The sequence below is a fragment of the Rhizobium hidalgonense genome (genome assembly GCF_005862185.2).
In the GTDB taxonomy this organism is placed as follows: Bacteria; Pseudomonadota; Alphaproteobacteria; order Rhizobiales; family Rhizobiaceae; genus Rhizobium; species Rhizobium hidalgonense.
In genome coordinates this window covers 2865954-2921339 of sequence record NZ_CP054027.1, presented here as the reverse complement: position 1 = coordinate 2921339, position 55386 = coordinate 2865954, and the positions used below count along the sequence as shown (strand labels likewise).

Below are 55386 nucleotides of genomic sequence, written 5' to 3'. Positions count from 1 at the left end.
GGCGACGGCGGCGCTGACCGTCGATTTCCACACGGTCACATCCATGCGGCTGTCAGGCCGCGGTGGCGGCACCGATATCTCCTGTTTTCCCTCCATCAGCATCCGAAATGCGCCCGGTTCCGGGCGCAGCTCGATGCGCGCGAGATCCGGCGATTCGCGCTGGGTGATGAAATGGCCCTTGGGATCGGTGATCATCGCCCGCCGGTCGCCGGGAAGCCCGTAGGCGTCGATGTCGGCCGAAGGCAGTGCAATACCGCGGGCGCTCTTGAGCGGGTAAATAAAGAGGTCGCTGATACGCATACCCGTTCTCCTGGTTTCGTCCCCTGTTGCATGTCGCCCGGAAGTGTGCAGCGGTTCCGGGATAACGACATGCATAAAAACAAAGAGCTAAAGCGCGTCACGTGAGGCAAATTTAATGCGACGCGCTTTAGATTTCGCCCATGAAGTCCGAGAGGAAATCGCGCAGGCTCTTGTCCCGCGCGGCTGCCAGCCTGCGGCCGGTCTCGGTCTGGAATCCGTCCGCCAGTTTGAACAGCTTCGTCTGGAAATGGTCAATAGCGTAACGCTTGTCATCGAGCGGACGGTTTTCTGCCGCCGGGTCGAAAGGATCATAGAGGCCAGAGCCCAGTCGGCCAGCGATATAGAAGCAGCGGGCGGCGCCGACCATGCCGATTGCGTCCAGCCGGTCGGCGTCCTGCAGGATCTTCGCCTCCAGCGTTTGCGGCGCAACCCCGGCCGAGAAACTATGCGCGGTGACGGCGTGAGCCACATCTTCGATATCCGCCGCTCTCCAGCCGAGTTCTGCCAGGATTGCCGATGCTTTTTCCGCCGCCAGAGCCGATGCTTTTGCCCGCAGCGGCGAATTCTTCTCGACGGCGACGCAGTCGTGCAGCATTACGGAAGCGGCAAGAACTCGCCCGTCGCCGCCTTCTTCAGCGTGGATGCGCATGGCGTTGCGGAAGACGCGCAGGATATGGGCAAGATCGTGCGAGCCGTCGTCGCCATCGGCCGCGTGTGCAATCAGCGCCGCTGCGAGCGTTTCATGAGGGGAGAAGGCTTGGGCTTCGAACATTGCGCCACCTTAAGGACGGGGGATCGTTTTCCGTCGACAGAGCATCGGAGCGGAAGCGGATATGGATCTCGGTCAAAGCACGCGACAACGAAGGCTCGGGGACCGTTGCCGGATTTTGTAGCGGCTTGCCGTGCGAGTCGCAATTGAGGCTGGCTCAGCGTCTGGCTTCGCGAGAATGCAGCTCGCCGCCGTTCCGCAATAGGGAGAGAAGGTTAGGCACGTCAGGCGCCGGTCTCGGCGGACTGATGTGATAACCCTGGATCTCGTCGCATTCCTCGCGTTCGAGCAGCGCCAACTGCGCGGCCGTCTCGACGCCTTCGACAGTGACGCGCATGCCGAGCGCATCGCCAAGCAGGATGATCGCGTGCATGATCGCATGCGCCTCCTTGTTTTCGACGATGTCGTAGACGAAGGATTTGTCGATCTTGATCTTGTCGAAGGGGAAACTCGAGAGATAGCTCAGTGAGGAATAGCCGGTGCCGAAATCGTCCATCGAGATGCGGATGCCGCGCTCCTTAAGCGCATGCAGGATCGGCAGCACCTCGCTGAGATTTTCCATCAGCACGCTCTCGGTAATTTCAAGCTCGAGCCGCGACGGCGACAGCGCCGCGGCGGCAAGCGCCTCGCTGACATCCTGCGTGAGGTCGCTGCTGCTGAACTGGATCGCCGAAACGTTGACGGCGACCTTGATGCCCTCCGGCCATTGCGCCGCATCGCTGCAGGCCCGGCGCAAAACCCAGCGGCCGATATCGACGATGAGGCCGACTTCTTCGGCGAGCGGAATGAAATCCATCGGCGCAACGCGGCCGCGGATCGGATGGTTCCAGCGGATCAGAGCCTCGAAGCCGCAGATGCGGTGCTGCGAAAGGTCATAGAGTGGCTGGTAATGCAGCTCGAATTCCTCTCTCTCAACGGCTGCCCTGAGGTCTGCCTCGAGGGCATGGCGCAGCTGCATCTGCGCTTCCATCTCGCCGGCGAAGAAGCGCTCGCGCTTACGCCCGTCCGCCTTGGCGTGCGACAGTGCCACAGCGGCATTCTTCAGCAGGATATCGGTTTCCTTACCATCATCAGGGGCAATTGCGATCCCCATCGAGACGCTGAGCTCCACCTGTTTTTCCCCGTGCAGGATGGGCTGGGAGAGCTCACGGCGGATCTGCTCGGCCAGCACCGTCACGTTCCGTGGTTGCTGTCTGCCTGTCTGCAGGATGGCGAATTCATCCGAGCCGAGACGCGCCAGGGTGTTTTCCGAACCGGCCGAGGCTCGGATGCGCTCGGCGACCTGCTGCAGGATCTTGTCGCCGACTGACACGCCCATCGTGTTGTTGATCAATTTGAACCGGTCGAGATTGAGGTGAACAAGCGCGATCTGCTCGTTCGGCTTGCGCTGTGCGAGCGCCGCATCGACCTGCTCGCGGAAATGGATGCGGTTCGGGAGGCCGGTCAGCGGGTCGTGGTGTGCGAGATAGGTGATGCGCTCGGCCGCCTCCCGATCCTCGGTAATATCGGCATGAATGGCGATGCTGCTGCCGTCGGCAAGGATGGTCACCATGCTCTGGACGATGCGGCCGTCGTCCATCAGCCATTCGCGCCGCCGGATATTGCTGCTTGTTGCGGTCGCAGAGGAGTGCCGCCCGGCCCGGCGGGCAGCTTTGGCGCCGGCCCCCTCTGCGCCGCGCATTTTGTCGATGAGATCGGCAATGGTCGCGCCGGCGGTGACATCGTCCTGCGTCAGGCCGAAGAGCTGACCGAAGCGAATGTTGGAAAGCGTCAGCCGCTGGTCTGCATCGAAGACGCTGAGTCCGAGTGGCAGGTTGTTGAAGATGATTTCGAAGAGTCTCTGCTGTCCGTCGAATGCCTGACTGAGGGCTGACATATTTCCGCGCAGCCGGTGGTTCTCCCGCAGCAGCGTTTCAGCACATCTTTCGATCTCGTCATAATCGCTTTCATGGACGCGATAGGTCGCAATAACAAGCTCCATAAGACGCTGCGCATCGACCGATCCATCGGCCGTAACCGCCTGGCTGCATTGCTGCCAGAAGAGCGCTTCAGCTTTCATGTGGGAGCCCCTGCGGGGCGGCTCCGACCATGGTCTCCGTCCGTTGATGGACGTACCTCATCGCATTGAAGTACTCCCTAAAGTGCCCATCAAATTGATTTTTCATAATTTAAACGTCCAGGTGGTGTCTTATTCCGCTCATTCTGGCTGGGTTGGATTAATATTCGGTTGCAGTGCAGCAGCGGCAACACCTCGTTAGCCGTTTGTTTTATATGTGAAAAATCGCTGAAATGCCGCAAGCCTCTTCGCCTGTTTCAGGCGGGTGTTCTGCCTCAGGCCATTCCGTTAACGGTTGTCAATCATCGTTAATGAGAAGTTAACAACTTATTGACGCACCGCGCAAATCAGTTTAACCAGCGAGTCAATCAGTGATTTTCCACGTTCGTATTGCGTACAAACACCACCGACAAAAGGCGGTGAATGGAGGTTTGTATGGCCAGCACCACATCCGTTTCCGACACTTCATATGCCTATCTGGCGACACTCTCGCGGCTTGATGCCAATGGCGATGGTGTCCTCAGCCGCGGCGAACGTGCCGCCGATAAGAGGCCCGGCATCATCAAGGAACTGCTGGAAGAGGACGCCACCAGCGAGACGCAGCCGAAATTTTCCGGCAGCCTGATTGCGCTGATGATGGACTCGCGTGACAGCGATACTGCAAGCAAAATCGCCGTTCCCTATCCGTTGCAGCAGATGGCGCCGATATCAGGCGATCAACCGAACGATCTCTATCGCAACACTTACGGCCAGTTCGACTTCAACGCCGTCGCCTGAACCATTCTCGAATAGGGTCATCTGCAAGCCGGCCGTTTGGCCGGCTTTGTCGTGTAAGCGTCCTTGATCAGGAACACCTTCCCGGTTGATACGTTCAGAAGGACAACCGCACGGAAGGAGACCTCCATGAAAGCCATGTGCACCATCGCCGCCCTGAGCCTGCTTGCCGTTGTATTGCCGGCAGGTGCTCAGGACAAGCAGACGGCGGTCGCCAATTTCGTCGGCAAGGACGGCAAGGAAGACGGCCGCGCGCAGCTGACGGCTGCCGCCAGCGGCGGTGTCCTGATCGAGGTCGAAATATCGGGGCTGCCGGCAAACAAATGGGTCGCCTTCCATGTTCATGAGACCGGCCGCTGCGACGCCGCAACCCACCACGAGTCGGCCGGCGGTCACTTCAATCCTGAGAAGGCCGAGCACGGCATCCTGGCGGCCAAGGGTCCACACGCCGGCGATCTGCCCAATCAATATGTCGGGCAGGACGGCATTCTCAGGGCGCAGGTCTTCGACAGCATGGTCACGCTCGACGGCAAGACCGACGGCATTCGCGGCCGCGCATTGATGGTGCACGCCAATTCGGATGATTATCGCAGCCAGCCTTCGGGTGATGCCGGGGAAAGACTGTCCTGCGGCGTCATTCAATAGCCTGCTGCATATCCCTGGACCAATATCTCACTGCCGCGTCGGTGCCGGCTTCTCCGCCGCCGCCCGGCCGTTGGACGTTTTTGCCGACGCGGCGTTCGGCGCATCCGGCACCGCGGCCGGATTGTTCTCGTCGAAGGCGAGTTTTACGCGCTTTGCCATGTCACGGCTAACCGTCCACCAGTCACCGGTCTTCGCCCAGTAGCGCAGCGTCACGAAGGTGGCGCCGTCGCCGGGACTATCGATGAAGACGCTGGGTTCCGGTGACGTCAGTACCCGGGAGTCGGCTTTGGCAAGGCCCATCAATGTTTCCATCGACCGATCGATGTCGTCCTCTACCTTGATCTTCAACTCGTTCCGCCGCGTCGCCTCGCGGCTGAAATTGGTAATCGGCGTATTCCAGAGCGTCGAATTCGGCGCCAACCGGTAGAGCCCGTCGGCGGTCCTGAGTTCGGTCGCAAACAGCCCGATTTCGCGCACCGTGCCGGCCACGCTGCTGGTCTCGATATATTCCCCGACCCGGAATGGCCTGAGTATCAGCAGCATGATGCCGGCGGCGATATTCTGCAGCGTTCCTTGCAGCGCCAGCCCAATCGCCAGGCCGGCTGCGCCGAGGGCCGCGATGATTGAGGCGGTCTGGACGCCGAACTGACCGAGCACGGTGATGAATACCAGGATGAGCAGCGCATAACGCAGCACATTGGTGAAGAATCGCGCCAGCGTCTCGTCGATGCCATGGACGCGTGACAGGCCTTCATAGGCCCAGCGGCTGGCAAAACCGGCGAGCGCCCAGCCGAGAACGAGCAGGATCACCGCCCCGAGCACGGAGAAGGAATATTGCACCGCCAGCGCGCTCGCCTGGCTGAGCGCCGTTTGCGTGGCGAGAAGGACGTCGGCTGCCTGTTGTTGCATGATCTGGCCCTGTCGGTTGTGCGTGGTCGGGGCCTAGATGGTGCGGCTGGCGGCAGCGTCAACCGCAGGCGGGCTCTCCGATCGCAAGCACGAACGGCGCGTTGCCGTCGGCATCGGCACCGCGTCCGATCGCCCGCACCGCCGCAACCAGCCGGCCGCCGCGGTCAAGCAGGGTGTCGCCGATCTCGATCAGCCGGGCATTTGGAGTCGCGAAAGGCGAGGCGGTCCGCAGCCGGCGGGCAAGGCTTTCCTCGCTCTGATCCGGCGCGAGCGAAAGGGCTGCGATCAGGGCTGCGGCGGGCGATCGCGACACGCCCATCCAGCAATGGATGAGCAGCGGCGTCTCCTGCCGCCACGATGAGGCAAAGTCGATAATCCCCCGCACATGCGTCTCGTCGGGCGCCACCAGGCCGCCGGTGCCCTTGAAGGTGATGTCGTTCATCGCAAGCGTCAGATGACGGTCAGCCGCGATCACGCCCGGTCGGTGAAAGGCCTGTTCCCTGGCGATCAGGCTGATCATGTCGCGTGCCTTGTGCCGCACCGCCATCTCGGCGATGCGCGACAGCGGTGAGACGATGATGAAGCTCACGACACCAACTCCCGCTCGGTCTCGATCGCCGCGAAGCGCTCGCAGAACAGCCGCTGTGCTTCGACTGCCGGCAGCGGCTCGATCATCAGCATCTCCCTGCTGACGCCGCGCGGCTGGCCGAAGAATTTTTGCGCCTCGGCGGGTGTGAAGCCGGCGAGCACTGTCGCCTCGAAATAGGCGGCGATCGTATCGGCCTTCTTGATCCGCTCCTTGAGGTCGCGTGAGGGATGCGGCGGTAGGCCGAAGCGCAGGTGCACAGCTGCCTCCAGCCGCTTTTCCACCGTCTTGTAGCCGCCGCCGACCACCGATTTGAACGGCGAGATCATATCGCCGATCACATATTCGGGCGCATCATGCAGCAGCGCCATCAGGCACTCCTGCGGGGAAGCATCGTTGAAGCGGCGGAAAATGTCTTCGACGACGAGACTGTGCTGCGCCACCGAAAAAGCATGATCGCCCGATGTCTGGCCGTTCCAGCGGGCGACACGCGCCAGCCCATGGGCGATGTCGATCAGTTCGACATCCAGAGGCGAGGGATCGAGCAGGTCGAGCCTGCGCCCGGAGAGCATGCGTTGCCAGGCACGCGGAGCTTTCGCCACTGTCACGCGCTGGCCTCGTCGGCGCTGGTGGGAAAGGTAAGGCCGGACCATGCGGGCAGGACAAGGGAAACGGGTGTTTCGCCGGCGAGCAGCGGCGTGGCTGAGGCCATTGCTGCGCCAGCGCGGTCGATGCGCACGATCGCCAGTCCATGGTCGCCTTCGACCGAACCGAGTGTGCCCACAGGCTTGCCGGCGGCGGTGATCTCCGTGCCGCTCTCCGGCAGTGCCGTTGCGGCAGAAACGGTCACGACACGCCGGCGCGCGGTGCCCCGGTGCTGCATGCGCGAAACGACCTCCTGGCCGACGTAGCAGCCTTTCCGGAAGGAGAGGCCGCCGTTGATATCCATCAGTACGTCATGCGGGAAGGCGTCCTGCAGGGCGAAGTCCGATCCTGACGTGACGATGCCATGGCTGATCCGCAGCGCGTCGTAGAGCGCTTCTTCACCATCGCCGTGTTTGCCGGGCTGACGTATCAACGTAACACCTGCCTTGACGAAGCGACAGTCACGGACGCCCTGGCCGTCCTGAACACCCTCGGCACCTTCGCCCCAGGAAACGGTGACACCCTCTTCGGTACGCGGCGCCAGCGTGACGGCGGCGCGCAGTTTGTACATCGTCAGCCGCTTCAACAGGCCATCGCGCTGATCGGTATCCGTTTCGATCGTGTAGCCGTCACCTTCCAGCCAGATCATGAAGTCGAACAGGATCTTGCCTTGCGGCGTCAGCAGCGCCCCGGGCCGCGCCTCATCCGCCTCGAGCGAGATGATATCGGTGGTGATCAGGTTCTGCAGGAAGGATTGAGCTTCCGCGCCGCTGATAGAGAGATGTGAGCGGTCTTTCAGGAATACAGCTGGCATGGCGGAACCTGTCGCGTTGGTCATCGCTCAGAGGTATGTCTTCATGAGATGGATCGCAAGCGCCATGCGAGACGCGTAAGCGACGTGGTCAATCACCCGCCGTGAAGAACTTCCATTTGCCATCAGGCTTAATGCCGAGGCGGTAGAAATTATATCCGCCGAATTCCTGCATGTCGGAAAGATCGCCAGCGGTGACGATGCGCAGCAGCTCGACGCGCTCCGGCGGCGTCAGCGACTTGAGGTCCTTCTCGGCGAAATAGGGCCAAACATACATCTCGTCTGCCGTACCCTGGCCGACATGCACGAAGCCGGTCGAGACGATGTCGAGCATGATGGCGAGGATCTCATCTCCGTCAGGATCGCCCGAAAGATCCTTCAGCGTGCCGATCGGATCGTCCGTGGGCTCGCCCACAGTCACCTGCGTCTGCTCGGTGCCGGTGCCCATCAATGGCCGCAGCCGTTCGAGATCGCCGGAGGCGGCCGCCTCGACAATCTGCTCGCGCATCTTGCGAACCGGCTCGGGCACCTTGTTGATGTCGTAAATCACCTCGACGGGCTTGGATGCCTCCTGAGCGCCGGGCGTCTTGTCGACACCCTGATTGTTCTGGACCAGCGGATCGGCCATGGGAACGCCTGAAGTGGTCCCGCCCTGCGGCTGGCTCTGTCCCTGAGCGCTTCCTGGCGCGGCGGGCGCGTCGTTGGCCGCTTGGCCGGGGATCTTGTGCAGTTCGGAAAGCGCGTGGGCTGCCGGCGCGAGGGAGATATTGCCGGCGGTGAGGCTGAACGCAAGCAGCACCGGCGCGAGCGGAATTCGCGAAACTTTCTCTTTACCGGTGCGCATTAAACTCTCTGATATCGATTATTGCAGGGTGCGGTTCGCGGAAAATTCGCCAGCGAGCATGCGCTCACGCAGCGAATCAAGCAGGGCTTCGGCGCTGCTTTCCCCGTGCAATCTGATGGTCTCTCTCAATGCATGCGCAATAGCGGCATCAGCGATGATCTCAGTCTCGATTCCGTCGGCCATACCGTCGGCCCAAGCCTCGTTCTGGTATTCCAGAGCCGCCTGCATCTTTTCGTGGACGATCATGTCGTCGATCTCGTTGAGGCTTGCTTCCATTGTCTTTTCCTCAAAACTTCTCATGTCTTACTGCACCGTTAACAACACTAACAGCCTTTTCCCAAAACGACACGTCCACATGCGAAAACAGGTTAATTAAACGTCAATTTCCAAAACGCGAGGTAATTTCTGTGGCGAGTGTTGCACCTTCGTTACGGTAGCGCTCTTCTGCCACGATGGCCGCTACGGTGCAATCCGTATAGACAGAGGCGAAGGCGCGGTAGCCTCGATTGAAGGCCGCAGTGAGCTTTTCCCTGCGCTGCTGCTCGCCCCCAGTCTCCGAATCGAGCAACTGCTGCATGCCGTTTCGCCACTCGTCGCCACCTGCCGCCTTGCAGAGCGTTCTGAGATAATGCACCGAACCCAACACCTCAGCGAGCCGCGCCAGCTTATCGTCATAGGGCACGGTGACGGCTGGCGGCGGCGCAATCTCCTCCTGCTGAGGCGGCGTATTCTTGCCCCCCTGCGCCATGGTGGGGCCGGCGAGCACGAGCAGGAGCAAGAAAACGCGTCGAACGGGAATCATGCTCATAGTTGATATGCTGAGCATGACGGCAACAAGGCGCGCCCGATAATTTCCACTTCTATTCGCAGCCGCCAGAGTATGATGCCGAAAAGTGTAAGCGGCTTTCGGACGACATCATGCCCTAACTCTTAATCCAGAACAGCATATGCGGCCTTTCCGGCCGAATCATCCTGTTCTAACCGCTCCGCGCATTCGAGCACGCTCTGCGGCACGGGCAGCCGTCGGATCTCTTCCACCGTGTACCAGCCAAGCGCCGCCGCATCGTCGGCGGCTTCCGCCACCAGCTCCCGATCCGCCTCGACGCGAAAGACCGACAGGAAGAAGTGGCTGCTGAGGCTGCCATCGGCCGCATGCGTCTTCAGGTCATAGGTCGAAAACAGCTGGGGATTGCGCACCGAAATGCCGGTTTCTTCGCGAAATTCGCGCAGCGCCGTTTGCTCCGGCGTTTCGCCCGGTTCGGCGCGGCCGCCCGGAAAGGCATACATGTCGGCGGAAGGCGGGTTGCGCCGCAAAACCAGAAGGAATCGTCCATCGCGTTCGAGAATGGCGGAGGAGGCGGCTTTGGCGGTGGAGATCATGAGATGGCTCTTGCTGTGATGGCTCATCCTACCCGATGAATACCGCCGAAGAAATGCGAGGCTCGAAAGGTGCTTCCGTGACCTACATCATCTACGCCTTCGCCGCGGTCTTCGAGATCGCCGGCTGCTTCGCCTTCTGGGCGTGGCTGAAACTTGGAAAGCCAATCTGGTGGCTGGCACCGGGCATGGTCTCGCTGGCGCTTTTCGCCTGGTTTCTGACGCTGGTGCCGAGCGAGGCAGCCGGCCGCACCTTCGCGGCTTACGGCGGCATCTACATTGTCGCTTCGCTGCTATGGCTCTGGTTGGTCGAAAGCCGCGTGCCTGATCGCTACGACGTCGGCGGGGCGCTGATCTGCCTTGCGGGAACGAGTATTATCCTCTTTGGGCAGAGAGGCTGAGGCGCCTTGACCGGACTCAAACCGGGTGCAAAGACAAGCCGATGTGTGGACGTTTCGCCCTGACAAACTCCAGCGCCGACCTGCGCGAATTTTTCTCCGGCGTCGATCTCGATGAATTTCCGGCGCGCTACAATATCGCGCCGACGCAGCCGATCCTCGTCGTCATGGCGGGCGAGGGCAGGGAGCAGGGCAGCAACTTGGCCGACCGGCGTGCCGTGCTCGTGCGCTGGGGCCTGACGCCGGGCTGGGTCAAGGACCCGAGGGACTTCCCGCTGCTGATCAATGCGCGATCCGAAACCGCGATCGGCAAGGCCTCCTTCCGGGCGGCCATGCGCCACCGCCGCGTACTCATTCCGGCTTCCGGTTTCTACGAATGGCATCGCCCGCCCAAGGAAAGCGGCGAGAAGCCGCAAGCCTATTGGATCAGGCCGCGTCAGGGCGGGGTCGTCGCCTTTGCCGGGTTGATCGAGACGTGGTCCTCGGCTGATGGTTCCGAAGTCGATACCGGTGCGATCCTGACGACATCGGCCAATGCGGGTATATCGGCCATCCACGATCGCATGCCTGTCATCATCAAGCCCGAGGACTTCTCGCGCTGGCTTGATTGCAAGACGCAGGAGCCGCGCGAGGTGGTCGACCTGATGCAGCCCATTCAGGAGGATTTCTTCGAGGCCGTCCCGGTCTCTGACAAGGTCAACAAGGTCGCCAATATGGGACCTGACCTGCATGAACCGGTGGTGATCGAAAAGCCGCTGAAGACCCCCGAGAAGCAAAGGCCTGACGGCGGCCAGCTTAGTTTCTTCTGAACGCTATCGGCCGCTTTCCTTGCTCGCGGCGATGCTTCAAGCGGATTTCTTGACGCTCGTCGGCTTGTTCTTCGCCATTAGCGATGCCGCGGCAACGGCCTTGAGACCAACGGGGCGATAGTTGGCGGCGAGATCCGGCTTAGCCGTCTGCTGTTCGCCGGTACTACTCTTCTTCGAAGTCACGGATACTCTCCTTACGTGGTTCTTCCCAGGTATTTTGTATTTTGAAGTTTCATCACGAATAGCGACAAAATGGGGACGCAGCTTATCAGGATTTGTAAACGCGCACCATAATTCGCGAGGCTTAACTGAAGCCTACGTTGGTTAATACTTACTGAAGGGGAGGGTTCCAATAAAACTGCGCAGCCGTTTTTCCCCGGGGAAAAGCGCGCAACAGTTTTCCCGCGAATGCGGGCAGTGAAGAGAGAAGGCATTTCCATCACCCGAGGAGATCAGGAAATGCGCCCGCGTCAGATGTGCCGGCCGATATCGTCGTCGCCGACGCCAGGTTCCTCGATCGTCAGCGTCCCGTACTTCCGGCGCCATTTCCGCGCGCCGAAGGGAAGCGAGATGAGGTAGGCGGCAACGGTGAAGACCATCACCTCCCAGGTGTAGCTCATCAGCAGAGCCACATAGAGCACGACGCCGAGCATCATCGGCAGCACGAGATCGCGCCGCAGCCGGTTGCCTTCCGATTTGCCCGACCAGACCGGTAGCCGGCTGATCAGCAGGAAGGCGATGACGACGGTGTAAATCGACGAGACATAGGCGAAGGTGCGGTCCGTCGCCAGGCCGAGGAAGCCGAGATAGACCGGCAGCAGCACCAGCATGGCGCCGGCCGGTGCCGGCACGCCGACGAAATATTCCGATTGCCAGCTCGCCTTGTTCTCGCGTTCGGCCATGACGTTGAAGCGGGCAAGCCGAAGCCCGGCGGCGATCGCATAGATCAGCGCGGCGATCCAGCCGAGCGAGCGCGCCTGGTCGAGTGCGAAGACATAAACGACGAGGGCAGGGGCGACGCCAAAATTGACGATATCGGCAAGCGAATCCATCTGCGCGCCGAACTTCGAGGTCGCCTTCATCAGCCGCGCTACGCGCCCGTCGATGCCGTCGAGGAAGGCGGCGAGCAGCACCATGGCGACGGCGAGCTCGTAACGGTTTTCGAAAGCCAGCCGGATGCCGGTCAGCCCGGCGCAGATTGCCAGAATGGTGATTAGGTTCGGAAAAACGAGACGGAGCGGGATTTCACGCAGGCGCGGGCCGCGGGCGGAGTCATCCGGACCATTGGGCTCGAAAGGCGGAAAGGGCGTTTCCATATCGCGTTCCAATCTGAAGCTAGAGTTTAGCTGCGGCGGCTGATGATGGGACCCTTGGTGGAGGCGAATTCGGCAATCACAGTTTCGCCGGCAATCGCCACTTGGCCGAGCGAGACGCGTGGCGCCGCACCGGCCGGCAGGAACACGTCGAGCCGCGAACCGAAACGGATCAGCCCGAAACGCTCGCCGGCATCGACAGGCTCGTTGGGGTTTGCCCAGCAGAGGATGCGCCGCGCCACGAGGCCGGCGATCTGGACGACGCCGATCTGGCCATGGCGGGTTTCGATCACCAGCCCGTTGCGTTCATTGTCCTCGCTCGCTTTGTCGAGCTCGGCATTGACGAAGCTGCCGGAGCGGTAATTGATGCTGACGATGCGCCCGCGCATCGGCGCCCGGTTCACATGGCAGTTGAAGACGTTCATGAACACCGAGATGCGCAGCATCGGCTCGGAACCGAGGTTGAGTTCGGCCGGCGGGGTGACCATCTGGATCGCAGAGACCTTGCCGTCTGCGGGAGAGATCACCAGATCGTCGTCCTGCGGGGTCACGCGTTCGGGATCGCGGAAGAAATAGGCGCACCACAGCGTGAAGATCATGCCTATCCAGAAGAGAGGCTTGAAGATCCACCCGAGGATCAGCGACGCGACGAAGAAGGCGGCAACGAAGGGATAACCCTCCTTGTGCACGGGGACGATCGTGTTGCGAACCGTGTTGAACAGGCTCATGCTGCCGGTCTCCTTGCGTTGTCGTTTTTTGCTGGTTAGCGAAAAACCGTCTCCGGGGCAATGCTGTGGCCCCAGACCTGGTTCCGACGCCGCAGTTCTGAACAACAAAAGCTTGGCCGCTGTCGCTCCCCGCTCAGCTTGCCGGGGCTAGCCGCGTGATTACGCCAAGGTCGTCGCTTTCGCGCACCTGCTTCAGATGTTCCTCCGCCTGTGTCGCCTCGCGCTGGCGGTTCCACATCGAGGCGTAGAGACCGTTCCGCTCGAGCAGGGCGGCATGCGTCCCGCGTTCGGCGATCTCGCCGCTTTTCAGCACGATGATTTCGTCGGCGCCGATCACCGTCGACAGCCGGTGGGCGATCACCAGCGTCGTGCGGTTCTTCGAAACCACGTCGAGCGCTGTCTGGATTTCCCGTTCCGTCGTCGTGTCGAGCGCTGATGTCGCCTCGTCGAGGATCAGGATCGGCGGCGCCTTGAGAATGGTGCGGGCGATGGCCACGCGCTGCTTTTCGCCGCCCGAAAGCTTGAGCCCGCGCTCACCGACCTTGGTTTCGAAACCCTCGGGCAGTGTCTCGATGAAATGAGCGATCTGTGCCACCTCGGCCGCTGCAAAGACCTCGCCATCGCTCGCCGATGTGCGGCCGTAGCGGATGTTGTAGGCGACGGTATCGTTGAAGAGCACGGTATCCTGCGGCACCATGCCGATCACCGAGCGCAGGCTCTTCTGCGTCACCGTTCGGATATCCTGGCCGTCGACGGTGATCGCGCCGCCCTGGATGTCGTAGAAGCGATAGAGGAGCCGCGACAGGGTCGATTTGCCGGCGCCCGAAGGGCCGACGACGGCAACCGTCTTGCCGGCCGGCACCTCGAAGGAAATGCCCTTCAGGATCGGACGGGCAGGGTCGTAGGCAAACTGCACGTCTTTGAAGGCGATCGCGCCCTGGCCGATGCGAAGCTCGGTCGCATCGGGCGCGTCCTTGACCTCGGCCTTGACCTCCAGGAGATCGAACATCTGCTCGATGTCGGTCAAGCCTTGACGGATTTCCCGGTAGACGAAGCCGATGAAGTTGAGCGGCGCGGAAAGCTGCAGCAGCATCGAATTGACGAAGACGAAATCGCCGACCGTCTGCTCACCACGTTGCACGGCCAGCGCCGACAGCACCAGCATGATCGTCGTGCCGATACCGAAGATGACGCCCTGGCCGAAGTTCAGCCAGCCGAGCGAGGTCCAGACATCGGTCGCCGCCTTCTCGTAGCGCTCCATCGATTTGTCGAAGCGTTTTGCCTCCATCTCTTCGTTGCCGAAATATTTGACGGTCTCGAAATTGAGGAGGGAGTCGATCGCCTTGGTGTTGGCGTCGGTATCGCTGTCATTCATCGACCGGCGGATGGCGATCCGCCAATCGGACGCGCGGATCGTGAACCAGATATAGGCCCAGACGGTAAAGGCGGTGACCGCGAGGTAAGAGAAGCCGTAGCCCCACCAGAAGATCGCCGCCGTCAGCAGGAATTCGATGACGGTCGGCACCGAATTGAGGATCGTGAAACGCACGATCGTCTCGATGCCCTTGGTGCCGCGCTCGATGATGCGTGAGAGGCCGCCGGTCTTGCGCTCCAGATGGAAGCGCAGCGACAGCTCGTGCATATGCACAAAGGTCCTGAAGGCGAGCTGGCGCACGGCGTGCTGCCCGACGCTGGCAAACAGCGCGTCGCGCAGCTGGTTGAGGCCAAGCTGGATCAGGCGGGTGATGTTGTAGGCGATCACCAGGGCGATGGCGCCGGCCAAGAGCGGCGGCACCGAGCCGGCCAGATCCATCCTGCCGTTCAGCGCATCGGTCGACCATTTGAAGAAATAGGGAACCAGCAGCAGGACGAATTTAGAGATCAGCAGGAAGACCGAAGCCCAGACGACGCGCATCTTGAGGTCGGGCCGTCCGGCCGGCCACATATAGGGCCAGAGGTTGAGAAGCGTTTGCGGCAGGTTGGATTCAGAGACTGTCTTGCTGTTTGCCATGCGTGTCTCCAGCCCGGTTGGGCTTGCCGCGGTCGCGCGCTTCGATACCGGCAAGAGCGCGAAACCGGGATATGCCCGAAGCGCTTCCCCCGCCACCGCCAAATAGGATGCCGGGCGGATGAATACAACAAGTGCGGGGTTCAGGAAAAGAGAGGCCGGGCGGTTATCCCGCCCGGCCTCGTCATGTTGTTTGGCGCTTAGAGACGCTGGTGGGACATGCGCTTGCGGTGCAGTTCTTCGGCGTTCGGCAACGCATCCTTTGGCAGGCCGAAGATCTGGCCGGGGCGGATGCGATCCGGATCGATGATCTTGTCCTCGTTGGCGATGTAGATCGTCGTGTAGCGAACGCCGAGGCCATAGGTACGGCGAGAGATCTGCCACAGCGTGTCGCCGCGGCGAATGATCACCGCCGCGTTATTTGCCGTCAGTGGCGCCTGTTCGATCGTCTTCGGCTGGTTGCCGACAGCCTCGTTTACGGCCGGTGCCGTGGCCGCGGGCGCAGCCGGGGCGGGGGATGGCGAGAGTTCGGCGATCATAGCGCCGAGCTTCTCGAGTGCTGCGCCGACGGATTTTGCATCCGTCGGCAGACCCTGCAGCACTGTCAACGCGTTGGTCGCGGTCTGGGAGGCGGAGCCGGATGCCTGCTTGAAGGTATCGGGCGCGTCTACCGCCGGGCGGAAGTCGGCGAGTGAGCGCAACGCGAATTCCGTTGCCGAGCGCGCCGCCGCAAGCTGTTCGCCGCCGGGCAGCTTGCCGTCGGCAAACAATCCCTTCAGCAGGCCGAAGGCCTTGCCGGCTTCGGCCTTGCGCTTGCCGAGTTCGCCTTCGTCGAGCGGCACCATCGAGGAGGCACCGTTCGCGTCGGCGGGGACGGATTGCGCGGCGACCCTGACCTGATCGCCGGCCGGGCGATTGAAATTCACCGCGGCGCGCACGATCACCTTGCCGGCGGGATCGACGACATCGACGCGGATCTTGTGGTCGCCCACCGAGAGCGCCACCACGCCGTCGATAATGAAATGGCCATCAGAACCCGCCGTGTCCTGGCCGACAAGGCTGTCGTCGGCATAACCGAGGACCTTGGCGTGGGCGCGCGTCGTGCCGGCGATGAAGATCTTGTTGCCTTCGATCTCGACGGCATTGACCATCACATCGGGCGCATTCGACTTGTCGGGTTCTGCGCCGCCGGGAATGGCCGGTGCAGTGGCCACACTGGAGGCGGCGGCAGTGAGATTAGGCGTCTGCAGTGCCAGTTCGCCGGTTGGCGCAACTATTGCACCAGGTGCAGCCAAGCTTTCGCCCGCTGCCGGCTTGTCGCCAGCCGGCGCCATCGGGTTGGAGGCATCGGCGACTTCGGTACCGGCCTTGGGCGCGGTGATGATGCGGCTTGCCGCGCCGGGTTTGGAGACCATGGCGAGCAGATTGGCGCCGTTACCGTCCTTCGGCACGGAAATGGTCGCGACTTCTTCGGAAAGTGTGCTCTTGCCGTCCTTGCCGGTGAACTTGAGTACCAGCTGGTGGTCGCCCGCCGGCAGCGGATCGTCAAGCACGGCGGCGAAATCGCCGCTCGCATCGACATCGGCAGTGGTCACCACCTTCTCGCCGTCAAGCACTTCGAGCTTGCCGTTCGGTTCGGCCGAGCCGGCAATCACGGTCGAGCCGTCGGGTTCGACGCGCAGCACGTCGAAAGCCGGAAGCTTTGGCCCGCTGTTCTCCGCTGCCGCATTCGCCGCAGCGGCGGCAGATGCGGGCGCTCCTCCGGTCAGCGCAACTTCGGCCTTGGCGATCGCGGCCAGCGCATCGGCGACATTGTCAGGCAGCGATTGCACGATGGCGAGCGCCTTTGCCGCGCCATCGCTAGCCTTGGCGGCGAGAGCCTGGGTCGCGGGATCGAGGCCATCGGGGATGGTGAAATCGGCAAGCGCCTTCAGCGCACCGACCGCTTTGGTTTTGGAGGCGGTGAGCGCATCTGCGGCCGGCCCCTTGCCGTCGGCAAACAGTGTCCTAAGTTCGCTAAGCGAAGTGCCGGCGTCGGCGGAGAGGCGGCCCACCTTTTCGGCGACCGCAGCCGAGTCGGCCACGGCGGAGCGTGATGTCTTTGCCGACTCGTTAACCGTGTTCTTGAGGTCCGTGCTCGCCTGGTTTATGGCATCGCCGACTTTGTTGGCATCGCCGCCGATACGCGGCATGACGAAAAACACCATCAGTAGGATTGCGATTACGAGCACTGCAAGGGCCAGCAAGCCGGCACGGTTCTTCATCATTATGTCTCCCAAGGCGGCAATTTGCCGTAGTAACCAAAATTGCTAGCGATTCCCGTTGCTTTTCACAAGCATTCAAAGCAATTAGGCAAGCTAGACACGCTGCTTTTCAGTCAATTTTCTTGACTGCATTGAAATGGAATAGTTGTTTCGCCTCCATGACCGACCAATCTGTATCGATTCGATCCATCTGCGTTTACTGCGGCTCAAGGCCGGGACGCGATCCCTCTCACATGGCGGCCGGGCGTGCTCTCGGAAGAGAGATCGCCGAATACGGCCTGCGCCTCGTCTATGGCGGGGGCACCAAAGGCATCATGGGCGCGGTTGCAAGCGGGGTGCTTTCAGGCGGCGGTCAGGTCACCGGCATAATTCCCGAATTCCTGATCGATATGGAAGCGACTCGCCACTCGCTCGGTCAGCTCAACGAACTTATTGTAACCCCTGACATGCATGCGCGCAAACACACGATGTTCGAGCGTTCCGACGCTTTCGTCGCGCTGCCCGGCGGCATCGGCACACTGGAAGAGATCGTCGAGATCATGACCTGGGCGCAGCTCGGCCGCCACGAAAAGCCGATGGTCTTTGCCAATATCAACGGGTTCTGGGATCCGATGATGGAACTGATGCGCCATATGACCGATGAAGGCTTCCTGCACACCGCCCACCGCGTGCAGCCGCTCGTCGTCGACGAGATCTCCGGCATCATTCCGGCGATCATGGCCCAGGCCGCCCAGCTCGCCGCCGATCGTGACGGCGAGGACGAGGTGATTTCGAAGATGTAGGCGGGGTAGCAGCCCCTGGAGCGACCCCGCCGTTTCGCCGGCAAATTCAGCTATAGGCCGAAACAAGCTGCGTCACCTGAGATCGCATCCATCGATTGGCGGGATCATTGTCGCCTGCCGCCGACCAGACCATCGATATCGGGCTCACCATGAGATCGAGGGGAACTTCGGCCTTCGCCAAGCCGAACAGACCGGCATACCGCTTCACAATTCTGGTCGGCAGAGTTGCAATCAGGGGCGCTTCGACGACGGCGGTCAGCACGGTGAGGAATTCTGGCGCTGCCACAGAGACGTCGAGCCGCAAGTTGATCCGCTTCAACGCATCATCAATGCAACCTTCGATGGCGTCCTTCTGGGAAACCAGGGCATGCTTCAGCCCGATATAGACGTCACGGTCCAAAGTTTCGGGAAGATCAAGAAGCTTCGGATTGTAGCAACACATCAGCGATTGCTCGAACAGTAGGTTTCGCCGATGTCTGTTGTTGCCGTCATCGTAGCAGCCGACGCCGAGGTCGATGACATTGTCGTCCAGAAGCTTATGGACCAGCTCGGGGTCGACCGCTCGCGCAAGCACTCTAATACCGGGGGCCGTCTCATTCAACATAGCGGCGAGACGCGGCACGAGCAGCACCTCAAGCTCGCTGGAAAAGCCGATGCGGAATATCTGCTCGGCCTCGCCCGGCTCGAAGGTCGCAGGGGTTACGATTGCCAGCTGCGTGCGACTGAGTATCTGCTCCACGGCTTCGGCGAAGCGCAGCGCCCGATGGGTCGGCTGCATAACTTGGCCGACACGCACGAACAGCTCGTCCTGAAGCAGGGTCCGGAGAGTGCCGAGATTGTGGCTCATGGCAGGCTGCTGGATTTTCAGCCTGACAGCCGCTTTCGTCACGCTCCGCTCCTTCATGAGCGCATCGAAGGCGACGAGCAGGTTAAGGTCGAAAGACCACAAATTGAAATGATCGATGGAGACAATTTCATTCATCGATTTGATCGTTGCACGAATTTTCCCTACTGTCCATAGCCATCAGACAGCGCTGTCCCGGTTCCAGTTCAACTCGAAAGGAAGTTCCATGAGCGATCTTGGAAAGGAATATCGTATTGCCGGCGTGACGGTCAGAAAGGTGCAGGAGCAGTATCTGCACAACGTTCCGCCCTCATTTCTCTACCCGACTGCCGGATCCGAGGAGATCAAGGCGATCGAGCCACGTCTTTCCGCCGTCGATATGGAAGAGGGCCGCGATGCCCTTGTGGTGAGCATCCATAGCTGGCTTGTCAGGACGCCCGACCACGTCATCCTCATCGACACGGGCTCGGGTAACGATAAGGAAAGACCGCGCAATCTCGCCTTCCATCAGCAGACCATTCCGTTTCTCGACAGGTTGCGCCAGGCAGGTGTCGAGCCCGAAGACGTCAACTTCGTCATAAATACCCATCTCCACGTCGATCATTCCGGCTGGAATACCGTGCTCGAGGACGGAAGATGGATCCCTACTTTCAAAAACGCACGCTACGTCTTCCCCCGCGCTGAGCAGGAATATTATGCGTCGACGGCAAGCCACAACGACGTCAATATTCCCAGCGCCGGCGTCTATGAGGACAGCGTGCGGCCGGTGATCGAGGCGGGGCTTGCCGATTTCATCGACGGTGCAGCCGGTCCTTTCCTGAAACACTTTACCTTCTTGCCGACGCCTGGGCACAGCATCGGCCATATGTCCGTTCTACTGGAGGCGGACAATCAAGCGGCAATCTTCGCCGGCGATGTCATGCACCATCCGATCCAGGTGGAACGGCCCGACCTCAACACGGTCTTCTGCGAATTCCTGGATCAGGCTACCCAGTCCAGGCGGCGCGTACTCGAACTCGCTGCCGATAATCACGCCATGTACTTCTCCACGCACTTTCCCGGTTCGTCTGCTGGATATGTCACCCGCGACGGCGAAAAATTCAGGTGGTCCTATGTCTGATAACAAGCTCGCGTCTTCAGCTTTTGACGCCGGCGAGGTCGTCTTCGACGAGCATTATGTTGATAGCGGGACCGACGGCATCAAGCTCTATCTCCGCAATAAGCGAAGGAAGGACCACAAAGTCTTTCTCGCGGAGAAAACGATCGTGATGGTGCATGGGGCGACCTTCTCGTCCGGAAGTCTTTACGACGTTCCCTTCAACGGGATGTCCTTCACCGACTTCCTCGCTCATCGAGGCTTCGATGTCTTTGCGGTCGATGTCCGGGGCTATGGAAAATCGACCCGCCCGCCGGAGATGCAGGCGGCGCCCGATCTCAACCCCCCGCTTGTCGCCACAGACACCGGCGTCGCCGACTTCGCAACGGCCATCGATTTCGTCCTTCGACTTCGCGGCCTGAAGGCTGTCAACGTCTTTGCAATGTCGTGGGGCGGTACCGTGGCCGGTGCATATGCTGCGCGCAACCCCGACAAGCTCGTCAAGCTAGCCTTGCTCGCGCCGCAATGGCTCAGTGACGTTGCCATCCCCATCGATCAGGGCGGCGCCCTCGGCTCCTACAGGCTCGTTCCCGTCCATGCGGCCCTGGCGCGTTGGCAGGGCACCGCACCCGAATATGCGCGTGAACGTCTTGTGCCTGAGGGCTGGTTCGACCTCTGGGCCGCACTGACCCTCTCGGAGGAGCCGTCGCAGGTCGACAGAGAGCAAGGCAAACTCCGGGCCACCAACGGGCCGATCCAGGACATCCGCACCTACTGGAGAGCTGGAACCCCTTATTATCGGCCAAGCGAGATTCGCGCGCCGGTGCTGCTGTTGCACGGCGAATGGGACATCGACGTCCCGCTCGATCTGGCACGGGCCTATTTCGAGCAACTGACCGGTGCCTCCTATAGGCGATGGGTGGAAATCGGGGAGGCGACGCATCTGGCCCTCATGGAGAGCCAGCGCATGCAGGTCTATTCCGAGGTTGCCCGCTTCTTCGAGGAAGATTTCAAACCGGAATAGAGTCTGAACGACGTGGCTCCGGGATCGAATCCGGAGCCCGCTTCCTCCATCAAGCCGGCCGCGCGTTCACCGTCCATCAAACCAGTCGTTCCCATGACAATTCTGATCACCGCCATCCTGGATGCTGGACGAAGTGCCGTCGACATCGCCATATTCACCTTTCTGCCGCTGATGATCGTGACTTTCTCGCTGATGCGCTACCTCGAGGGCATGAGCGCACTGCGATCAATCGCCGGCAAGGCCAATCCGCTCTTTAGACTTTTCGGCCTGGACGGTTTTGGGGCCTTGGCGATCATCCAACTCAGCCTCGTAAGTTCGGCTGCCCCGGTTGCTGCCCTGTCGCTGATGGCGCACAAAAGAACATCGGAGAAATTTATGGCCGCCGCCTTTGCGGCGGTGCTTGCGGCTGCGCCGGCGAATGCCAGTTTCCCGCTCGCAAGTCTCGGTATCGATCCCGGCTTGATCATAATAAACGGCGTGTGCGGAGCGCTCGTTGCGTCCACTCTCGCCTGTTGGATCGTTGGGCGCCGTTCCTTGCCCGGAAAGCCCTGTTCCTGCGACAAGGCGGATGACCACGACGTGGCGAGGCGCGATCTGCTGGCGGCGATCAATCGCGGTGGCGCAGATGCCATCGGCGTCGTTTCTGCGATCCTGCCGGTTCTCGTGATCTCACTGGCTCTGGTAAGGCTTACCGAAAGCACAGGCGCACTTTCCGCCTTCACGTCCGCTGCGCAGCCATTGCTTCAGCTGCTCGGCGCCTCGCAGCAGGATGTCCTCTTCCTGCTCACAAAGTGCCTGGCCGGATCGAGCGCAGCGGTCACGCTGTTGCTTGACGCCCACAAGGAACTGAGCCTTCCGCCGGAGAAAATCATTCACGGATCCGCATTTCTGCTAAACCCTCTCGATCTTCCCGGCCTTTCCATTTTTGTCGCTTCGGTGCCGGCGCTCCGCGCGGTGGCGGGGATTGCCGTCTTGAGCGCATTGACCGGAATTCTCGTCCGCACAGCGCTACTATCTTGGCTTTGAGCCAACGCTCCGGCTTGCGATTGGAGAACGGCTACGTCCTTCCGCGGCTTCCCTTCAGCATCGACCAGCTATAGAGGAACAGCCCCGCCCAGATTAGCGGGAAGGCGATCATGCGCGCCGTGCCGAGCGGTTCGTGAAAGACAAACACCGCGATCAGGAAGATCATCGTCGGCGCGATATACTGCATGATGCCGATCGTCGACAGTTTTAGGAGCTTGGCGCCGTTGGCATAGATCATCAGCGGCACGGCGGTAATGACGCCGCAGCCGAGCAGCAGCGTCGTGTCGGCAAGGCCGGTGCGGTAGAGATGGCCCTGGCCGCTGCCGAATTCGAGATAGAGGATATAGAGGAGGGCAGGCCCGCTGAGGATCAGCACTTCGAGGAAAAAACCCTGGTTCGGCCCGAGCGGCAGCGTCTTGCGCAGTAACGCATAGAAACCCCAGCTGATGGCCAGCGTCAGCGCCACCCACGGAATGCCGCCGCTATCGAAGGCGAGAATGGCAACGGCAAGCGCTGCCAGTGCGATCGCCGCAATCTGCAGCGGCTGCAGCTTCTCCTTCAGCAGTACCGCGCCGAGGAAGATGCTGAACAGCGGATTGATGAAATAACCGAGTGCTGCGTCGAGCGAATGGCCGGCGCCGATCGCCCAGACATAGGTGCCCCAGTTGACGGTGATCAGCGACGCCGTCAGCGCTGCCATCGCCAGCATGCGCGGCGAGCGTAGCGCCGTGGCGATATCGCTCGTGCGTCCAAGCAGGATCAGCACGATGCCGGCGAGCGGCAGCGACCAGACGATGCGGTGGGCGATCACCTCGGCCGGCGAAATATGCGCCACCGCCTTCATGTAGATCGGCAGGAAGCCCCAGAGCAGATAGGCAGTCAGCGCGAAGGCGAAGCCGCGCGGACTGTCTTCGTTCTTGGCCAAAGAAACGGATGCATCGGTCGACATCGGGTGTTTCCATCTTTGTTCTTCTTCTGATCCGGCCTAGCTTAAGCGCCGTGAATAGGCCAATTCATTTCTTTGAATGAAGGGTGAGGATTTGAAGCGGAAACGGGGCAAGGGACGGATGATGGCGGCCAAAGCCGGCATCGCCTTCTGGCAGGACCGAGCGGAATAACTTATTCCGCCGCGATCTTTCCCGCCAACTGCCGGTTCTTCATCAGCTTGTAGATTACGGAATCCATTAGCGCCTGGAACGACGCGTCGATGATGTTCTCCGAAACGCCGACCGTCCACCAGCGCACGCCGTCGCTGTCGGTGGATTCGATCAGTACGCGCGTGATTGCCTCCGTGCCGCCATTGAGGATACGCACTTTGAAATCGGCGAGCACGAGATCGTCGATTTCATGCTGATACTTTCCGAAATCCTTGCGCAGCGCCAGATCGAGCGCGTTGACCGGGCCCTCGGCATCGGCAACCGACATCAGCGTCTGGCCGTCGATGGTGATCTTGACCACTGCTTCGGACACGATCTTCACACGGCCAAGACTATCGAAGCGGCGCTCGACCATCACCCGGAAGCCTTCGATGGTGAAGAATTCCGGGATAGTGCCGAGCGTGCGGTGCGCCAGCAATTCGAAGCTCGCATCGGCGCCCTCATAGGCATAGCCGATGGACTCGTGTTCCTTGACGATAGAGATCAGCAGGTCGAGCTTCGGATCGTCCTTGGCGACGGTAATGCCGCGTCGCTTCAGCGCATTGATGAAGTTCGCCTTGCCTCCTTGGTCTGACACCATGACCTTGCGGAAATTGCCGACGCTCTCAGGCGGCACGTGTTCATAGGTGCGCGGGTCCTTGATCAGCGCCGAAGCATGGATGCCGGCCTTGGTGGCGAAGGCGGAAGCGCCGACATAGGGCAGCTGGTGATCGGGCGAGCGGTTGAGCAACTCGTCGAAGGCATGCGAGAGCCGGGTGAGGTTGAGCAGCCGCTCCTCGTCGATCGCCGTTTCGAAGCGTGTGTTGTAAGCGCTTTTCAGCGCCAACGTCGGGATCAGCGTCACCAGATTGGCGTTGCCGCAGCGCTCGCCGATGCCGTTCAGCGTGCCCTGGATCTGCCGGACGCCGGCTTCGACTGCGGCGAGTGAATTGGCGACCGCTTGGCCGGTGTCGTTATGGGCATGGATGCCGAGACAGCGGCCGGGAACACCTGAAGCGATCACCGCCTCGACGATCGCGCGCACCTCCGGCGGCTGCGTGCCGCCATTGGTGTCGCAGAGCACGATCCAGTGGGCGCCGCTTTCATAGGCGGTTTTCGCGCAAGCCAGCGCATAGGCCGGATTGGCCTTGAAACCGTCGAAGAAATGCTCGCAATCGACGATCGCCTCCTTGCCGGCGCCGACCGCCGCCTTGACGCTTTCGGCGATGCTTTCGAGGTTTTCTTCATTGGTGCAGCCGAGCGCCACCGCGACATGATAATCCCAGCTCTTGGCGACGAAACAGATGGCGTCGCTTTTCGCCTGCAGCAGCCCGGCAAGACCGGGGTCGTTGGAAACCGAAACGCCCGCCCGCTTCGTCATGCCGAAGGCGACGAAGCGGGCCTGGCTGGTACGCTTCTCGCTGAAAAAGGCGGTATCGGTCGGATTGGCGCCGGGATATCCGCCCTCGACGTAATCGATGCCGAATTCGTCGAGCATCGCGGCGATCGCAATCTTGTCCTCGACGGAAAAATCGATGCCGGGCGTCTGCTGCCCGTCCCGGAGCGTCGTGTCGAAGAGGTAGATGCGTTCTTTCATGTCGTTTCCTCCCGGCGAGCGGGTGTTGTTGGAATGCGAATGCTGCCCCTCATCCGGCGCAGGACACGTCCCCTCTCCCCGCGCGCGGGGAGAGGGCTAGGGTGAGGGGCTGTCCCCGAATTTTCAGTCCGGTTTCCCGGCAAATCCATCCGTCGCCCGGATCAGCCGATCGAGAATTCCGGGCTCCGAATAGGCATGGCCCGCACCCTCAATCAGGTGGAATTCCGCCTTCGGCCAGGCCTTGTGCAAGAGCCAGGCATATTTTGCCGGGCAGGGCATGTCGTAGCGGCCATGCACGATGACACCGGGAATATCCTTGAGCTTGACGGCATCGCGGATCAATTGGCCCTCGTCCATCCAGCCGGCATTGACGAAGAAATGGTTCTCGATGCGGGCGAAAGCATAGGCGAATTCCGCCTCCTCGAACTTGCCGCTTGTCGAAGGTTCGGGCAGCAGCGTGATCGTTTCGCCTTCCCAGATGCTCCAGGCCTGTGCGGCTGCAAGGCGCACGGACCGATCCTCATGCGTCAGGCGGCGATGATAGGCATGCATCATCTCATGTCGCTCCTCCGGCGGAATGGGAGCGATGAAGCGCTCCCATTTATCCGGGAACATTTCCGAGACGCCGAACTGATAGTACCAGTCGAGCTCGGCCTTGGTCAGCGTATAGATGCCGCGCAGAATGAGTTCGGAGACGCGTTGCGGATGCGCCTCGGCATAGGCGAGCGCCAGCGTCGAACCCCAGGAACCGCCGAACACTTGCCAGCTGTCGACGCCAGCCATTTCCCGCAGCCGCTCGATATCGGCGACGAGGTGCCAGGTCGTGTTGGCGTTGAGATCCGCATGCGGCGTCGACCTGCCGCAGCCGCGCTGGTCGAACAGCATGACGTCGTAGAGGGCGGGATCGAAAAGCCGGCGATGGGTGGGCGAGAAGCCGCCGCCGGGGCCGCCATGCAGGAAGACGGCCGGCTTGGCGCCCGGCGTTCCCGAGCGCTCCCAATAGATCACATGGCCGTCGCCGACATCGAGACGGCCTGAGGCATAGGGTTCGATTTCGGGATAGAGCGTGCGCAGTCTCTCGGTCATATCTTCACGCCTTTCGCGGGCCAGACTGATGTATCGTGGTCGGGATGCTGGAAGGAGATGATCGCCTCCTGCCGGGCGTAGAAATCCGGGTCCTTATGAACAGGTGCTGCGAAGATCTCCTCGACCCAGGGCAGGCGGGCATCGTAATTCACCTGGACCTGCGGTGCGAGATCGCTGCGGTCGTCGAAGGTGCCGATCGCAAGCTCCAGCCCGCCCGGATGGCGATAGGTCATCGGCGTGCCGCAATTGCTGCAGAAGCCGCGCTCGATATTGACCGAGGACTGGAAATAGCTCGGCTCGCCGCGCGTCCATTCCATCCCCTCCTCAGGCGCGGTGACGAGCGCGGAGAAGAAGCCGCCGAACTGCTTCTGGCACATGCGGCAATGGCAGATCGAGGGCCGCCCGAGTGCGCCTGATATGCGGAAGCGCACGGCGCCGCACTGGCATCCGCCTGTTCTGATTTTATCCGTCATAGGGTTTCTCCGGGGGGCCAGCTTTTCGTATCATGGTCGGGATGCTGATGATTGCTTGCAGCGATCGCATCTTCGCGGTCGGACGTGTCTGGCTCCGGTTCCAGCGGCAGGCAGTCGATCGCGTGAAACCAGGACATCTTGCGGCCTGTATTCGACTGCATCACCGGTTTGACTGCATCGGGATCATCCAGCGAGCCGAGCGCGATGTTGATGAAATCCGTCTCCGGAATATCGTAAAACAGCGGCGTGCCGCAATCGCCGCAAAAGCCGCGCCGCACGAGATCGGACGAGCGGAACCATTTGGGCTCCCCACGCGTCAGCTCGAAATCCTCAAGCTTGGCCGCAGCAAGCGGTAGGAAATAATTGCCGGCCGCCTTCTGGCACATGCGGCAATGGCAGATATGGGGATAGCCGAGTTCGCCGCGGGCGCGATAACGAACCGCGCCGCACTGGCATCCGCCGGTATGCCCTGCCGTTTTCGTCATGCGCGATCCTCCGGTGGCCAGACTGGCGTATCGTGGTCGGGGTGCTGATAGGAAACCAGTTCGTGCAGGAACGAACCTGCCGTGAGATCCGCCTCGGTTCGCTCTGCGGGCAGCTCATGCAGGTGGTCGACGAAGCCGATCTTGCCTTCGACACCCCATTGGATGGTCGGCGGAAGCAACGACGGATCGTCGAATGCGCCCGCGGCAACCGCCATTCCATCCGGCGCCTCATAGGTCAGCGGCGTGCCGCAGTCACCGCAGAAACCGCGCTCGACGAAATTCGATGAGCGGAAGGACTTGCGCTGCCCCCTGGTCCATTCGAACTCCATCCCGCGCACGGAAACCAGCGGTGCATAATAGGCCCCGAACGCCTTCTGGCACATGCGGCAATGACAGATCGACGAATCCGCCGGTGTCCCCCGCGCCCGAAACCGGATCGCCCCACATTGGCAGCCGCCGGTGTAGGTGGTCATGGCAGATTCCTCCACCGGGATTCCAGGCTGGGCGCCAAGACCCCTCCCAACCCTCCCCACAAGGGGGAGGGCTCTCTCGTGGCGCCGCCTTCATTTCCGCTTGGAATACTTGCAATTGCGGTGAAGTCGCTTCGGAGCAGTGCCGCACCGTAGCCCCTCCCCCTTGTGGGGAGGGGTTGGGGAGGGGTTTTGACCCAACACACCACTCTCACCGCTTGACCTCCCACGTCGTCACCCGCTCGCCGGTTGCGGCATCCTTGCCGTCCTTCAGCTGAATGCCCTTTGCCGTCAGCTCGTCGCGAATCTTGTCGGCTTCGGCGAAGTTCTTCGCCTTCAGCATTTCAAGACGCATTGCGACCAGCGCATCGACCGCCGCTGCGAGAGCGTCGTCGATTTCGGCCTTCTTCGGCAGCAGGCCGAGGAGGGCAGCCGTTGCGGCAAAGGTGGCGCCCGCCGCGGCATCCGTGTGGGCGGCCTGTGCCAGCGCATGCAATGCCTGCACCGCCGCAACCGTGTTGAGGTCGTCCGCCAGCGCGTTCAGCACGCTGTCGTCGGGCTTTGCATCGCCGGCTTCCGTCGCCGGCCATTTGGCGAGCAGGCGTTCGGCCTCTTCCAGCCGCTTGATCGAGAAATCGATCGGCTCGCGATAATGCGTCATCAGCATGGCAAGGCGCAGCACTTCGCCCGGCCATTTGCGGCCGCCGAAAATCTGTCTGTGCAGCAGATCGTGGATGGTGACGAAATTGCCCTCGGATTTCGACATCTTGCGGCCTTCGACCTGTACGAAGCCGTTATGCATCCAGACGTTTGCCATCACCTCGGTGCCGTGGGCGCAGCGCGACTGGGCGATCTCGTTTTCGTGGTGCGGGAAGATCAGGTCAAGCCCGCCGCCGTGAATGTCGAAGACATCGCCGAGATAACGCCGGCTCATCGCCGAGCACTCGATATGCCAGCCCGGCCGGCCGCGGCCCCAAGGGCTCTCCCAGCCGGGTTCGTTGTGGCTCGACAGTTTCCAGAGCACGAAATCGCCCGGGTTCTTCTTGTGCACATCGACGGCGACGCGGGCGCCGGCCTGCTGCTCGTCGAGCGGGCGTTTCGAAAGCTGGCCGTAATCCGCCATGGATTTGGTGTCGAACAGCACTTCGCCGGCTGCGACATAGGCATGACCGTTGCCGATCAGCTTGTCGATGATCTCGGTCATCTCGGCGATATTGTCGGTGGCGCGCGGCTCGACATTCGGCTCCAGGCAGCCGAGCTCGGCGACATCGGCGTGAAACTGCGTCTCGGTCTTTTCGGTGACGGCGCGGATCGCATCGTTGAGCGGCAGGCCCGGATGATCTCTCAGCGCCCGCGCATTGATCTTGTCGTCGACGTCGGTGATGTTGCGGGCATAGGTGACATGATCTTGGCCATAGATATGGCGCAGCAGCCGGAACAGCACGTCGAAGATGATGACCGGCCGGGCATTGCCGATATGGGCGAAATCATAGACGGTCGGGCCGCAGACATACATGCGGACATTGTCGGCATCGATCGGCGAAAACACCGATTTCTCCCGCGTCAGCGTGTTGTACAGCTTCAGTTCCGGCGTCGCGTCCATTCCATTCTCCCAAATGCACGATCAGACAAATATCGCGACCGGCGGGCCGGGGCGTTTCGCATCTTGACTATTTGGGAGACGAAAACGGCCGGGCCAGCGCTGGCGCTAGCGAATAATCTTCCGGCAGATAATGCAGGTAACCGTTTTCATGGCGCGATTTATGGCGTGGGAATGGCATTTGGTCAAGAGGGGCGAGGAACGATCCGGCGGTACGGTTCGGCCGCCATTTTCGCGGCACAAATCGCGAATAGCCAAGTAGGAGGCTATTGAAAATAGGGGGAAATGCGTGAGAAGACTGGGCCGATGGACGATTGGAGCGACTGTAATTCTGGCAGTCGCATCCGCCGCATATTTCGCATACGATTTCGGCATGCTTCGCTTCAACAATCCATCCTTGAGCCGCTATCCGATCCAAGGCATTGATGTCAGCCATCACCAGGGCGATATCGACTGGAAGACAGTTGCCTCGCAACCGAATGTTCGCTTCGCGATGATGAAGGCGACCGAAGGCGGCGATCACCGAGATTCCAAGTTTGCTGACAACTGGCAGCGCGCCGGCGATGCTGGACTGGTCAGGGGCGCCTATCATTTCTTCACCTTCTGCCGCGCTGGCAGGGATCAGGCGCAGAATGTCCTGGCGACCGTGCCGAAGCTGCCGGGAACCCTGCCCATCACAGTCGACCTGGAATTTGTCGGCAATTGCAACAAGGTGCCGACGCTCGAGGAAATGGCGACTGAGGTGAACGCCTTTTTCACCGAGTTGAAAGGCACCTTTCCGGAAAAGCCGATTTTCTACGTCACTCGGGAGTTCTACGATCAGTATCTGAAAGGCAATGAAGCCCGCTTCCCCGAGCATTACCTCTGGCTGCGAAGCGTGTTCCAGGAACCGGCGCAGGAAGGATGCAGTCATTGGTCGATCTGGCAATTTGCCGACAACGGCACTGTCGACGGCATTCAGGGAGCGGTGGACCTCAATGCGCTATGCCCGTCGGAAACGGGCTTGACGCGTCTCTTCCCGGCCGTTGCGGCGAGGTGAGACGTCCGGCCTATTCCGGCAGGCGGTAATCGACGAGCTTGTTTTCCCGCACGATGAACAGCTTGCCCGTCTCGGTCACGCCGGGGCCCAGCAGCGGCAGGATCGCCTTGGCGACCTCGGAAGGATGCGGCAGCGTCTGCGGATCTTCGCCGGGCACGGCCTGCGCCCGCATCGCCGTGCGGGTCGCGCCGGGATCGACGCTGGTGATGCGCAATGGCGTTGACTGGCTCTCGCCGGCCCAGGTGCGCGCCAGCGCCTCGACGGCGGCCTTGGAAGCGGAATAGGCGCCCCAGAAGGGACGGCACTTGTGCGCAGCCCCGGAGGACAGGATGACGGCGCGACCAGCATCCGAGCGGGCAAGCAGCGGATCGACCGAGCGGATCAGCCGCCAGGTCGCGGTGACGTTGATGGTCATGACCTTTTCGAACACCTTCGCCTCGATATGGCCGATCGGCGAAATGACGCCGAGCACACCGGCATTGGCGACGAGGATGTCGAGCTTGCCCCAGCGTTCGAAGATCGAGCCGCCGAGGGCGTCGATCGCGCTCATGTCGGCCAGGTCAAAGGGCACCAGCGTCGCCGTGCCGCCGACCGCCTTGATCGCGTCGTCGAGATCCTCGAGCCCGCCGATCGTGCGGGCGCAGGCGATCACATGGGCGCCGGCTTTCGCAAGCTCAAGCGCCGTGAAATAGCCAATGCCGCGCGATGCGCCGGTAACGAGCGCGATCTTGCCCTCAAGATTGATGTTCATCTGCTCCGGTTCCGGATTTGCTTGCGAAGGCGAGGGGCGTCATAGCCCCTCGGGAGGAAGTTAAAGCAGCGGCGGCTCAGCCGTTGCTGGCAAGCATCGAAAGCTTGTTGCCCATCGACTCGCCGTTCTTGTCGAGCAGGCGGGTCGGATAGTCACCGGTGAAGTAATGGTCGGTGAACTGCGGACGGGCGGGATTGCGGTCCTCGCCGCCGACGGCGCGGTAGAGCCCGTTGATCGACAGGAAGGCAAGCGAATCCGCGCCGATATATTTGGCCATGGCTTCGACATCGGCATACTGGTTGGCCAAGAGCTTTTCGGCATCGGGCGTGTCGATGCCGTAAAAGTCGGGGAAGAAGATCATCGGGCTGGCAACGCGCAGATGGACTTCGCGCGCGCCGGCCTCACGGATCATCTGCACAATCTTCAGAGACGTCGTGCCGCGCACGATGGAATCATCGACCAGCACCACACGCTTGCCTTCGATCATCGCCCGGTTTGCCGAATGCTTCAGCTTCACGCCGAAGGCGCGGATCTGCTGCGTCGGCTCGATGAAGGTTCGGCCGACATAGTGGTTGCGGATGATGCCGTATTCGAAGGGAATGCCGCTTTCCTGTGCGTAGCCGAGAGCCGCCGGCGTGCCGCCATCCGGCACCGGCACGACCACGTCGGCATCGACGGGCGATTCCTTGGCGAGGTTCATGCCCATATTCTTGCGGGTCGTATAGACGTTGCGGCCGCCGACGACCGAGTCCGGCCGGGCGAAATAGACATATTCGAACAGGCAGAGGCGCTCCGGCTGCTGTTTGCCGGGCTTGCGCGCATCGATGCTGATCGAGCCGTCAGGCTGGATTTCGCAGATGACGACTTCGCCGTTTTCGACATCGCGGACGAACTTGGCGCCGATGATGTCGAGCGCGCAGGTTTCCGAGCAGAAGATCGGCTTGCCGTCGAGTTCGCCCATGACAAGCGGGCGGATGCCGGTGGGGTCGCGCGCCGCAATCAGCTTGGTGCGCGTCATGGCGAGCATCGAATAGCCGCCTTCCATCTGGCGGATGGCATCGATGAAGCGGTCGGATGTGGAAGCGTGGCGGGAGCGGGCGATGAGGTGGAGGACGACTTCGGTATCCGAGGTCGACTGACAGATGGCGCCGGTCGCGATGATCTGGCGGCGCAGCGTCAGGCCGTTGGTGAAATTGCCGTTATGGGCAATGGCGATGCCGCCTTCCTCAAGTTCGGCAAAGAGCGGCTGGACGTTGCGCATGGCCACTTCGCCTGTTGTCGAGTAGCGCGTATGACCGATCGACATACTGCCGGGCAGCCGGGCGAGCGTCATCGGATTGGTATAGTGATCGCCGACGAGGCCCATATGGCGCTCCTGGTAGAAGCGCTTGCCGTCGAAGGAGACGATGCCCGCCGCTTCCTGTCCGCGATGCTGAAGCGCATGCAGACCGAGAGCTGTGAGTGTCGCGGCATCCGGATGCCCCAAGATTCCGAAAACCCCGCACTCTTCATGCAGCGTATCTCCGTCGAGCGGATCGTCGGTCGGGAAGGAATGGGACTGGTTCATTTCTGCGGGCCTCTGCTCTCACAAGAATGGATCGGCATTTCCAGAAATAGCTAAGCCCGGCGGAGCTGAACGCCCAGCCGGACCCCACTGCATAATTCCTTAAATCGGAATCGATTTAAGGATAAAATTATGCAGAATTCAAAGTGCTACCGTCCTTTGCGCGTCTGAAAGACGCGCGGCGCTGTAGTTCATGCTCCGCTCAAATGGCAATTGCCGGAAGGCGGGTCAAGCTCTTGAACACTGTGTCAATTCGCCGGCTGCTGTGCAGGCGCTGTCGGTGCGTCTTCCGCCGGCGCCTGGTCGCCCGTCGGCGGATTGGTGCCTTCAGCGCCCTGTGCCGGCGGCTGAAGCTTATCACGAATGCTCGCCGGTATCATCTGGGCAAATTGTTCCGGCAGAGCCGATTTCAGCTTCACGACCATCGAGTCCAGGAAGGGCTTCGACTTCGCTTCGTTGACCCAGGTCGGGCGGTGGTCGGCATCGACCAGCCAGTTCCAGAAGGCGACGGCGACGACCAGCAGCAGCACGCCGCGTGCGGCCCCGAACAGGAAGCCGAGCGTGCGGTCGAGCGCCCCGACGCGGCTATCGATGATGAAATCGGCAACCTTCATGGTGATGAAGGAGATGACGATCAGCGCGATCAGGAAGACGACCGCTGCCGAACCTATGATCGCGATGCGGTCGTCATCGGTGTATTTCTTCGCATAGGGCAGCAGGTACGGATAGAGGTAATAGGCCGCCGCTGCCGAACCGCCCCAGCTTGCGATCGAGAGGATCTCACGGGAGAAGCCGCGGACCATCGCCAGCACGGCGGAGAAGAGCACGACGCCGATGACAATACCGTCGAAAATCGTAATGGGCATGTAATTTCAACTCCAGGACTGCCGCTTGGCGGCCGTGTCGTGCCTTATCGTGTGCCTCCTATATCATCACCAATCTTGGCAATGAAAGGATCAAACCTCGTCTTCCACACGCAGCGCCCCCTTCGACCCGGCGATGCGCGCAACCAGATCCGGCAGGCTTTCGACCTCGCTCCAGCGTCCGCCGGAGCCCTTCGGCAGTTCGGTGGAGGCGGATGGAAGCAATGCTGCGGAAAAGCCCAGCTTCTCGGCTTCCTTGAGGCGCTGGGCGGTGTGCGCAACCGGCCGGATGGCGCCCGACAGGCTGACTTCGCCGAAATAGACGCAATCGGCGGGAAGGGCAATACCGGCAAGCGAGGAAACGAGCGCCGAGGCGACGGCGAGATCAGCGGCCGGTTCGGTGATGCGGTAACCGCCGGCGACATTGAGATAGACGTCGTGCTGGCCGAGCCTGACGCCGCAATGGGCTTCCAGCACGGCCAGGATCATCGACAGCCGGGCCGAATCCCAGCCGACCACGGCGCGCCTGGGCGTGCCGAGCGAGGTCGGCGCCACCAGCGCCTGGACTTCGACCAATACCGGGCGCGTGCCCTCCATGCCGGCAAAGACCGCAGCACCGGGCGATTTTTCGTTGCGCTCGCCGAGGAAGAGCTCGGACGGATTGGCGACCTCGCGCAGTCCCTTGTCCGACATTTCGAAGACGCCGATCTCGTCGGTCGGGCCGAAGCGGTTCTTGACCGTGCGCAGGATGCGGTAGTGATGGCCGCGATCGCCCTCGAAATAGAGCACCGCGTCGACCATGTGCTCGACGACGCGCGGGCCGGCGATCTGCCCGTCCTTGGTCACATGCCCGACGAGCACCATGGCGGCGCCCGTCTGCTTGGCGAAACGGATCATCGCCTGCACGCCGGTGCGCACCTGTGTCACCGTTCCCGGCGCGGATTCGGCAAGTTCGCTCCACAGCGTCTGGATGGAGTCGATGATGACGAGGTCCGGCCGCTTGCCCTCGGCAAGCGTTGCCAGAATATCCTCGACATTGGTTTCGGCCGCCAGCATCACGTCGGTATCGGCCGCCGCGAGGCGCTGCGCCCGCAGCCGGACCTGGGCCACGGCTTCTTCGCCGGAAACGTAGATGATCTTGTGGCCGCGCCGCGCAAGGGCGGCGGCCGCCTGCATCAGCAGCGTCGATTTGCCGATCCCGGGATCGCCGCCGATCAGCACCGCCGATCCCCGCACGAAGCCGCCGCCGAGCGCCCGATCGAGCTCCGACATGGCGGTATGGATGCGCGGCGCCTCCTCGATCTCACCCGACAGCGCCGTCAGCGTCACCGGCCGGCCCTTCTTCGGCGTTTTGCCGGGACCGGAGCCGATCCCGCCCATCGGGTCTTCTTCGACGATAGTGTTCCACTCGCCGCAGTTCTCGCATTTGCCGGCCCAGCGATTATGAACCGTGCCGCAATTCTGGCAGATGAATTGTGTCCTGGCCTTCGCCATCAAATACTCTTTCAGTCCGGGGTCCCGCGTGAAGCAGACGCCTGCTTCATCGAATCATTGTCGTGCCTGAGATAATGGCTATCGCGACGGATCAAAACTAATGATTTTCCCATCAGCGCCTGCCGTGCCTATCCTTTGCCTCTGCTCATCCTGAACGGTGGAAGATGTTCGATTATTCGCTCGCGCACTGGTTTGCATTTCTCTCGGCCGCGGTTCTGCTGAACCTCTCACCCGGGCCCGACATCGCCTTCATCCTCGGTCACACGATGAGAGGTGGAAAACGCGCCGGTTTTTCCGCGCTGTTCGGCGTCTGGTCAGGTGCCTGCCTGCATGTTCTGATGGCAGCGCTCGGCCTTTCCGCCGTGCTGGCCGCTTCCGCCGTGGCTTTCTCCGCGGTTAAATGGATCGGTGCCGTCTATCTCGTCTGGCTGGGAATCCAGGCTCTGCGCGCCGGCGGCGGCGATGGCCTGATAAAGGCTGCCGGTGAAAAACTGCCAGCCGCAAGGATCTACCGGCAGGGGATTCTGGTGTCGCTGCTCAATCCAAAGGTCGCGATTTTCTTCCTGGCTTTCCTGCCGCAATTCGTCGTCGAAGGGGCCGGGCCGGCATGGGCCCAGCTCATGCTGCATGGCGGGCTTATCATCGCCGTCGCCGCCTTCGTCGAGCCGCCGCTCGTCCTTCTCGGAGGGCGCCTCGCCGAGGCACTCAGACACAATCAAAAAATCGGGCTATGGCTCGATCGCGGCCTCGGCGCACTTTTCCTGGCGCTCGGCGTGCGCCTTGCACTGAGCAGCCGCTGAGGGGCGCCCTACTCCTCGTCGGCGACATAGCGCCGTTCGTGGCGCAGGCCCATGCTGGTCAGGATCTCGTAACCGATCGTGCCCGCTGCCCGCGCCACGTCATCCAGCGGCATGTTCTTTCCGAACAGCTCGACGTAATCTCCGGCGCGCACGGCGTTGTCGGGCAGGTCGGTGATATCGAAGATCGTCAGGTCCATGGTGATCCGGCCGGCGACGGGCACCTTGTGTCCGGCGACGAAGCCTTGCCCGCCCTGCGGCACGGCCTGGCGCAGCGGCACGCCGCCGCTCGACTGGCTGCGCATGTAGCCGTCGGCATAACCGGCGGAGACGATCGCCAGCCGGCTTTTGCGGCCAAGCTGCAGCGCCCGCCCGTAGCTGACGGTCTCGCCGGCCTCGACGCTGCGCACCTGGATGATGCGGGCTTCCGCGGTTGCGACCGGCCGCATCGGATTGGCCATGTCGCAGACGGCTTCGCCGCCATAAAGCGCGATGCCGGGACGGGTCAGGTCGAAGTGATAATCCTCGCCAAGGAAAATACCGGCCGAGGCGGCAAGGCTTGAATCGATGCCTTCATAGGCGGCGCTAACCCTGTGAAATGATTCGAGCTGCCGCCGGTTCATCGCATGGCCGGGATCGTCGCCACAGGCGAGATGGCTCATGACGAGCACCGGCGCGAAGCTCGCCGGCCGCGAAACGTCGTCGGCGAGCGCGATCGCATCGTCCATATGCAGTCCGAGCCGATTGAAGCCGGTATCGACATGCAGGGCGCAGGGATAGTCGCCGTAATCGGCAAGCACTGCCATCCAGAAGGCGAGCTGCTCGTCGGAGGAAATCACCGGCACGAGATCGTTATCGAAAAAGCGCCGCTCGGTTCCCGGCCATATGCCTGAGAGCACGAAGATGCGGGCCTCCGGCGCATAAAGGCGAAGCGTGACGCCCTCGTCGACGGTCGCAACGAAGAAATCCCGTGCGCCAGCCATGTAGAGCGCTTCACCGGCATCCTCGATGCCCATGCCGTAGGCATCCGCCTTGACGACCGCAGACGTGCGCGCAGCACCGGAGCGGCGCGCCATGTCGCGCCAGTTCTCCGTCAGCGCCGTCAGGTCGACGGTCAGCCGCAGGCCCGCGGAAGCGAAAAGATCGTCATCTTCGAAGGGGATGGGAAAATCTGTCATGAATCGCCGTGAAGTAATGGAGGGAAATCGCCTAAGTCAGTCTAGCGAGCTTTATGGCCAAGCGAGGTCACATACCATCCTTTGCCTGTCGTAGGATCACTTTTGTTCAAGACGCGTGCAGGCTTCCGCGATAATCTGACTGGATGCAGAACGTATCGCAAAAAGAGGCGGCGGAGGCCATGCCGCTTGCGAACGTGGAATCGGCCCGCTTCTGGCGGGATAGCCGGTTCCGCGACATGGAGTGTTTGAGCGCCACCTTCCTGACGCACGAATACGCGCCGCATGCGCATGACACATTCAGCATCGGCGCGATCGAAAGCGGCACCCAGATCGCCACTCTCAGCGGCAGGCGGGAGGAAACCGGTCCGGGCGACCTTTATCTCATCGATCCCGGTGTAATCCATGACGGTGCGCCGGGCGGTGAGGGATACCGCTACCGGATGATCTATCCCGACATGAAGCTGTTCGTCGATATTCTGGAGGATGTCACCGGCAAAGCCTTCCATGCGACGCCCTCTTTCTCCGGCGGGCTTCCACGCGACCCGCAGCTCGCCAATGCGTTTCACGCCGCCCATCGAACGCTTGAGGGCAAGGCAGGCGCGCTGGAATCCGATGAAGGAATGTTTTCGGTGCTGGCAGCGATCTTTGCGCGTCACGGCAGCGCAATCATCGTTCCCGTCGATACGCAGGAACGAAGCGCGGTGGCGCGCGCCCGCGAATACCTCATCGAGAACTTCGACACCGATGTCGGCCTCGAGGAACTGGCCGGAGTGGCGGGTTTGAGCCGCGCTCACCTCATCCGCGCCTTCCGCAAGGAATATCACATCACCCCGCACGCTTTTCTGACGGATCGCCGCGTGCAGGTGGCCCGCCGGATGCTGCGGCAGGGGCGCATGCCGGCCGATATCGCGCTCGAATGCGGTTTTGCCGATCAGGCGCATTTCACCCGGCACTTCAAGGCACGGACAGGCGTAACACCCGGCCAATTCCGCACGGGCTGATCACTTTCGTTCAATACAAGCTTTATGGCCTCGGCTACTTCTCCGCCATCTTGATGTGGAGGTTGCCAATGTTTCAGCAAACCCGGCCATCCGGCGAGTTCCCTGCCGGCGAGTTTTTTGCCGGAATGCGGGTCATTTTTCCGCTTGTCGTCGCCGTCCTGCCGATCGGCCTGGTCTTCGGCGCCGTCGCGGCCACCAAGGGCTTTCGCCATTGGAAACGACGTTGATGAGCGCGCTTGTTTTTGCCGGCGGTTCGCAATTCGTGGCGATGGACATCTGGACGCATCCGGCAAGCTGGATCGGCATTGGCTTCGCGGCCCTGCTGGTCAATATCCGCCACGTGCTGATGGGCGCCTCGATCGGCACGAAGATGCAGTCCTTCTCCGCCGTCAAACGCTATATCGCCATGCTCTTTCTCGCCGATGAGCTCTGGGCCATGGCGGAATTTCGCGCCGGCGCCGCGCGGCTGACACCCGCCTGGTATGCCGGCATCGTCACGCCATTTTATCTCACCTGGGTTGGCTCGTCGCTCATGGGCGCACTGCTTGGCGCTTTTCTCGGCGATCCTGCCGTCATCGGCCTCGACTTCGCCTTTCCTGCTGTCTTCGTCGTGCTGGTCATGGGCTTCTGGAAGGGACCGGAAACCGGCGCCGTCCTTGCCGCAAGCGGTGCCGCCTCCGTTGCGGTCCACCATTTTGTGCCGGGCGTCTGGTATATCGCCGCCGGTGCACTGGCCGGACTGGCGACAGCGCTCTGGCAGGGCAGGGCGCGGGAGCAGGCGGCATGATACTCGACCTCAACACCTTTATCGCCATCCTCGCGATGGCCGCCGCAACAGTCTTTACCCGCGTCAGCGGCCTCGTCTTGATCCGTCATATCGAGATGAATGAGCGGCGGAGAACGGCGATCGAGGCCATTCCGCCGGCCGTGCTGATGGCGGTCATTGCCCCGACCGCCTTTGCTGCGGGCTGGGCGGAGACCTTGGGCTGCGCAGCAACGGCGATCGCCGCGCGCCGTCTGCCAATGCTTGTGAGCGTCGTGATCGGCGTCGCAACGGTTGCGCTGTTGCGGGCCGTCGGCCTCTAAGGAAAATCGACGCGGGAAACCGCGTCAATGTTCCTCGTAATGGGTGAAGGAGGGATCGGCGAGATCGGCGAAGCGGGTGAATTCCGACTGGAAGGCGAGCTTCACCGTGCCTGTCGGCCCGTGGCGCTGCTTGGCGATGATGACGTCCGCCGTGCCCTTTACCTTGTCGAACAGCGCTTCCCATTCCGGATATTTCGGATCCTGGATGTCGCGCGGCTCCGAATTTTTGACGTAGTATTCCTCGCGGAACACGAACAGCACGACGTCGGCGTCCTGCTCGATCGAGCCGGATTCGCGAAGGTCGGAGAGCTGCGGCCGCTTGTCGTCGCGGCTTTCGACCTGACGCGAGAGCTGCGACAGCGCGATGATCGGAACGTTGAGCTCCTTGCCCAGCGCCTTCAGGCCGGTGGTGATCTGGGTGATTTCCTGGACACGGTTGTCACTGGATTTGCCCGAACCGGTCATCAGCTGGATGTAGTCGACCACAAGCACGTCGAGGCCGCGCTGGCGCTTGAGACGGCGCGCGCGCGCCGAAAGCTGAGCGATCGAGATGCCGCCGGTCTGGTCGATATAGAGCGGCACCTTCTGCATCATCATCGAGCAGGCGACGAGCTTTTCGAAGTCGGCGTCGTTGATGTCGCCGCGGCGGATCTTCGAGGAGGAGACTTCTGTCTGCTCGGAGATGATACGGGTGGCAAGCTGTTCCGACGACATTTCGAGCGAATAGAAGCCGACGACGCCGCCGTTCTTTGCCTTCATGCTGCCGTCCGACTGGACTTCGCCTTCGTAGGCGGCGGCGATATTGTAGGCGATGTTGGTCGCCAGCGAGGTCTTGCCCATGCCGGGACGTCCGGCAAGGACGATCAAGTCCGAACGCTGCAGGCCGCCCATCTTGGAGTCCAGCGAATGGATGCCGGTGGAAATGCCGGAAAGCCCACCATCACGTTCCTTGGCGACGGCCGCCATGTCGATCGCCAGTGCTACCGCATCGTTGAAGGCCTGGAAGCCGCCGTCGTAGCGGCCGTTTTCCGCCAGTTCGAACAGGCGGCGTTCGGTATCCTCGATCTGCGACTGCGGCGGCATGTCGAGCGGCGCGTCATAAGCGATGTTGACGACGTCCTCGCCGATGGTGATCAGCGCACGGCGCAGCGCTAGGTCATAGATCGCCCGGCCGTAATCCTCGGCATTGATGACGGTGACGGCATTGCTGACGAGGCTCGCCAGATATTGCGAAACCGTCATGTCGCCGACCTTCTCGTCGGCTTTCAGGAAGGTCTTGATCGTCACCGGGTTGGCGATCTTGCCCATGCGGATGATGTCGCCGGCAACCTCGAAGATCTTTCGGTGCAGCGGTTCATAGAGATGAATCGGCTTCAGGAAGTCGGAGACCCGGTAATAGGCGTCGTTGTTCATCAGGATAGCACCCAGAAGCGCCTGCTCGGCTTCGATATTGTTGGGTGCTTCGCGATAATGCTGCTCCGACGGAGCAACGGCTGCAATCTTTCGAGCGGCGTCGTTCATCATCATCCGTTCTGTCTTTTTCCAGCTCCGGATTTGCAATTCCGGACGCGAAAATCAAGAGGCTGCGAAAGGAGCCGGGGCTCGCTTTGCTTAAATCCTGAACGCTGTGCACGTTGTTCGACTTCTCCACAGTCCCGGGCGACACAAAGGAGAAATACTGCCAGTGTCACCCGCACGACACGGTCTGGGGCCGACTCAGCCCATCCGTTTCGGAGAACATTATTTTAGCGCGATGCCATAAGGCACGCAGCAAAAACATCCGGACCATCCCCAACGAAAAAGCCCGGCGCGGTGGCCGGGCTTCCCTCACGCGGATCGCTCCGGCGATATTATGCTTCGTCTTCGTCGACGCCGTCGGCTTCCGGATCGAAGAAATCTTCGGGACGCAGAGCGTCTTCGTCGACACCGTAGATGGCGTCGACCGAGGTGAGTTCCTCACCCTTGGCCTGGCGCTCGGCCTCTTCGGCGGAACGGGCAACGTTCAGCTCGACATGGATTTCGACTTCGGCATGCAGCTGCAGTTCGACCTTGTGCAGGCCGATCGCCTTGATCGGCGTGTTCAGGTGAACCTGGTTGCGGCCGATGTTGAAGCCTTCGGCGGCGAGGATTTCGACAACGTCACGGGCAGCAACCGAGCCGTAGAGCTGGCCGGTTTCGCCGGCGGAGCGCACGACGATGAAGGACTTGCCATCGAGAACGTCGGCGACCTTCTGGGCTTCCGACTTGCGCTCGAGGTTGCGGGCTTCGAGCGTCGCACGCTCGGCTTCGAAGCGGGTCTTGTTGGCGGCGTTGGCGCGCAGCGCCTTGCCGAGCGGCAGCAGGTAGTTACGGGCAAAGCCGTCGCGAACCTTTACGGTTTCGCCCATCTGGCCGAGCTTGGAGATGCGTTCGAGAAGGATGACGTCCATTTCTTTTACCTTTCTTGTGTCTCAGATTTTTGTGTCGGATTGTTTGGGGGCATCAGCATCTTTCGTCGGGGTCAGTGCGATCGCCTTGCGCGTATCGCTGAGACCGAGGACGAGGATGAGGAAAGCTGGCAGCAGCATGAGCATCGAAGCCAGGTAGCTGAGGATGAGGGCGGGCAAACGCCAGTCCTTGCCGCGCGTGCGGAAATGCAGCGAGGCGAAACCGGAAAGCATGAAGCCGGCGCCGAAAGAGCCGATCACGGTGGCGCCGACCAGCGCCGGCACGCCGCCGAAGAAGCAGGCGGCAAGCCCGGCGAGGAAAATGAAGATCGAATTGCGGTTCATGCGCAGCGACGAGGGGATGTCCTCGCGTGGGCGAAGGCCCTTGCCGGACGCTGCGACGATGCGCACGGCGAAATAATAGGCGGCAAACAGCATGCTCACCCACATACCGCCCTGCAAAGCCGGCAGCATCAGCAGGATCAGCGACTTGGTCTGCGCAGTCGCCGCCGGATCCGGCATGAATTCCGGTTGCTGTTGCTTGAGCGAGGTGATCAGCAGGTCGACGATCGGATCGGTGACATCAGGCCCGTAGCCGATCATCACGCCGATGACGATGACGGCGATCGTCACCAGGCCGCAGAGATGCAGTAGGATATCGGAGAGCGGATACCAGGCAAGCAGATGGTCTGGGCCGCCGAGTTCGGAGGCAGGACGCGCGAGATTGGCGAGATGGCTGAGCCAGCCGGCCGGCAGCAGCGTCACCAGCGTCATGATCAGCGCGAAGGACGGCGAAATGACGATAGCGCCGAGTGCTGCTGCCGTGACGACGGCAGCGATCGCCGCGGCATTGCCCCAGCCGAGACCGACGATCAAGATCGGCAAAGCCGAGGCCGTATAGAGCAGCGCGCTGAAAAACGACGGCTGCATGCTCGCGCCCAACACCAGCAGGGCAGCGGTCAATCCGGCGAGTGCGCCGATCAGCAGCGTTTTAAGGTTCGGTCGGTTCAAGGTCGCTGTCCTGCTTCATCAAGCAGTTAGAGGATGTTGCTGAATCGAATTCAGAAACGTCTCAACATGGGTTTTAAGAGTTCCGATCCACGCCCATCGCGGAAGGGAGGCAACCCCCAGATCAGCGATCTGGGGGTCACATATTCGATTAGGCTACGACGTAGGGCAGCAGGCCGAGGAAACGGGCGCGCTTGATCGCCTGGGCGAGCTCGCGCTGCTTCTTCTGTGAAACGGCCGTGATGCGCGACGGAACGATCTTGCCGCGCTCGGAAATGTAGCGCTGCAGCAGACGGACGTCCTTGTAGTCGATCCGCGGCGCGTTGGCGCCGGAGAACGGGCAGGTCTTGCGACGGCGATGGAACGGGCGGCGGACCGGAGCAGAGGAAGTTTCAGACATATCTCAGATCTCCCTTATACACGGTCTTCGCGCGGACGGCGCGGACGGTCTTCGCGGTCGCCGAAGCCACCTTCACGCGGCGGACGCGGGCCACGGTCACGATCGCCGAAGCCGCCTTCACGCGGGCCACGGCCGCCTTCGCGCGGACGGTCGTCGCGGTCGCGCTTCTGCATCATGGCAGACGGACCTTCTTCATGCTTCTCGACGGCAATCGTCATGTAGCGAAGGACGTCTTCGCTGATGCGCATCTGACGTTCCATTTCCTGGACGGCAGCAGCCGGTGCATCGATGTCCATCAGGGCGTAGTGTGCCTTGCGGTTCTTCTTGATGCGGTAGGTGAGGGACTTGAGGCCCCAGTTCTCGATACGCCCGACTTTACCGCCGTTAGCTTCGATCACACCCTTGTACTGTTCTACGAGGGCATCGACCTGCTGAGCGGAAATATCCTGCCGGGCAAGGAATACATGTTCATAAAGAGCCATGACAGCTTTGCCTTTCTTGCGTTTGGTTCAACCCGATATTCGGCGGCTAAGCCTCAACGACTGCTCCTGATTGGGCGGACCCAGGCAAGAAAGCGTTTTTCGAGACGGTCGAGAGCGGAGACACGGGAGGCTGGAACGCTTCCGTTCCGAACGATTTCCAAGAGAAAACCGGCCCTCCGTTCAGCCACCAGCCAGAGGACCGGGTTAACGAACAGGGCGGCTTATACGGATTTTTCGCGGGAAGGCAAGCCCAATCGGACATGCGAGCCCGACGCAGACCGATCGGCAGCGTCGGGCCTGGACGAGAGGGACAGGGTCAGAGCGTCAGCGGATACTGCCGGTGCACCTTGGCGATCTCCGCTAAGACCTCGTCCGAAAGCCTCAGGTCGGCCGCGCCGATATCGACTTTCAGCTGCTCCATCGTGGTTGCGCCGATGATGGCCGAGGCCATGAAGGGCCTGGACAGGCAGAAGGCGAGCGCCATGGCGGCCGGGTCGAGGCCGTATTTGCGTGCGATCTCCAGATAGGCCTTGGTCGCCGGCTCCTGCAACGGCTGCAGGCGACCGCCGATATCGTGGTTGATCGAGCCGCGCGAGCCCTTCGGCCTCTGACCATCGACATATTTGCCGGACAAGATGCCGCCGGCAAGCGGCGAATAGGCGAGCAGCCCGACATCCTCGTGATGCGAGAGCTCGGCGAGATCGAGGTCGAAATGGCGATAGAGCAGATTATATTCGTTCTGGACGCTGGCAACGCGCGGCAGGCTCTTCTGTTCAGACAGTGTCAGGTATTTCTGGATGCCCCAGCTGGTTTCGTTGGAAAGGCCGATCGCCCGGATCTTGCCTTCCTTCACCAGTGCGCCGAGCGTTTCCAGGATGTCGAGCATATTGGCGACGGCCTTGTCGCGATCCTGGTTGAACGGATTGTAGCCCCAATTCTGGCGGAAATGGAAATGGCCGCGGTTCGGCCAGTGGACCTGGTAGAGATCGACATAATCGGTCCGCAGCCGCTTGAGGCTAGCCTCAAGCGCCAGCCGGATATTCCTCGCATCCGCACCTTCGCCGCCGCGCAAATAATCGCGGCCGCGTCCGGCGACCTTGGTGGCAAGCACGATATCTCCGCGCTTGCCTGATTTTTCGAACCAGCTGCCGATATAGTCTTCGGTCCAGCCCTGTGTTTCCGGCGAAACCGGTGTTGTGGGATAAAGTTCGGCAGTATCGAAGAAATTGACGCCCTTTTCGACGGCGTAATCCATCTGCGCATGCGCGTCGGTTTCGCTGTTTTGCGAACCCCAGGTCATGGTGCCAAGGCAGATTTCTGAAACGGAAATGTCGGTGCGGCCGAGTGACTTGTACTTCATGAGAAAACCTTGGGAGAGAGCTGAAGCCTTGTGAAGGAGCTGAAGCCTTGGGAAGGACCGGGCAAATCTAGGCCGGATTTGGCGGAGCGCAAGAGTAAAAACCGGGCTTTTGCGCGTGCGCGACAGGCTTTGCCGAGAATGAGCCGCCACTTGACTCTGCCGGAAAGAATGTCAATTGGAGGCAAAACAGCCTCAAGGGGCGCAATCAGCGGCAAGAGCCAGGGACACGAGAATGACCATTGCTTTCACTTTTCCCGGTCAGGGCAGTCAGGCCGTCGGCATGGGCAAGGATCTCGCCGAGAACTTCGCCGAAGCCCGCGCCGTTTTCCAAGAGGTCGATGAGGCGCTCGGTGAAAAGCTTTCTCATGTCATGTTCAACGGTCCCGAGGATACCTTGACCTTGACGGCGAACGCCCAGCCGGCGCTGATGGCCGTCTCGATCGCCATTATCCGCATTCTCCAGGCGAAGGGGCTCGATCTGAAGTCCAAGGTCGCCTATGTCGCCGGCCATTCGCTTGGTGAATATTCGGCCCTTTGCGCCGCCGGCACGTTCTCGCTCGCTGACACGGCGCGGCTGCTGCGCATCCGCGGCAATGCCATGCAGGCGGCCGTGCCCGTCGGCGTCGGCGCCATGGCAGCGATCATCGGCCTCGAACATGCCGACGTCATCGCCGTCTGCCAGGAAGCGGCCGCCACCGGCGCCTGCCAGATCGCCAACGACAATGGAGGCGGCCAGATCGTCATCTCGGGCGAGAAGGCAGCCGTCGAAAAGGCCGCCGGCCTGGCAACCGACAAGGGCGCCAAGCGCGCCATCCTGCTGCCGGTCTCCGCCCCCTTCCATTCCAAGCTGATGGCGCCTGCTGCCGAGGCCATGCGCGAAGCGCTGGCAAAGGTCGCCAAGTCCGATCCCGTCGTGCCCCTGATCGCAAATGTCCGCGCCGCGCCGGTGACCACTGCCGACGAGATCGTCAACTTGCTGGTCGAGCAAGTGACCGGCCAGGTCCGCTGGCGCGAGACGGTGGAATGGTTCGCCGGAAACGGTGTCGCCACGCTTTATGAACTCGGCTCCGGCAAGGTGCTGACCGGCCTTGCGCGGCGCATCGACAAGACGATCAACGGCATCTCCGTCAACGGTCCGGCGGATATCGACGCGGCCGTCGCCGCCCTCATGGCCTGATTGGTATTTCCAGATATCCAGATATAAGGAACGTTTCCATGTTCGATCTTTCTGGCCGCAAGGCTCTCGTCACCGGCGCATCGGGCGGTATCGGCGAGGAAATCGCCCGCCTTCTCCATAAGCAGGGCGCCATCGTCGGCCTGCACGGCACCCGCGTCGAGAAGCTGGAAGCGTTGGCCGCCGAGCTTGGCGAGCGCGTCAAGATCTTCCCAGCAAACCTTTCCGACCGCGATGAGGTCAAGGCGCTCGGCCAGAAGGCCGAGGCCGAGCTCGAAGGCGTCGATATTCTGGTCAACAATGCCGGCATCACCAAGGACGGCCTGTTCGTGCGCATGAGCGACGAGGATTGGGACGCCGTTCTCGAAGTGAACCTGACGTCGACCTTCCGGCTGACGCGCGAATTGACGCATCCGATGATGCGCCGCCGCTATGGTCGCATCATCAACATCACCTCGATCGTCGGCGTCACCGGCAATCCGGGCCAAGCCAATTACTGCGCTTCCAAGGCCGGCATGATCGGCTTCACCAAGTCGCTCGCGCAGGAAATCGCCACCCGCAACGTGACGGTCAACTGCGTGGCGCCCGGCTTTATCGAAAGCGCCATGACCGGCAAGCTGAACGACAAGCAGAAGGAAGCGATCATGGGGGCGATCCCGATGAAGCGCATGGGCACGGGCGGCGAGGTTGCTTCGGCGGTCGCTTATCTTGCATCCTCCGAGGCCGCCTATATGACCGGCCAGACGCTGCACGTAAACGGCGGCATGGCGATGATCTGAAACGACAAACCGCTGGCATGGGAAGTTTTCCGCCAATAGCATGTTGAGCAATCACGAACCGTTGATTTTCTCGCTTTGCGGCAGACCTAAAGCATGTTAAGCGGGCCAATGACTGTCAACAGTCGTCCCGAGAAAGCAGACGGACCGGCGGGCTTTTCGCAAGCCTGGGACCTCTCTGAAGCCGGGTAAACGAGTTTGCCGAGGATGTCTGAAAACATCGCAGGCTGAAACAGGGTAGGGGTGCCGCAACGGCATTCCGATCAGGACATAAGGTCGAGGAAACCGACATGAGCGATATCGCAGAACGCGTAAAGAAAATTGTTATTGATCATCTTGGCGTCGATGCCGACAAGGTCGTCGAGAGCGCCAGCTTTATCGACGATCTGGGCGCTGACTCGCTCGACACGGTCGAACTTGTCATGGCTTTCGAAGAAGAATTCGGCGTTGAAATTCCTGACGACGCTGCCGACTCGATCCTGACGGTCGGCGATGCAGTGAAGTTTATCGAGAAGGCCCAGGCCTGATTCTGTAATTTTGAGAAAGGGCGGGCCTGGAGTCCGCCCTTTTCTTTTCGGCATATTTCTCCATAGAACATAAGAGACGGGGGAAAGCACGCGATGAGACGTGTCGTCATAACGGGTACCGGCATGGTATCACCCTTGGGATGCGGAACCGAGGTGACATGGTCCCGGCTGCTTGCCGGCCAGAACGGCGCCCGCCTCGTCACCGAATTCGAGGTCGACGATCTTCCCGCCAAGATTGCCTGCCGTATTCCCATCGGCGACGGCACCGATGGCACCTTCAACGTCGATCAGTGGATGGAGCCGAAGGAGCAGCGCAAGGTCGATCCCTTCATCATCTACGGCATGGCCGCCGCCGATATGGCGCTTGCCGATGCCGGCTGGCATCCTAAGACCGATGAGGACCAGATCGCCACCGGCGTGCTGATCGGCTCCGGCATCGGCGGCATCGAAGGCATCGTCGAGGCAGGATATACCCTGCGCGACAAGGGCCCGCGCCGCATTTCCCCCTTCTTCATTCCCGGCCGCCTGATCAACCTCGTCTCCGGCCAGGTCTCGATCCGCCACAAGCTGCGCGGACCCAATCATTCGGTCGTCACCGCCTGCTCGACAGGCGCGCATGCGATCGGTGATGCCGCGCGGCTGATCGCGCTTGGTGACGCCGACGTCATGGTCGCCGGCGGAACAGAGTCTCCCGTCAGCCGCATTTCGCTCGCCGGTTTTGCCGCCTGCAAGGCGCTGTCGACCCAGCACAATGACGACCCGCAGAAGGCTTCGCGCCCCTATGACCGCGACCGTGACGGTTTCGTTATGGGCGAGGGCGCCGGCATCGTCGTGCTCGAGGAACTGGAACACGCCAAGGCGCGTGGCGCCAGGATCTACGCCGAAATCGTCGGCTACGGCCTGTCGGGCGACGCCTATCACATCACCGCGCCGTCCGAAGACGGCGAGGGCGCTGGCCGCTGCATGGCGATGGCGCTGAAGCGGGCGGAGCTGACGCCGGCCGATATCGATTACATCAACGCCCACGGCACCTCGACCATGGCCGACACGATCGAGCTCGGCGCCGTCGAGCGGTTGGTCGGCAATGCGGCGTCGAAGATCTCCATGTCCTCGACCAAATCGGCGACCGGACACCTTCTCGGTGCTGCCGGCGCGATCGAGGCGATCTTCACCACGCTTGCCATCCGTGACAATGTCGCGCCGCCAACGCTTAATCTCGACAACCCCGAGCGCGAAACGGCGATCGATCTTGTTCCGCACAAAGCGCGCGAGCGAGAAATCAATGTGGCGCTGTCCAACTCGTTCGGATTCGGCGGCACGAACGCGTCGCTCGTTCTGCGCCGTTACGCGCAATAAGAGACATGCGCGCGGTGTAACGGGTGTCCCTTACGCCGGCCGGTCCTCGCAGTTGCTTAGAAGAGCGTGCGGGAGCATAACGACCAGCAACGGCGCCGTTGAGCGGCGGCAGAACCTGCTTTTGCCGCATTGCTTCGCGAAATAGCGAAGTGAGGGTCAAGTTTTAGAGGATTGCCGGTGAGCGATACGACGAACCAGAGCAACGATACCCCGCAGGGCGAGAACGGCCGGCAAGGGCAGAAGGGACCGATCATCCCGAAGTCGCCGAGTGAGGCCCTGCGTCCGGAGCGCGTTCCGGAGCCGCCGAAACGGTCGAAGAAGGCCCGCGGCCAGGTCGTTCTTTTCCTGAACTTCATCATGACGATGGCGGTGCTGGTTTGCGTCGTTGCCGTCATCGGCTTCTACTACGCCACATCGACCTATAGGAACCCCGGTCCGCTGCAGACCAACACCAATTTCATCATCCGCAATGGCGCCGGTCTCGCAGAAATTGCCACGAACCTCGAGCGCAACGCGATCATCAGCGATGCCCGCATTTTCCGCTATCTCACGGCAACGCATCTTTCTGCCGGTGAGAGCCTAAAGGCCGGTGAATACGAGATCAAGGCCAGGGCCTCCATGAGCGATATCATGGAGCTGCTGAAATCGGGCAAATCAATTCTCTATTCCGTTTCCTTCCCCGAGGGACTGACGGTCCGCCAGATGTTCAACCGCATGCTGGAAGACAAGGTGCTGGAAGGCGATCTGCCGGCAGCCCTGCCGGCCGAGGGCAGCCTGCGCCCGGATACCTACAAGTTTTCGCGCGGCACCAAGCGCTCGGAAATCATCCAGCAGATGGCGGCGGCACAGCAGAAAATCGTCGATCAGATCTGGGACAAGCGCGACGCCTCGCTGCCGCTGCGATCCAAGGAAGAATTCGTGACGCTCGCCTCGATCGTCGAAAAGGAAACTGGCGTAGCCGACGAACGTGCCCATGTCGCCTCGGTTTTCTTGAACCGGCTCGGCAAGGGCATGCGCCTGCAGTCCGATCCGACCATTATTTACGGTCTTTTCGGCGGCGACGGCAAACCCGCCGACCGGCCGATCTACCAGTCGGACCTGAAGCGGGACACGCCATACAACACCTATGTCATCAAGGGCCTGCCGCCGACGCCGATCGCCAATCCCGGCAAGGATGCGCTCGAAGCTGTCGCCAATCCCTGGAAGACGCAGGATCTCTATTTCGTCGCCGATGGCACCGGTGGCCATGTTTTCGCCGCGACGCTCGAGGAGCACAATGCCAACGTCAAGCGTTGGCGCAAGCTCGAGGCAGACAAGGGCTCGGATCCCAACATCGCCGTCGACGGTCAGCCGGAAGAGCAGCCGGCGGATGACGGTGCTGCCGTCGCGCCGCCGAAGAAAAAGAAGATCAACTGACAACTTCTGGAGGCTCGTATGGCTTTGCAATCCATGACCGGTTTTGCGCGACGCGAGGGAACGAGCGGCCGCTGGCGCTGGGCATGGGAACTGCGTTCGGTCAACGGCAAGGGCCTCGACTTGCGGCTGCGCCTGCCGCCCGGCCTCGAGCGCATGGAGGCGGACGTCCGCCGCGTTGCCGGCGAAAGCTTCAGCCGCGGCAACCTGCAGGCCTCGCTCTCCGTCACCGCCGACGAGAACCGCTTCGAGGCTGTGTTGAATAAGCAGGCACTCGCTGCCGTGCTTGCTATGCACGAGCAATTGGAAGGGATAATCGATCCGTCGCCGCTGAAGCTCGATACCCTGCTTCTGGTGCGCGGCATCGTGGAATTCCGCGAAAGCGAGGATGGCGAGGAAGCGCTTGCCGCCCGTGATGCGGAAATCGCTGCCGGCCTGTTGGCAGCCCTTGCCGATCTCAGAGCGATGCGGGAGCAGGAAGGGGCGGCGCTGACCCGCATTCTGCTCGACCATATCGCGACGATCGAAGGCCTGACGCGGACGATCGAGGCTGATCCCTCACGTTCGCCGCAGGAGATCGCCGCGCGGCTTGCCGCGCAGGTCGCCTTGCTGATGGACGGCATGGCCGCGCTCGATCGCGACAGGCTGCATGCCGAAGCCGCATTGCTGGCGACCAAGGCGGATCTGCGCGAGGAAATCGATCGTCTAAAGGCGCATGTCGCCGCGGCGCGCGATCTCCTGGTGAAAGATGGTCCGGCCGGCCGCCGGCTGGACTTCCTTGCACAGGAATTTAACCGCGAATCGAATACCATCTGCTCGAAGTCGAATGCCTCGGCGGTCACCGCCGCCGGCATCGAGTTGAAAGTCGTCATCGACCAGTTCCGCGAGCAGGTCCAGAATTTGGAGTAAGACATGAAACCGGCGAAATCCTCGCCCGTGCAGATCGCCCGCCGCGGTCTGATGCTTGTCATCTCGTCGCCGTCGGGCGCCGGCAAGTCCACCATCGCGCGCACGCTGCTGGAGAAGGACAGGCAAATCGGCCTCTCCGTCAGCGTCACCACCCGGCAGCGCCGCCCGAGCGAAATCGAGGACGTGCATTATCACTTCAAGAGCGTTCGCGAGTTCGAGCGGATGCGCGATAGCGACGCGCTGCTCGAATCGGCCGAGGTGCATGGCAATTTTTACGGCACGCCGCGCGAGCCGGTCGAGCAGGCCATGGCCGAAGGCCGCGATATGCTCTTCGATATCGACTGGCAGGGCGCCCAGCAATTGCAGGAGAAAATGTCGGCCGATGTGGTTTCGATCTTCGTGCTGCCGCCGACCATGACCGAGTTGCAGTCGCGGCTGCACCGCCGCGCCGAGGATTCCGAGGAGGTCATCCAGACGCGCCTCGCCAACAGTCGCGCCGAGATCGCCCACTGGCGCGAATATGACTACGTCATCGTCAATGACGATCTCAACGCCGCGTTTGACGCCGTCCAGTCGATCGTCAAGGCCGAACGGCTGCGCCGTGACCGCCGCCACGGCATGTTCGATTTCGTCCGCGAGCTGCTGGAAGAGACGCCGTCGCTTTAAGAAAACCCCAGAAAAGCGCGAAGCGGTTGTCTACAGGCTGTTTGCCAGAAGGCAGAACTCCTCGACCGACAAGGTTTCCGCCCGGCGCGCCGGATCGATCCCGGCCTTGACGAGCAGGCGCTCGCCGCCGAGCGGTTTCAGGCTCTGGCGCAGCATCTTGCGGCGTTGTCCGAAGGCGGCCTGCGTTACCTTTTCCAGATTGCCGACAGCGCAGGGGATGGGGTTTTCGCGGGGTGTCAGATGCACCACCGTCGACGTCACTTTCGGCGGTGGCGTGAAGGCCTGCGGCGGCACATCGAAGGCCATCCGAGCTTCCGTCCGCCAGCCGCAGAGCACGCCGAGCCGGCCATAATGATCGTCGTCTTCACAGGCGACGATACGCTCGCCGACTTCCTTCTGAAACATCAGCGTCAGCGACTGCCAGAATGGCGGCCAGGCTTTCGGCAGCAGCCAGTTGACCAAAAGCTGCGTGCCGACATTGTAAGGCAAGTTGGCGATGATCTTGATCGGGCCTTCCGGCGCCAGCGCCTCGAAATCGGTCTTCAGCGCATCGCCTTCGATCACCTCCAGACGGCCGGGATAATGATCGGCGATTTCGGCGAGCGCCGGTAGGCAGCGGGCATCCCGCTCGATGGCGATGACCTTCCTGGCGCCGAGCGCCAGGATCGCCCGCGTCAACCCACCGGGGCCGGGGCCGACCTCGAAGATGGTCGCATCTTCGAGCGGGCCGGCGGTGCGGGCGATCTTCTGCGTCAGGTTGAGGTCGAGCAGGAAGTTCTGCCCGAGCGCCTTGCGCGCATCGAGGCCGTGACGCTGGATGACGTCGCGAAGCGGCGGCAGGCCATCGAGCGCTGCCATCAGCGATGGCTTTCCGCGCTGCGGCCGAGTTGGGCGGCGAGCTTCAGCGCCGCAACGAGGCTCTGCTCGCGCGCCAATCCCTTGCCGGCGATGCCGAAAGCGGTGCCATGATCCGGGGAAGTGCGCACGAAGGGAAGCCCGAGCGTGACGTTGACGCTGTCGTCGAAACCGAGTGCCTTGGCCGGGATCAGCGCCTGATCGTGATACATGCAGACGGCGACGTCATATCGCGCCCGCGCCTCGTCATGGAACATCGTGTCGGCGGGCAGGGGGCCGATCGCATCGATGCCCTCGTCGCGCAGGCGCTCGATCGCCGGGCGGATGACATCCTCGTCCTCCTTGCCGATCGTTCCGTCTTCGCCCGCATGCGGATTGAGGCCGGCGACAGCCAGCCGCGGCGCCTCAATGCCGAAGCGCTGCTTCAGGTCTTCATGGGCGATCCGGCAGGTCTTCAAAATTAGTTCGCTCGTCAGCGCCTGCGGAACGTTCCGGATCGGAATATGGATGGTGACCGGAATGGCCCGGAGCTTCGGTCCCGACAGCATCATGACAGGCGTCACAGGTCTGCCGGTCGCCCTGGCGGCGAGATCGGCGAGAAATTCGGTATGGCCGGGATACCGGAAACCGGCTTCGTAGAGTACCGACTTGGCGATCGGATTGGTGACGACCGCCAGCGCCTCGCCGTTGATGACAAGCGACACGGCTGTTTCGATCGCCGCGATCGTGCCCTTCGCCGTTGCCGCATGCGGTTCGCCGGCGACCACTGCGATACCGGCAGGCACTGGCATGACGGGCAGCGCGTCGGCAAACATGCTGGCGGCCTCGCTGGCTTTATCCGTCTCGCGGATCGAAACCGAAAGGTTGAGCTGGCGGGCTCTCAAGGCCAAGACATCGGGATCGCCGATCAGGAAGAAAGGCGGCAGGCCGAGTTCACGCCGCCGGAGCCAGGCCATCAGCGTAATATCCGGCCCGATGCCGGCGGGATCGCCCTGGCTCAGCGCAAGCGGTCGCGAAAACGGTATCGTCATCGCCGGTCAACGATAGGCGATCTGCGCCTTCTTGCGCAGTTCATCCAGGTACTTCTTACTGTTTTCGTTTTCCGGGGTAGCGTCCTTGCTGTCCTTGGACTTGCCGAGGTCCTCCTGGCGGAAGACCATTTCGGCCGCCTGGTCGTCAGAAACCTGGCGCTGACTGCAGATTGCCAGATATTCGACGCCCTTGTCGGTGACGCGGGTCCCTGTGGTATTGCCTTTGGCCTGCTCGACCAGCGGCTTCCAATCCGGCGGGATCTCGGGCGCCAGCATGCGGCCGAGATCGCGCACGGAAACGTCGCGCATCGTCGCGGCAAACACCTTTGCCTGATCGCAGCCCGGAAACTTCGAGCGCGACGCCTCGGCTTCGCCCTTGCGCTTGCCGGTGATTGCGTTGCGCTTGGCTTGCGGAACGACGAAGATGATCTGCTGCAGTATATATTCTGTTGTGACCGGCTTCTGCTTGTTGTTCTGCATCATGCGTGAGACGAGGTCATAATTCGACAGCCGCGAGGTCGAACCGTAGCGGGCGTTGACGATACGCGGCCAGCTCATTTGCACGGCGATGAAAGCCTTGAAATGATCGACGCCGACGCCTGCGCGATCGAGGATCTGCGACATCTGCTCTGGGGAAAGCTTGTTGCCGGCCGAAAAGCGGGCGAAAGACGCATCGACGTCCTGCTGCGAAACCGACATTCGGACGCGGGCGACCTCTTGCCGCTTGAGCGCCTCGTCGATCAGTTGCTCCTCGGCAGCCTTGGCATCGGCCTTGGTGTGCTGAAGGCGCAGGAAGGCCTGGCGCTTGGCGACGTCGCCGCTGGTGATGGCAGTGCCGTTCACCACGGCCTTGACCTCGCTTGCGGCAAATGCTGGAGCGGCGACACCCGTCAGCAGGGCAAGCGCTGCCCCGGCGAGAAACTTGGTTATGGCTTTTTTCGCGTCAATCATCCACTGACCTCCCGATAGCGCCGCGAGACGTTGTTCGCGGCGTTTTTTACCACAGTGAAACACACGGACATCGCTTCCGTCACGGCGCGAAACCCCTATGCCTCAGATATCGACTGGCAGCAATGTCTTGTACAGGCATACGGCGAAAGAATGGCTTCAGGCCATGTTTGCGCCGGCCGCCCCTCATTGCAGGGTGTCGGTGCCGATCTTGATGTCGCCGAGCGTGCGGAAAGTCAGCCGTGCGCCGATCGTCCAGTCGCTTCCCGACTCGTCGTCGGAATCTCTGCTGTCCGTATAGGCGATCGTGAAGATCGTGCATTCGTCGTCATAAGAGAGGCCGATCGTCCGCCGGCTGATCACATCATTGTTCAGATCCCAGGCAATGCCGCCGAAAATCGACCAGTAATCCTTGAACTTGACGCTGCTGTTGGTCTGGATCTCGTCATTGTCCTCGGCGAAGCCATATGCCGGCTGGGCGCTGAGATGAGTGTAGGTCAGCTGCGTCGAGAAGGTGTCGTTCTGGTAGGCCGTCGTCAGATCGCCGCGGCGGAATTCGAAATCCTTTTCGTCGAGCCGGTAAGAGGCTGCGACGGAAACGCCGTAGGGTGTTTCGACGCCGCCAAGGCCGACATAATCGGAACGATCGGTTTCCAGGCCCGAGTCCGCGCCGACATTGACGAGATCATCGGTTGCAAACGAGTTCTGGCCGGCAATCTGATAGGATTGGCCGAAGATGCCGTGCAGTTTGTAGCCGCTGTCGAAAGTCCCGGTATACTGGACGCCGAGATTGGCCCGGGTACCGCCTTCGATACGGTCGTAGCCCGAGAATTTATCGCGGTCGAACAGCGAGGTGGCGTCGAAGACGAAGCTCTGCGCATCCTCGTTCGGCAGCCGGCCGGCGAGCTGCTCGTCGGGGCGGGCATAGATCTGTGCGATTGGCTCGAGAATATGGGTGCTATTCTCAGTCGTCATCAGGATCGGATAACGCAACTCCAGCCCGGCCGTGAACATTGAGCGGGTAGCCGAGTTGTCGTCGAGGTAGTTGCCGGAGTAACCGGTGGGGTCATCCATGTTCAGCGCGAAGGCGTCGCCGCGTGCAGCCAGCAGCGGCGTGATCACTAGGCCGGTCGGCGTGACATAGGTGCGCTTCCACTGCAGTTCCGCCGTCAGGCGCGAGGTCTGTCCCCTCAGGCCGCGGAATCGGTCGAAGCCGTCGACAGTGTAGAAGTCGTCATGGGTGCGCGAAATATTGGTCAGGTTGACATCAGCCGACAGTTCGCCGCCGGCCAGCGGCTGCGGTGCCACATAATGGTAGTCGAGCGACGGATAGACGATCGCCTGCTGCTTTTCCGCCGTGTTCGTCCGGTCGGCATCCTGGACGTCGAAATAGAACGCCCGCATGTCGAAATAATTCCGTTTCCCAA

At 61.7% G+C, this 55386-nt stretch carries 58 protein-coding genes and 1 pseudogene (2 of these 59 running past the window's edge); 20 read left to right on the top strand and 39 right to left on the bottom strand.

Annotated elements, in window-relative coordinates:
• The 3 genes from FFM81_RS14100 to FFM81_RS14090 all read right to left on the bottom strand — a co-directional run.
• Positions 1–300, bottom strand: the beginning of a protein-coding gene (locus FFM81_RS14100) for an MOSC domain-containing protein (RefSeq protein ID WP_128397850.1). 558 nt of this gene lie to the left of the window's left edge; 300 of the gene's 858 nt are visible here — the first part of the coding sequence; it begins with the start codon at positions 298–300; its stop codon lies off the left edge, out of view.
• A gap of 127 nt (positions 301–427) precedes the next feature.
• Entirely contained in the window at positions 428–1072 is a 645-nt protein-coding gene (locus FFM81_RS14095; protein ID WP_003574240.1) for an HD domain-containing protein, read from the bottom strand.
• A gap of 154 nt (positions 1073–1226) precedes the next feature.
• On the bottom strand, positions 1227–3128 hold the full coding sequence (locus FFM81_RS14090) for a putative bifunctional diguanylate cyclase/phosphodiesterase (protein ID WP_138384812.1): 1902 nt from the start codon (positions 3126–3128) through the stop codon (positions 1227–1229).
• Between the two features lie 432 nt (positions 3129–3560).
• On the opposite strand from FFM81_RS14090, the gene FFM81_RS14085 reads away from it, so the two are divergent.
• Positions 3561–3902, top strand: a complete 342-nt coding sequence (locus FFM81_RS14085; protein WP_138384813.1) for a hypothetical protein — start codon at positions 3561–3563, stop codon at positions 3900–3902.
• A 126-nt stretch (positions 3903–4028) separates the two neighbouring features.
• Entirely contained in the window at positions 4029–4544 is a 516-nt protein-coding gene (locus FFM81_RS14080; RefSeq protein WP_003574235.1) for a superoxide dismutase family protein, read from the top strand.
• A 27-nt stretch (positions 4545–4571) separates the two neighbouring features.
• On the opposite strand, the gene FFM81_RS14075 is transcribed toward FFM81_RS14080, so the two are convergent.
• The 8 genes from FFM81_RS14075 to FFM81_RS14040 form a co-directional block, all read right to left on the bottom strand.
• A complete protein-coding gene (locus tag FFM81_RS14075; RefSeq protein WP_003574233.1) occupies positions 4572–5453 on the bottom strand; it encodes a mechanosensitive ion channel family protein in 882 nt (293 codons plus the stop codon).
• Positions 5454–5511: 58 nt separating this feature from the next.
• Positions 5512–6042, bottom strand: coding sequence for a tyrosine phosphatase family protein (locus FFM81_RS14070; protein ID WP_025415779.1), 531 nt, complete (start codon positions 6040–6042; stop codon positions 5512–5514).
• Positions 6039–6647, bottom strand: coding sequence for a YfbR-like 5'-deoxynucleotidase (locus FFM81_RS14065; protein ID WP_003574231.1), 609 nt, complete (start codon positions 6645–6647; stop codon positions 6039–6041). The genes FFM81_RS14070 and FFM81_RS14065 overlap by 4 nt, the downstream gene beginning before the upstream one ends.
• Entirely contained in the window at positions 6644–7498 is an 855-nt protein-coding gene (gene ygfZ / locus FFM81_RS14060) for a CAF17-like 4Fe-4S cluster assembly/insertion protein YgfZ (protein WP_025415780.1), read from the bottom strand. Before ygfZ ends, FFM81_RS14065 begins: the two co-directional genes overlap by 4 nt.
• A gap of 88 nt (positions 7499–7586) precedes the next feature.
• Positions 7587–8339 carry a hypothetical protein gene (locus tag FFM81_RS14055; protein ID WP_025415781.1) on the bottom strand — a complete coding sequence of 251 codons (753 nt, stop codon included), beginning with the start codon at positions 8337–8339 and terminating at the stop codon, positions 7587–7589.
• Between the two features lie 18 nt (positions 8340–8357).
• Positions 8358–8615, bottom strand: coding sequence for a hypothetical protein (locus tag FFM81_RS14050; protein ID WP_003574226.1), 258 nt, complete (start codon positions 8613–8615; stop codon positions 8358–8360).
• Positions 8616–8718: 103 nt separating this feature from the next.
• Positions 8719–9165, bottom strand: a complete 447-nt coding sequence (locus tag FFM81_RS14045; protein WP_003574223.1) for a TIGR02301 family protein — start codon at positions 9163–9165, stop codon at positions 8719–8721.
• A gap of 104 nt (positions 9166–9269) precedes the next feature.
• A complete protein-coding gene (locus tag FFM81_RS14040; protein ID WP_003574221.1) occupies positions 9270–9719 on the bottom strand; it encodes an NUDIX hydrolase in 450 nt (149 codons plus the stop codon).
• Between the two features lie 77 nt (positions 9720–9796).
• Between FFM81_RS14040 and FFM81_RS14035 the strand changes: the two genes are divergently transcribed.
• The gene (locus FFM81_RS14035) at positions 9797–10117 is read left to right on the top strand and encodes a YnfA family protein (RefSeq protein ID WP_025415782.1); all 321 of its coding nucleotides are present in this window, start codon (positions 9797–9799) and stop codon (positions 10115–10117) included.
• Between the two features lie 41 nt (positions 10118–10158).
• Positions 10159–10923, top strand: coding sequence for an SOS response-associated peptidase (locus FFM81_RS14030; protein WP_138384814.1), 765 nt, complete (start codon positions 10159–10161; stop codon positions 10921–10923).
• Positions 10924–10959: 36 nt separating this feature from the next.
• On the opposite strand, the gene FFM81_RS14025 is transcribed toward FFM81_RS14030, so the two are convergent.
• The 5 genes from FFM81_RS14025 to FFM81_RS14005 form a co-directional block, all read right to left on the bottom strand.
• On the bottom strand, positions 10960–11106 hold the full coding sequence (locus FFM81_RS14025; protein WP_003574218.1) for a hypothetical protein: 147 nt from the start codon (positions 11104–11106) through the stop codon (positions 10960–10962).
• 287 nt (positions 11107–11393) lie between these two features.
• Positions 11394–12239 carry a CDP-diacylglycerol--serine O-phosphatidyltransferase gene (pssA, locus tag FFM81_RS14020; RefSeq protein WP_003574216.1) on the bottom strand — a complete coding sequence of 282 codons (846 nt, stop codon included), beginning with the start codon at positions 12237–12239 and terminating at the stop codon, positions 11394–11396.
• Between the two features lie 26 nt (positions 12240–12265).
• The gene (locus FFM81_RS14015) at positions 12266–12964 is read right to left on the bottom strand and encodes a phosphatidylserine decarboxylase (protein WP_025415785.1); all 699 of its coding nucleotides are present in this window, start codon (positions 12962–12964) and stop codon (positions 12266–12268) included.
• A 133-nt stretch (positions 12965–13097) separates the two neighbouring features.
• On the bottom strand, positions 13098–14975 hold the full coding sequence (locus FFM81_RS14010; RefSeq protein WP_138384815.1) for an ABCB family ABC transporter ATP-binding protein/permease: 1878 nt from the start codon (positions 14973–14975) through the stop codon (positions 13098–13100).
• Between the two features lie 197 nt (positions 14976–15172).
• Positions 15173–17239 carry a LysM peptidoglycan-binding domain-containing protein gene (locus FFM81_RS14005; protein WP_138384816.1) on the bottom strand — a complete coding sequence of 689 codons (2067 nt, stop codon included), beginning with the start codon at positions 17237–17239 and terminating at the stop codon, positions 15173–15175.
• Positions 17240–17394: 155 nt separating this feature from the next.
• Here FFM81_RS14005 and FFM81_RS14000 point away from each other — a divergent pair, with 155 nt between their 5' ends.
• Positions 17395–18018: an LOG family protein gene (locus tag FFM81_RS14000; RefSeq protein ID WP_003574211.1), complete on the top strand. Its 624-nt coding sequence runs from the start codon at positions 17395–17397 to the stop codon at positions 18016–18018.
• A 46-nt stretch (positions 18019–18064) separates the two neighbouring features.
• Here the strand turns inward: FFM81_RS14000 and FFM81_RS13995 are convergent, their stop codons facing one another.
• A complete protein-coding gene (locus FFM81_RS13995; RefSeq protein ID WP_128399337.1) occupies positions 18065–19000 on the bottom strand; it encodes a LysR family transcriptional regulator in 936 nt (311 codons plus the stop codon).
• 88 nt (positions 19001–19088) lie between these two features.
• On the opposite strand from FFM81_RS13995, the gene FFM81_RS13990 reads away from it, so the two are divergent.
• From FFM81_RS13990 to FFM81_RS13980, 3 genes are all read left to right on the top strand, one after another.
• Positions 19089–19982, top strand: a complete 894-nt coding sequence (locus FFM81_RS13990; RefSeq protein WP_003574208.1) for an MBL fold metallo-hydrolase — start codon at positions 19089–19091, stop codon at positions 19980–19982.
• Positions 19975–20982: an alpha/beta hydrolase gene (locus tag FFM81_RS13985; RefSeq protein ID WP_128399338.1), complete on the top strand. Its 1008-nt coding sequence runs from the start codon at positions 19975–19977 to the stop codon at positions 20980–20982. The genes FFM81_RS13990 and FFM81_RS13985 overlap by 8 nt, the downstream gene beginning before the upstream one ends.
• A gap of 93 nt (positions 20983–21075) precedes the next feature.
• On the top strand, positions 21076–22008 hold the full coding sequence (locus tag FFM81_RS13980) for a hypothetical protein (protein WP_138384817.1): 933 nt from the start codon (positions 21076–21078) through the stop codon (positions 22006–22008).
• Between the two features lie 31 nt (positions 22009–22039).
• Here the strand turns inward: FFM81_RS13980 and rarD are convergent, their stop codons facing one another.
• The 7 genes from rarD to cysS all read right to left on the bottom strand — a co-directional run bounded on the left by rarD (position 22040) and on the right by cysS (position 28858).
• Complete coding sequence (gene rarD / locus FFM81_RS13975; protein ID WP_138384818.1) at positions 22040–22957, bottom strand: EamA family transporter RarD; 918 nt, start codon at positions 22955–22957, stop codon at positions 22040–22042.
• 170 nt (positions 22958–23127) lie between these two features.
• Positions 23128–24741, bottom strand: coding sequence for a citramalate synthase (cimA, locus tag FFM81_RS13970; protein WP_025415788.1), 1614 nt, complete (start codon positions 24739–24741; stop codon positions 23128–23130).
• Between the two features lie 123 nt (positions 24742–24864).
• Complete coding sequence (gene pip, locus FFM81_RS13965) at positions 24865–25827, bottom strand: prolyl aminopeptidase (protein ID WP_003574203.1); 963 nt, start codon at positions 25825–25827, stop codon at positions 24865–24867.
• A complete protein-coding gene (locus tag FFM81_RS13960) occupies positions 25824–26300 on the bottom strand; it encodes a GFA family protein (RefSeq protein WP_025415789.1) in 477 nt (158 codons plus the stop codon). The genes pip and FFM81_RS13960 overlap by 4 nt, the downstream gene beginning before the upstream one ends.
• The gene (locus FFM81_RS13955; RefSeq protein ID WP_003574201.1) at positions 26297–26785 is read right to left on the bottom strand and encodes a GFA family protein; all 489 of its coding nucleotides are present in this window, start codon (positions 26783–26785) and stop codon (positions 26297–26299) included. The genes FFM81_RS13960 and FFM81_RS13955 overlap by 4 nt, the downstream gene beginning before the upstream one ends.
• A complete protein-coding gene (locus tag FFM81_RS13950; RefSeq protein ID WP_025415790.1) occupies positions 26782–27258 on the bottom strand; it encodes a GFA family protein in 477 nt (158 codons plus the stop codon). Before FFM81_RS13950 ends, FFM81_RS13955 begins: the two co-directional genes overlap by 4 nt.
• A gap of 208 nt (positions 27259–27466) precedes the next feature.
• Positions 27467–28858 (bottom strand): cysteine--tRNA ligase, encoded by a 1392-nt coding sequence (gene cysS, locus FFM81_RS13945; RefSeq protein WP_138384819.1) that lies wholly within the window; start codon positions 28856–28858, stop codon positions 27467–27469.
• Between the two features lie 286 nt (positions 28859–29144).
• Between cysS and FFM81_RS13940 the strand changes: the two genes are divergently transcribed.
• Positions 29145–29894 carry a glycoside hydrolase family 25 protein gene (locus FFM81_RS13940; RefSeq protein ID WP_025415792.1) on the top strand — a complete coding sequence of 250 codons (750 nt, stop codon included), beginning with the start codon at positions 29145–29147 and terminating at the stop codon, positions 29892–29894.
• A gap of 10 nt (positions 29895–29904) precedes the next feature.
• Here the strand turns inward: FFM81_RS13940 and FFM81_RS13935 are convergent, their stop codons facing one another.
• The 4 genes from FFM81_RS13935 to radA all read right to left on the bottom strand — a co-directional run bounded on the left by FFM81_RS13935 (position 29905) and on the right by radA (position 34566).
• Entirely contained in the window at positions 29905–30645 is a 741-nt protein-coding gene (locus FFM81_RS13935; protein WP_025415793.1) for an SDR family NAD(P)-dependent oxidoreductase, read from the bottom strand.
• 76 nt (positions 30646–30721) lie between these two features.
• Positions 30722–32212 carry an amidophosphoribosyltransferase gene (gene purF / locus FFM81_RS13930; protein WP_025415794.1) on the bottom strand — a complete coding sequence of 497 codons (1491 nt, stop codon included), beginning with the start codon at positions 32210–32212 and terminating at the stop codon, positions 30722–30724.
• A 245-nt stretch (positions 32213–32457) separates the two neighbouring features.
• Entirely contained in the window at positions 32458–33075 is a 618-nt protein-coding gene (locus FFM81_RS13925) for a CvpA family protein (RefSeq protein ID WP_138384820.1), read from the bottom strand.
• 90 nt (positions 33076–33165) lie between these two features.
• The gene (gene radA, locus FFM81_RS13920) at positions 33166–34566 is read right to left on the bottom strand and encodes a DNA repair protein RadA (protein WP_025415795.1); all 1401 of its coding nucleotides are present in this window, start codon (positions 34564–34566) and stop codon (positions 33166–33168) included.
• 164 nt (positions 34567–34730) lie between these two features.
• Here radA and FFM81_RS13915 point away from each other — a divergent pair, with 164 nt between their 5' ends.
• Complete coding sequence (locus tag FFM81_RS13915; RefSeq protein WP_003574191.1) at positions 34731–35366, top strand: LysE family translocator; 636 nt, start codon at positions 34731–34733, stop codon at positions 35364–35366.
• A gap of 8 nt (positions 35367–35374) precedes the next feature.
• Here FFM81_RS13915 and alr read toward each other — a convergent pair whose 3' ends face one another.
• Positions 35375–36541: an alanine racemase gene (alr, locus tag FFM81_RS13910; RefSeq protein ID WP_003574190.1), complete on the bottom strand. Its 1167-nt coding sequence runs from the start codon at positions 36539–36541 to the stop codon at positions 35375–35377.
• 179 nt (positions 36542–36720) lie between these two features.
• Here alr and FFM81_RS13905 point away from each other — a divergent pair, with 179 nt between their 5' ends.
• The 3 genes and pseudogenes from FFM81_RS13905 to FFM81_RS13895 all read left to right on the top strand — a co-directional run bounded on the left by FFM81_RS13905 (position 36721) and on the right by FFM81_RS13895 (position 38628).
• The gene (locus FFM81_RS13905; protein ID WP_025415796.1) at positions 36721–37542 is read left to right on the top strand and encodes an AraC family transcriptional regulator; all 822 of its coding nucleotides are present in this window, start codon (positions 36721–36723) and stop codon (positions 37540–37542) included.
• Between the two features lie 68 nt (positions 37543–37610).
• Positions 37611–38329: pseudogene (locus FFM81_RS13900) on the top strand (AzlC family ABC transporter permease).
• On the top strand, positions 38326–38628 hold the full coding sequence (locus FFM81_RS13895; protein WP_003574187.1) for an AzlD family protein: 303 nt from the start codon (positions 38326–38328) through the stop codon (positions 38626–38628). Before FFM81_RS13900 ends, FFM81_RS13895 begins: the two are co-directional and overlap by 4 nt.
• Positions 38629–38652: 24 nt before the next feature.
• On the opposite strand, the gene FFM81_RS13890 is transcribed toward FFM81_RS13895, so the two are convergent.
• From FFM81_RS13890 to FFM81_RS13865, 6 genes are all read right to left on the bottom strand, one after another.
• A complete protein-coding gene (locus FFM81_RS13890; RefSeq protein WP_003574186.1) occupies positions 38653–40149 on the bottom strand; it encodes a replicative DNA helicase in 1497 nt (498 codons plus the stop codon).
• Between the two features lie 329 nt (positions 40150–40478).
• Complete coding sequence (rplI, locus tag FFM81_RS13885) at positions 40479–41057, bottom strand: 50S ribosomal protein L9 (protein WP_003574185.1); 579 nt, start codon at positions 41055–41057, stop codon at positions 40479–40481.
• A 21-nt stretch (positions 41058–41078) separates the two neighbouring features.
• Entirely contained in the window at positions 41079–42065 is a 987-nt protein-coding gene (locus FFM81_RS13880; protein WP_138384821.1) for a DUF2232 domain-containing protein, read from the bottom strand.
• Between the two features lie 148 nt (positions 42066–42213).
• Positions 42214–42462: a 30S ribosomal protein S18 gene (gene rpsR / locus FFM81_RS13875; RefSeq protein WP_003547038.1), complete on the bottom strand. Its 249-nt coding sequence runs from the start codon at positions 42460–42462 to the stop codon at positions 42214–42216.
• A 14-nt stretch (positions 42463–42476) separates the two neighbouring features.
• Positions 42477–42944 carry a 30S ribosomal protein S6 gene (gene rpsF, locus FFM81_RS13870; RefSeq protein WP_003574183.1) on the bottom strand — a complete coding sequence of 156 codons (468 nt, stop codon included), beginning with the start codon at positions 42942–42944 and terminating at the stop codon, positions 42477–42479.
• 316 nt (positions 42945–43260) lie between these two features.
• Complete coding sequence (locus FFM81_RS13865; RefSeq protein ID WP_003574182.1) at positions 43261–44304, bottom strand: aldo/keto reductase; 1044 nt, start codon at positions 44302–44304, stop codon at positions 43261–43263.
• 232 nt (positions 44305–44536) lie between these two features.
• On the opposite strand from FFM81_RS13865, the gene fabD reads away from it, so the two are divergent.
• The 7 genes from fabD to gmk all read left to right on the top strand — a co-directional run bounded on the left by fabD (position 44537) and on the right by gmk (position 51125).
• Positions 44537–45481: an ACP S-malonyltransferase gene (gene fabD, locus FFM81_RS13860; RefSeq protein ID WP_025415799.1), complete on the top strand. Its 945-nt coding sequence runs from the start codon at positions 44537–44539 to the stop codon at positions 45479–45481.
• Positions 45482–45519: 38 nt separating this feature from the next.
• Entirely contained in the window at positions 45520–46257 is a 738-nt protein-coding gene (gene fabG / locus FFM81_RS13855) for a 3-oxoacyl-[acyl-carrier-protein] reductase (RefSeq protein WP_003574178.1), read from the top strand.
• Positions 46258–46544: 287 nt separating this feature from the next.
• Positions 46545–46781, top strand: a complete 237-nt coding sequence (locus FFM81_RS13850; protein WP_003547058.1) for an acyl carrier protein — start codon at positions 46545–46547, stop codon at positions 46779–46781.
• Between the two features lie 93 nt (positions 46782–46874).
• Entirely contained in the window at positions 46875–48137 is a 1263-nt protein-coding gene (fabF, locus tag FFM81_RS13845; protein WP_003574175.1) for a beta-ketoacyl-ACP synthase II, read from the top strand.
• 177 nt (positions 48138–48314) lie between these two features.
• Positions 48315–49553 (top strand): endolytic transglycosylase MltG, encoded by a 1239-nt coding sequence (gene mltG, locus FFM81_RS13840; protein WP_025415801.1) that lies wholly within the window; start codon positions 48315–48317, stop codon positions 49551–49553.
• An 18-nt stretch (positions 49554–49571) separates the two neighbouring features.
• Entirely contained in the window at positions 49572–50459 is an 888-nt protein-coding gene (locus FFM81_RS13835) for a YicC/YloC family endoribonuclease (RefSeq protein WP_025415802.1), read from the top strand.
• Positions 50460–50462: 3 nt separating this feature from the next.
• On the top strand, positions 50463–51125 hold the full coding sequence (gmk, locus tag FFM81_RS13830) for a guanylate kinase (protein ID WP_003574170.1): 663 nt from the start codon (positions 50463–50465) through the stop codon (positions 51123–51125).
• Between the two features lie 30 nt (positions 51126–51155).
• On the opposite strand, the gene rsmA is transcribed toward gmk, so the two are convergent.
• From rsmA to FFM81_RS13810, 4 genes are all read right to left on the bottom strand, one after another.
• Positions 51156–51983: a 16S rRNA (adenine(1518)-N(6)/adenine(1519)-N(6))-dimethyltransferase RsmA gene (gene rsmA, locus FFM81_RS13825; RefSeq protein WP_025415803.1), complete on the bottom strand. Its 828-nt coding sequence runs from the start codon at positions 51981–51983 to the stop codon at positions 51156–51158.
• Positions 51983–53011: a 4-hydroxythreonine-4-phosphate dehydrogenase PdxA gene (pdxA, locus tag FFM81_RS13820; protein ID WP_138384822.1), complete on the bottom strand. Its 1029-nt coding sequence runs from the start codon at positions 53009–53011 to the stop codon at positions 51983–51985. The genes rsmA and pdxA overlap by 1 nt, the downstream gene beginning before the upstream one ends.
• 6 nt (positions 53012–53017) lie before the next feature.
• Positions 53018–53962: a SurA N-terminal domain-containing protein gene (locus tag FFM81_RS13815; protein WP_138384823.1), complete on the bottom strand. Its 945-nt coding sequence runs from the start codon at positions 53960–53962 to the stop codon at positions 53018–53020.
• A gap of 183 nt (positions 53963–54145) precedes the next feature.
• Positions 54146–55386 carry the 3' portion of an LPS-assembly protein LptD gene (locus FFM81_RS13810; protein WP_138384824.1) on the bottom strand. It continues 1087 nt past the right edge of the window, so only the last 1241 of its 2328 coding nucleotides appear in the window; its start codon lies beyond the right edge, outside the window; its stop codon occupies positions 54146–54148.

What these genes read in the sequence shown, in the direction of transcription:
- rpsF (WP_003574183.1), bottom strand. Translation starts at nt 42,944, where the DNA reads ATGGCTCTTTATGAACATGTATTCCTTGCCCGGCAGGATATTTCCGCT.
- FFM81_RS13990 (WP_003574208.1), top strand. Translation starts at nt 19,089, where the DNA reads ATGAGCGATCTTGGAAAGGAATATCGTATTGCCGGCGTGACGGTCAGA.
- gmk (WP_003574170.1), top strand. Translation starts at nt 50,463, where the DNA reads ATGAAACCGGCGAAATCCTCGCCCGTGCAGATCGCCCGCCGCGGTCTG.
- FFM81_RS14095 (WP_003574240.1), bottom strand. Translation starts at nt 1,072, where the DNA reads ATGTTCGAAGCCCAAGCCTTCTCCCCTCATGAAACGCTCGCAGCGGCG.
- cysS (WP_138384819.1), bottom strand. Translation starts at nt 28,858, where the DNA reads ATGGACGCGACGCCGGAACTGAAGCTGTACAACACGCTGACGCGGGAG.
- rarD (WP_138384818.1), bottom strand. Translation starts at nt 22,957, where the DNA reads ATGTCGACCGATGCATCCGTTTCTTTGGCCAAGAACGAAGACAGTCCG.
- FFM81_RS13865 (WP_003574182.1), bottom strand. Translation starts at nt 44,304, where the DNA reads ATGAAGTACAAGTCACTCGGCCGCACCGACATTTCCGTTTCAGAAATC.
- FFM81_RS14010 (WP_138384815.1), bottom strand. Translation starts at nt 14,975, where the DNA reads ATGGCAAACAGCAAGACAGTCTCTGAATCCAACCTGCCGCAAACGCTT.
- fabG (WP_003574178.1), top strand. Translation starts at nt 45,520, where the DNA reads ATGTTCGATCTTTCTGGCCGCAAGGCTCTCGTCACCGGCGCATCGGGC.
- pdxA (WP_138384822.1), bottom strand. Translation starts at nt 53,011, where the DNA reads ATGACGATACCGTTTTCGCGACCGCTTGCGCTGAGCCAGGGCGATCCC.
- FFM81_RS14085 (WP_138384813.1), top strand. Translation starts at nt 3,561, where the DNA reads ATGGCCAGCACCACATCCGTTTCCGACACTTCATATGCCTATCTGGCG.
- pssA (WP_003574216.1), bottom strand. Translation starts at nt 12,239, where the DNA reads ATGGAAACGCCCTTTCCGCCTTTCGAGCCCAATGGTCCGGATGACTCC.
- FFM81_RS13960 (WP_025415789.1), bottom strand. Translation starts at nt 26,300, where the DNA reads ATGACGGATAAAATCAGAACAGGCGGATGCCAGTGCGGCGCCGTGCGC.
- FFM81_RS13955 (WP_003574201.1), bottom strand. Translation starts at nt 26,785, where the DNA reads ATGACGAAAACGGCAGGGCATACCGGCGGATGCCAGTGCGGCGCGGTT.
- FFM81_RS13835 (WP_025415802.1), top strand. Translation starts at nt 49,572, where the DNA reads ATGGCTTTGCAATCCATGACCGGTTTTGCGCGACGCGAGGGAACGAGC.
- FFM81_RS13950 (WP_025415790.1), bottom strand. Translation starts at nt 27,258, where the DNA reads ATGACCACCTACACCGGCGGCTGCCAATGTGGGGCGATCCGGTTTCGG.
- FFM81_RS13815 (WP_138384823.1), bottom strand. Translation starts at nt 53,962, where the DNA reads ATGATTGACGCGAAAAAAGCCATAACCAAGTTTCTCGCCGGGGCAGCG.
- FFM81_RS14045 (WP_003574223.1), bottom strand. Translation starts at nt 9,165, where the DNA reads ATGCTCAGCATATCAACTATGAGCATGATTCCCGTTCGACGCGTTTTC.
- FFM81_RS14005 (WP_138384816.1), bottom strand. Translation starts at nt 17,239, where the DNA reads ATGATGAAGAACCGTGCCGGCTTGCTGGCCCTTGCAGTGCTCGTAATC.
- ygfZ (WP_025415780.1), bottom strand. Translation starts at nt 7,498, where the DNA reads ATGCCAGCTGTATTCCTGAAAGACCGCTCACATCTCTCTATCAGCGGC.
- FFM81_RS14055 (WP_025415781.1), bottom strand. Translation starts at nt 8,339, where the DNA reads ATGCGCACCGGTAAAGAGAAAGTTTCGCGAATTCCGCTCGCGCCGGTG.
- fabD (WP_025415799.1), top strand. Translation starts at nt 44,537, where the DNA reads ATGACCATTGCTTTCACTTTTCCCGGTCAGGGCAGTCAGGCCGTCGGC.
- cimA (WP_025415788.1), bottom strand. Translation starts at nt 24,741, where the DNA reads ATGAAAGAACGCATCTACCTCTTCGACACGACGCTCCGGGACGGGCAG.
- FFM81_RS13980 (WP_138384817.1), top strand. Translation starts at nt 21,076, where the DNA reads ATGACAATTCTGATCACCGCCATCCTGGATGCTGGACGAAGTGCCGTC.
- FFM81_RS13915 (WP_003574191.1), top strand. Translation starts at nt 34,731, where the DNA reads ATGTTCGATTATTCGCTCGCGCACTGGTTTGCATTTCTCTCGGCCGCG.
- FFM81_RS14080 (WP_003574235.1), top strand. Translation starts at nt 4,029, where the DNA reads ATGAAAGCCATGTGCACCATCGCCGCCCTGAGCCTGCTTGCCGTTGTA.
- FFM81_RS14000 (WP_003574211.1), top strand. Translation starts at nt 17,395, where the DNA reads ATGACCGACCAATCTGTATCGATTCGATCCATCTGCGTTTACTGCGGC.
- FFM81_RS13895 (WP_003574187.1), top strand. Translation starts at nt 38,326, where the DNA reads ATGATACTCGACCTCAACACCTTTATCGCCATCCTCGCGATGGCCGCC.
- rpsR (WP_003547038.1), bottom strand. Translation starts at nt 42,462, where the DNA reads ATGTCTGAAACTTCCTCTGCTCCGGTCCGCCGCCCGTTCCATCGCCGT.
- FFM81_RS13925 (WP_138384820.1), bottom strand. Translation starts at nt 33,075, where the DNA reads ATGCCCATTACGATTTTCGACGGTATTGTCATCGGCGTCGTGCTCTTC.
- FFM81_RS14050 (WP_003574226.1), bottom strand. Translation starts at nt 8,615, where the DNA reads ATGGAAGCAAGCCTCAACGAGATCGACGACATGATCGTCCACGAAAAG.
- FFM81_RS14040 (WP_003574221.1), bottom strand. Translation starts at nt 9,719, where the DNA reads ATGATCTCCACCGCCAAAGCCGCCTCCTCCGCCATTCTCGAACGCGAT.
- FFM81_RS14015 (WP_025415785.1), bottom strand. Translation starts at nt 12,964, where the DNA reads ATGAGCCTGTTCAACACGGTTCGCAACACGATCGTCCCCGTGCACAAG.
- FFM81_RS14090 (WP_138384812.1), bottom strand. Translation starts at nt 3,128, where the DNA reads ATGAAAGCTGAAGCGCTCTTCTGGCAGCAATGCAGCCAGGCGGTTACG.
- FFM81_RS13850 (WP_003547058.1), top strand. Translation starts at nt 46,545, where the DNA reads ATGAGCGATATCGCAGAACGCGTAAAGAAAATTGTTATTGATCATCTT.
- FFM81_RS13935 (WP_025415793.1), bottom strand. Translation starts at nt 30,645, where the DNA reads ATGAACATCAATCTTGAGGGCAAGATCGCGCTCGTTACCGGCGCATCG.
- purF (WP_025415794.1), bottom strand. Translation starts at nt 32,212, where the DNA reads ATGAACCAGTCCCATTCCTTCCCGACCGACGATCCGCTCGACGGAGAT.
- alr (WP_003574190.1), bottom strand. Translation starts at nt 36,541, where the DNA reads ATGACAGATTTTCCCATCCCCTTCGAAGATGACGATCTTTTCGCTTCC.
- FFM81_RS13995 (WP_128399337.1), bottom strand. Translation starts at nt 19,000, where the DNA reads ATGAATGAAATTGTCTCCATCGATCATTTCAATTTGTGGTCTTTCGAC.
- FFM81_RS13905 (WP_025415796.1), top strand. Translation starts at nt 36,721, where the DNA reads ATGCCGCTTGCGAACGTGGAATCGGCCCGCTTCTGGCGGGATAGCCGG.
- FFM81_RS13985 (WP_128399338.1), top strand. Translation starts at nt 19,975, where the DNA reads ATGTCTGATAACAAGCTCGCGTCTTCAGCTTTTGACGCCGGCGAGGTC.
- rplI (WP_003574185.1), bottom strand. Translation starts at nt 41,057, where the DNA reads ATGGACGTCATCCTTCTCGAACGCATCTCCAAGCTCGGCCAGATGGGC.
- FFM81_RS14075 (WP_003574233.1), bottom strand. Translation starts at nt 5,453, where the DNA reads ATGCAACAACAGGCAGCCGACGTCCTTCTCGCCACGCAAACGGCGCTC.
- fabF (WP_003574175.1), top strand. Translation starts at nt 46,875, where the DNA reads ATGAGACGTGTCGTCATAACGGGTACCGGCATGGTATCACCCTTGGGA.
- FFM81_RS13890 (WP_003574186.1), bottom strand. Translation starts at nt 40,149, where the DNA reads ATGAACGACGCCGCTCGAAAGATTGCAGCCGTTGCTCCGTCGGAGCAG.
- radA (WP_025415795.1), bottom strand. Translation starts at nt 34,566, where the DNA reads ATGGCGAAGGCCAGGACACAATTCATCTGCCAGAATTGCGGCACGGTT.
- FFM81_RS14030 (WP_138384814.1), top strand. Translation starts at nt 10,159, where the DNA reads ATGTGTGGACGTTTCGCCCTGACAAACTCCAGCGCCGACCTGCGCGAA.
- rsmA (WP_025415803.1), bottom strand. Translation starts at nt 51,983, where the DNA reads ATGGCAGCGCTCGATGGCCTGCCGCCGCTTCGCGACGTCATCCAGCGT.
- pip (WP_003574203.1), bottom strand. Translation starts at nt 25,827, where the DNA reads ATGACCGAGAGACTGCGCACGCTCTATCCCGAAATCGAACCCTATGCC.